This window comes from Nocardia jejuensis NBRC 103114, assembly GCF_001613145.1.
Lineage (GTDB): Bacteria > Actinomycetota > Actinomycetes > Mycobacteriales > Mycobacteriaceae > Nocardia > Nocardia jejuensis.
The window spans coordinates 1-57671 of record NZ_BDBU01000007.1 but is presented as its reverse complement, the minus strand read 5'-3'; the positions used below and the strand labels follow the sequence as shown (position 1 = coordinate 57671).

Below are 57671 nucleotides of genomic sequence, written 5' to 3'. Positions count from 1 at the left end.
CACCAACCTCCTGGACAATGCCGCCAAGTTCAGTCCCGCCGGCGCGAGCGTCCATGTGGCCCTGCACGATCGTCTCCTCACCATCCGCGACGAAGGCCCGGGGATCTCCCCCGAGGACCTGCCTCGCGTCTTCGACCGGTTCTACCGTTCCCCCACCGCTCGGGGCACTCCGGGCCATGGGCTGGGCCTGGCCATCGTGTCCCACACCGCGGCGGCGCACGGCGCCGAACTCTCGGTCACCTCTGATTCCGGCCGGGGCGCCGAATTCGGGCTGCGATTTCCTTTGTGATCGAACCCAAGTCCGGGCCCATTTTCCCGGAAACCGTGTGCCGAGCGCGATCACCAATACACTCGTGGCGACTTGACGAGCGAGCGGGCGGGGAAAAGTGAAGCGGTGGCTGAGGATTGGAGTCGGGGCACTGGGGCTGGTGGCGATTCTGGTCACCGCGGAAGTGATCATGATCTCGATCCCGATCGCATTGTTCGGGCCGCGATCGGAGGCGGCGACCCGCACGACGAGAGAGTTTCTGCCGGAGTCGGTGTCGTTCATCTCCCCTGAGGAGGGCTGGGTGCTCGGCACGGTCGGGCACGGACGCGCCGATGAAGCCGAGGGCGTACGGCTCGAGCACACCGCCGACGGCGGACTGACCTGGCGCGACGTCGGTGTCGTCCCGGGGTACTCGGCCTCGGCGATGACGGTGCGGTTCAGCGACTCTCGCAACGGCTGGGTGATCGACCGGCGGCCCGGGCACAGTGCCGCGCCGTCCAGTTCCACCGCCTACTGGCAGACCAGGGACGGCGGCGCCTCCTGGGAGCGCACCGATGAGATCCCGCACACCACCACCGACATCCTCGGCACCACCCCGCCGGGCGCGAGCACCGCGATGAAGGTCTCCACCACGCCCACCGGCCCCGCGACCTCGGAGGTCGACATCCTGACTTCTCCCCTGTCGGAGGAGGATTGGACCTCGGCGTGGACCTTCGACACCGGTGTGGATGTGAGCGGCACCGGCAATGGCGGCATCGAACTGGTGCGCCAGGGCGAGTCGGCCTGGGTGTTCGTCAACCGTCGATTCGACGATCCGTCCCAGCCCACTCCGGGCGAGAACCCGCTGCTGTCCGACGGCGCGCGCCTGATCGACGGCAAATGGTCCCGGTGGACGCCACCGTGCCGCGAGCATATGGCCTCGATGGACGACGCCGTCGCGCCCGGCGACACCGAGCTCATGGTGTTCTGCAACCGGATCGGCAGCGCGGGTGAGGGTCTCGTCGACGGCGAGGTGAGCATGTACGCCTCGCACGACGGCGGCCGCACCTTCGACGACCTCGGCATCGTTCCCACGTACTCGAGCCGGGTCATCGGCGCGGCGTCACCGGACGACATCGTGCTGTCGGTCTCCCGCGGGCCGAAGACCAATCCCGACCTGCTCACCTCGAACGACGGTGGGCGCACCTGGCAGACGTCGTATTCCCCGCCCAGGGCGCGCACCTACGAGGCCGGTCAGGTCACCTTCGTCAATTCCCCGTACGGCACACACGGTTTCGTCTCCGGAACGCTGGGCTACGTCATCGAGACCACGCGCTCGGACACCGGGCCGATCTTCTACAGCAGCCGCCTGCTGATGACCCGCGATTCCGGAAGGACTTGGGCGCCGGTGGAATTCCCGCTGTAGCGGGTATCCGCGCTAGACCAGCTCCGGCACCCGCGCGGTGTATCGGCCCGTCCGCGAACGATATTCCTGCGGCGGGCACCCGTTCCAGCGCCGGAACGCCCGGATGAACGAGGCCGCCTCCGCGTAGCCGAGCCGGGCGGCCACCTGCTCGGTGGTCATATCGGTGTGGTCGAGCAGTTGCTCCGAGAGCATCTGACGCACCTCGTCCAACAGGACGCGGAAGGAGGTGTTCTCCTCGTTGAGCCGCCGCGACAGGGTGCGCGGGCTCATGTAGAGCGCGCAGGCGACGGCCGTCTGATCCGGAATCTCACCGGGGTTGCGCACCAGCAGATCTCGCACCGCGCCGGCCACACCGGTGCGGGCCTGGCGCTTGGCCAGCAGGTCGCGGCACAGCTGTTCGCAATTGCTGCGCGCCCATTCGTTCGCCTGCGGCAGTGGCATATCGAGGTACGCATTGTCGAACGCGGTTTCGTTGAGCAGCGCACCGAAATCCGGATCGATCCCGAATATCGCTGCGTGCCTGGAGATATCCGAGGGAGCAGCATGACGGAAGGTGACCCGGCTCATCGGCACCCCGGCGGTGAACAGTCCCCGGCTGATCACCTGGATACCGGTCAGGACCCGCTCGGCCAGGAAGGGCCGCACATCCTCGGGCACCTCGTGGTCATCGAAGATCAGGCGTGCCCGGCCGCCGGATTCCTCGAACGTCAACTCCCCGAAGGCGAATGCGAGATCCACATAGCGCAGCGCCACCTCGATGGCCTCGCGCAGGGTGCGACTGCTCAGCAGCGCCAGACCCCACGGCCCGTAGAGCGAGAGGTGGTACCGGGCGCCCACCTCGACCCCGAGCCCGGCGTCGGCGCCGAATCGGGCCAGGAGATTGCGGATGACCGTCAGTTCCTGCCGCGCGGTGACCTCCGAATTCGGGTCGTTCACCGCGTCGGGCTCCAACCCCGATCCGGCCAGACATTGCGCCGGATCCATCCCCCTCTCCTGCGCGAGCTGCATCATGATGCGAACGCTGGAGGTATTCCTCAGTAGATCCCAGTCGAACATGTCCCCGTGCCCTCTTGCCTGCAACCAACATTTGTCATCTCGCATGGGTGGCGAAATGTGTCAACTCCGAACGCTGTGTGTGGGTCAACTTACACAAAAATAACTGTCCCGCACAGTAACGAATCATCGCCAGTTACGATCACCCTCGCGCACGACCGATGCCTCCACGACCAGCCATGCAGGTCAGCATAGCTTTCTGGGACAGTCGCGCGGATCGTGGCTCGCCCGCGTCCGGGCAGGGTGCACAACACCCGGGGAGCCACACGGGTCCGATATCACGCACGAGCTTCGAGCCGGGCCCCGCGCCTTGCGTGGCGCCGCCCATCGGCACACCGCAGCACCGTCATGGCTCACGGCACATGGCACACGGCTCACGGCACCGTGCCGCGACGACGGCCGCCGACCGTGCCGGAGCAAATGGCAAGACACTCGGGCGCGAGGGCCGACACCGGTATCGACCATGTGGCAGTAGGCGTTTCACCCCCTTTGCGACCTTCTCACGCCATTTGCGGGCGTGTTGCGTCAGATCGCGTAACGCGTCGGGACGGCCGGTGCGATGGGCCAGATATCCGGCGATGCCGGAGAGTGGACTAGCAAGGAAATCCCGACATGAGTGCACACGCCATCCTGGTCGTGCCCTTTCTGGCGGCAATGGCGTTCGGCGCCGGCGTGTGGCTCGGTGTCCGTTCGGTCACCGCGGAATCCCCACGACCGATTCCCCGCGCCCGCAGCCGCACGAACCGCACCGCCTCCCCCAAACCGGCCCACAACGGCTAGCGTTCGGAGTCATGAGCACGAACGCGACTCGTACCGTGGTGATCACCGGTGCGTCCTCCGGCATCGGCAAGGCGACCGCGGCGGCCTTCGCCGCGCGCGGGCACAAGGTGATCGGGACCAGCCGAAATCCGGACTCCCTCGCACCCGCCGACCGAGTGCCCGGCGTCGACTACCGTGCCCTCGACCTGACCGACCGCGCGTCCGTCGCCCGATTCGTCGGCGACCTCGGCGCGGTCGACGTGCTGATCAACAATGCCGGGGAGAGCCAGGCCGGCCCGCTGGCCGAGCTGCCCGGCGACGCCGTGGAACGGCTCTTCCAACTCAATGTGTTCGGGGCGATCGCACTCACCCAGGCGGTCCTGCCGGGCATGCGCGAGCGCGGGTACGGCCGGGTCGTGATGGTCGGATCCATGCTGGGCAGCTTCCCGATGCCCTACCGCTCCTCGTACGTGGCGACCAAGGCCGCGCTGCGCGGATTCGCGACCTTGGCGCGCTTCGAGGAATCACCCTTCGGAGTCTGGATCACCACCATCGAGCCGGGCCAGATCGATACCGGACTGCGTGAGCGCCGCACCAAGTACCTGGACGAAGGTTCGCCGCACACAACGGATTTCACGAATTTCATGGCGAAACTCGATCAGAAGCAGGGCGAGGGGATCACCCCGGAGAAGGTCGCGAAGACGATCGTCGCGGCGGCGGAGGCCGAGCGGCCGGGACCGCTCTACGCGGTCGGCAGCAATGCCCCGCTGATGTTCCTGGTGCGACGCCTGCTGCCGCGCACGGTCATGGAGAAGCTCATCGCCGCGTCCTACGGGCTGAAGCGCTGAAGGCTTGGGCGAACCGAGAGCCTGGGTGCGCCGAGGGATCGAGCGCGCCCGAATGCCCGAGTCCGCTGAGGGATCGGGCAAACCGAGGGCACGGGCGCTCGGAGTGATCGGGCGCGCTGAGTCCCCCAGTCCGCTGAGGGCACGGGCACGCCGAGGGGCCGGGCGCGCTGAGTGCCCGAGTGCACTGAGGGATCGGGCGCACCGAATGCCCGAGTGCGCTGAGGTCGGCGCCCGGGTGAGCCCGTACCGGGCCCGGTGAGCTGAAGGCCGGGCCGGGCGAACCGATCCTCAGGCGAACAGCAACGGGCCGATCACCCGCAGGACTCGGTCGGGGTCGTAATGCTCGGGATCATCCAGCACCAGTCGCGCCGCGGTCTGGATGATGCCCTGGGCGAGTTGCACCAGCACGTCGAGATCGACTCCGGCCGCGTCGTCCGGATGCTCGGAGAGCCACTCGCCCAGCATGCGGCGCAGCGGGGTGCGCAGCTCGTCGCGGGCCTTCTCCACCCGATCCCGCAACGCGGGCGGCACCCCGTCGATCGGGAAGTACACCAGTCGCCAGGTGGCGGGCATGGCACGCACCTCGATCAAGAACTGCCCGATGGAGGCCGTCACCGCCGCGGCCGCTGTTCCTTGCGACGCCGCGGCCGTGACGCCCTGTGACGCGGCAGCTGTGCTGCCTCGCGACGAGTCGGCTGCAGTGTCCCGCGACGAGTCGACTGCACTGTCCCGCGACGAGTCGTCGACGGTGCCTCGCGACGAGTCGTCGACGGTGCCTCGTGCCCACGCGTCGGCGGTGGCCCTCTCGACCGCGGCGTGCATGCGCGCGGACTCGCGCTCGATCAGCTCCTCGAGCACCTCGTCGCGACTGCCGAACAGGTCGTACACCACCGGTCGGGTGACATCACTGCGCTCGGCGACCGCCGCGATCGACACGGCGCTGAACCCGCTCTCGGACACGATCGCCAGCGCGGCGTCCAGCAGCTGCTCGCGACGATCGGCGGGTGCGAGCCGCTTGGCATAGCGCCGCTTCGTCACGCGCGGAACGGAATTCGGCACCGGGTCAGCCCTTCCCGGCCGTCGTGGCGGCCAGCACTCCGGCCATGACGAGCGCGCGGCGGGTCATCCAGCGCAGCGTGCCGATCACCGCCTCGCGCGACACCCCACCGTCGCCGACCAGCAGGCGCGCGGCCGTCTCACTCGCGCTGATCACGCCGTGCCCGAGCAGTTCGGTATCGACATCGTCGCGGTCGCCCAGCGCGGTGACCACGTTCAGCACCAGCTGGACTCGCTCGCGAATGGACTCGCGCCCGCGCTCGATCCGGTCGTGGGTGCTGGGCGGCATTCCGTCGCCCGCCATGAGCACCAGGCGCCAGGTCTCCGGCGCGGACAGCACCAGATCCACGAACACGTCGACCGACTGCTGCGCGATCTCGACCGGATCCGCGCCAGGCGGCACGTCGGGAGTCGCCGCGGCCGACATGGTCAGCACGCGATCCTCCTCGCGATCCCACAGCGCCGCGAACAGATCCTCGCGATCGGTGAATTCGGAGTAGAGCGACGGCCTGGTGACGCCCGCGGCCCGGGCGATGGCGTGCATGCTCGCCCCCGCGTATCCGTCACGGACGATGAGGCTCCGCGCCGCGTCGAGAATATGCTCCCGTCGCTCGGACACCCCACTCCTTCCGGATCGTCGGCCGGACAACCCTGCGCCGACCGGTGCGGTCAGTGTACGCAGGACCCGGACGCGACAGATCCGGCAGCGCGCGCCCTCCAGTATCGAGCTGCGAGAGAGGAGGACCTGCTGAGCCACAGGCGCGTAGGGCGCCCCGAGCCGACCGAGAATGGGGCCGTCGAGCCGCACGAGAGCGGGACCACTCAGCCCGAGCGGCAGTGGGACCCACTCGGCCGCACTAAGCAGGTCCCGCCGAGCCGAGCGAGAGTCGGCGACAGAGCCGAGCGAGCGAGAGCCACCGAGCCGAGCAAGAGTGAGCCACCGAGCCGAAGAGAGCGAGCGGGTGGGTGGCCCGAGCGACAGCGAACCGGCGGGCAGCCCAAGCGACAGCGAACCGGCGGGCAGCCCAAGCGACAGCGAACCGGCGGGCAGCCCGAACGACAGCAAACCGGCGGGCAGCCCGAACGACAGCAAACCGGCGGGCAGCCCGAACGACAGCAAACCGGCGGGCAGCCCAAACCAGAGCGAACCGGCGGGCAGCCCGAACGACAGCGAACCGGCGGACCTGGGCAGGGATGACCGGGCGCTGCTCGGATCGTAAGGTGGGCGAGGCGCGATTCGACGCACCCTCTCGAAAGGTGGATCGCATGCCGAATCAGGCCGTCTTCGTCACCGGCGCCGCCGCGGGTATCGGGCGCGCGATCGCCGAGCGGTTCGTGGCGGCGGGCTGGACGGTCGGCATGTACGACATCGACGCCGACGCGGTCCAGGCCACCGCGACCGCCCTGGGCGGCGACACCCTCACCGGTGCGTTCGACGTCACCGACGCCGACGGCTGGCGCACCGCCCTCGAGGTGTTCACCACCGCCACCGGACGATTGGACGTCCTGGTCAACAACGCGGGCATTCTGGTGTCCGGTCCGCTCGCGGAGATCTCGCTGACCGCGCAGCACGCGGTCCTGGACGTGAACGTCAAGGGCGTGCTGAACGGATGCTATTGCGCCCTGCCGTATCTGAAGCAGACGCCCGGCAGCCAGGTGATCAATATGGCCTCCGCGTCGGCGCTGTACGGCCAGCCCGGACTCGCCGCCTACGGGGCGAGCAAGGCGGCGGTCCGCAGTCTCACCGAGGCGCTGGATCTGGAGTGGCGCAGTCTCGGCATCGCGGTGCACGACCTGCTGCCGCTGTTCGTGTCCACCGCGATGATGGACGAGGTGAACAGCGGCTCCTCCGGCGCCAAAACCCTCGGCGTGCACCTGACCCCTGCCGACGTGGCCGAACAGGTATGGCGCACAGTGCATCATCGCCCGCGCCTGCCGCAGCCGCATGTGCTGGTCGGCTGGCAGACCAAACTGCTCAGCGCGGGCACGGCGGTCTCACCCGCGTGGCTCAATCGCTTGGTCGCCGGGCGGATCTCCAAGGCGGACTCGCTCGGCCAGGCGCACTGAGCGCCCGGCCACCACCGGCATCCGACCGCTACCCGCGATCGGCCAATTTCAAGTCGCGCCCGATGATTTCGCGCATGATCTCGGAGGTGCCGCCGTAGACCCGGGTGATCCGCGCATCCGCGGCCGCCCGCGCGATGGGGTACTCGCGCATGTACCCGTATCCGCCGAACAGCTGCTGGCACTTGTCGATACAGCGGAACTCCATCTCCGAGGCCCAGAGTTTGGCCTTGGCCGCATCGGCCGGGGTGAGCCGGCCCGCGTTGAGTTCCAGCACGCACCTGTCGATGAAGGCCTCGGCCACCGAGACCTCGGTCGAGACATCCGCCAGGACGAACTTGGTGTTCTGGAATCCGCCGATCGGCTGACCGAAAGCCGTTCGCTGCCCGACGTATTCGATCGTGGTGCGCAGCGCGACCCGGGCGCGGGCCAGGCACGCGACCGCGATCTGCATGCGCTCCTGCGCGAGATTGCGCATCAGGTACTCGAACCCGCGCCCCACCTCACCGAGCACGTTCTCCTTCGGCACTCGCACATCGGTGAACCTGAGCTCGGCCGTGTCCTGTGAATGCAGTCCCAGTTTCTCCAGATTCCGCCCGCGTTCGAAGCCCGCCATGGCCCGTTCCAGCACCATGAGCGTGATCCCGCGATGGCGTTCGGACGAGGTGCGCACCGCCGCGATCACCAGATCGGCGTTGATGCCGTTGGTGATGAACGTCTTCGCACCGTTCACCAGGAAGTGATCGCCCATATCCACTGCGGCCGTGCGTATTCCGGCCACATCGGATCCGGCTCCCGGTTCGGTCATGCCGATCGCCGCGATCGCGGTGCCCGCCACGAACCCGGGCAGCCATCGCTCACGCTGCTCGTCGGTGGTCAGCTCGACCAGGTACGGCGTGCAGATATCGTTGTGCAGCGCGAAGTTCAGCCCGACGCCCGCGCAATCGGCGTCCATGAACGCTTCGATGAGGATCTGGTTGAACCGGAAGTCCGCGACGCCCAGCCCGCCGAACTCCTGCGGCACCGCGAATCCGAGCAGCCCCAATTCCCCCGCCCGGGCGAAGATCTCCCGGGGCACGATTCCCTCGTCCTCCCAGGCCAGGTAGTGCGCCGCTACCTCTTTCCTGATGAACCCCTCGGCCAGCTCGCCGAATGCCAGATGATCGTCCTGGTAATGCCCGCGTTCCATGCCCTCATGCTCCGCGACGGCCTCGGGTCCCGGCCAGACATTCCCGGCCACACTCGAGAGCCGGGGCACAGGTCTCGGTGGGCGAGTGGGTTCATCGGCAGATCATGGACCGTCGCCCGGCTCAGGGCGTAGGCGTGATCGAGTGCGAAGCCCACTGTGGACCCACGCCCGCAAGCCCGTTCCCTCCGGGAGTTCCCGGCTCCGAGTCGATCACTCGGAGCCGGGAACCCGTGGACGGGTCTACTCGTCGATGGTCAGCACCGTGCCCGCGGCCACGGTCCGTCCGCCCTCCCGGACGGCGAACCCGAGGCCCGGCTCGAGCGGGACCGGACGACCCAGCGTCACCGCCATCTCGACGGTGTCGCCCGGGAAGGCACGCCCGCCGGGCAGGACCACATCGCCCACCACGTCACCGGTGCGCAGGTAGAACTGCGGCCGGTAACCGCTGGTGATGGCGGTGCGGCGGCCTCCCTGCGCCGCCGTCAGCAACTGCACGCGAGCGGTGAAACCCGTGTGCACGGCGATGCTGCCGACCGCGGCCACGACCTGCCCGCGGCTGACCTGCCCGCGCTGCACGCCGCGCAGCAGCAGCGCGACATTGTCACCGGCCTCGGCCGATTCCATTGTCCGGCCGAAGGTTTCGACCCCGGTGACGGTGGACTCGACCTCGTCCCCGAAGCCGAGCACCGTCACCCGATCCCCCATCCGGACTCGGCCGCGCTCCACCGCGCCGGTCACGACGGTGCCGCGACCGGTGATGGTGAGCACGTTCTCCACCGGCATCAGGAACGGCGCGTCGAGGTAGCGCACGGGCATCGGGATGTACTCGTCGATCACCTCGAGCAGCCGCAGCAGTTGCCGCGACCAGTGCTCGTCGCCCTCCAGCGCGCGCAACCCGGACACCGGAACGACCGGAACACCGTCGCCGTCGTATCCGTTGGCGGACAGCAGCTCCCGCACTTCCAGTTCGACCAGCTCGAGCAGTTCCGCATCACCGGCGTCGGCCTTGTTGAGCGCGACGACGATGTGCTCGACACCGACCTGCTTGGCCAGCAGCACGTGCTCGGCGGTCTGCGGCATGACGCCGTCGTGCGCCGACACCACCAGGATCGCGCCGTCCAGCTGGGCCGCGCCCGTGATCATGTTCTTCACGAAGTCGGCGTGGCCCGGCATGTCCACGTGGGCGTAATGCCGTGTGGCGGTTTCGTATTCGACGTGCGAGATATTGATGGTGATGCCGCGCGCGATCTCCTCCGGAGCCCGGTCGATGCGGTCGAACGGCACGTACTCCCCGCCGTCGCGCTCGGCGAGCACCTTGGTGATGGCGGCGGTGAGGGTGGTCTTGCCGTGGTCGACGTGCCCCATCGTCCCGATGTTCAGATGCGGCTTGGTGCGAACGAAGGCCTGCTTGGCCATGATGACTTCTCTTCTCTGGCAGCCGTTCCCGAAGGAACCGCGGAATCTCGAGGGGACCTCAGCGCCGTGCCGACCTTCCCCGCCTGAGGTCCCGGGGACGTCCCGGAGAAGGTCAGCTTCGTGCGCCGTCGAGTGCGGAGACCGCCAGAGCAGCAGCCATCGCACCCGCGACTGCGGGCTGTGCGGCGATGGCGTGCATGGACATGAGGGAAATGGTGCCGTGTCACCCCGTATGGGCGCCACTCATTTTCCGGCCGGGCGATGCGGGCGAAAACACCCGCACTATCGAATCGACGTGACCGGACCGGCGTCGGCCACCGTGCGCAGCAGCCGCTCGAGCGTGGCGAGCTGCTCCGCGTAGGGTCCCTCCAGCTTCGCCAGCAATGTCGAGATTCCCGAGGCGCGATACCGCGCGACCCGCTCCTCGATCATCGCCTGCGTACCGACCAGATTGGTGTGACTGCCGAGTTCGCGTGGGACAGCGCGTTTGGCCGCGTCGCGATCACCGGCCTGCCACAGCCGCACGACCTCCTCGATTCGTTCGCCGAATCCCAGGCGAATGAAGGCCTCGTTGTAGAAATTGCGTCCGGCCGCGCCCATCGCGCCGATGGTGAAGGCGTAGCCGTCGGCGTGACGGTCGATCAACGCCTGCGCGGCCGTCTCGTCCTCGGCGAACTCCACCGCGACGGGTGCGACCAGGTCCAGATCGCTCAACGTCCGCCCGGCGCTCTCGGCGCCCTTGCGCAGCGGGTCCAGGAACACCTCCGCCGCTTCGGGAATGAACGCGTTGCCGAGCCAGCCATCCGCGAGTTGACCGGTCAGCTCCAGATTCAACGGTCCCATCGCCGCGACGTACACCGGGACGTCGCGGGGACGAACCATCGGCCGCAGGGCATTTCCGGCGCTGTCCGGCAGGGGGAGCGGATAGATCTCACCGTCGTAACTGAGTCGCTCACCGCGGGAGACCATGCGCACGATCTCGATGGTCTCGCGAGTCATCCGCACCGGCCGCTGGAAACGGACCCCGTGCCAGCCCTCCATCACCTGCGGGCCGGACACTCCGACGCCGAGCGTGAAGCGGCCATTGGACAGCTCCTGCATGCTCAGCGCCGAGGTCGCCAGCAGCGCGGGCGATCTGGACCCGAGCTGAACCACGAAGGTGCCCAACCCGATCGACTCGGTCTTGGCCGCGAGGTAGGCCAGCCCGGTCAGGGCGTCGTAGCCCCAGACCTCCGGCACCCACAACGACGCCACACCGAGCCGTTCGGCCTCGACGGCGAATTCGGCCGCTCCGGGCAGGCGGGGTTCGATGACGACGCCGACCCGCATTGTTTCTGTCTCAGCTCCCACAGCGGGCATCTTATATGCTATATGTCATAACGCCTAGAACCGGATTCCATCGAGAGGTCCCGCCGTGCGCTATCGCGATTGCCCGACAGTTGAAGTGACGGAACGGGTTTCGTGTACGCCCGCGCAGGCGTGGGCGCTCGTCACCGATATCGCACTTCCGGCTCGATACTCCAGCGAGGTCGAAGCCGTCGAATGGCTGGGCGGAGCCGATCGAGTAGCGGTGGGAGCCCGATTCCGGGGCAGTAATCAGCACCAGGCGCTCGGGGTGTGGCGCACCGAGTGCGAGGTCGCCGAGGTCGAGATCGAACGCCGCTGGACCTGGAACGTGTTCGGTCCCGAAGGCATCAGCGCCACCTGGGGTTTCGAGGTGGATCCCACCCGCGACGGCGTCATCCTGCGGCAGTGGGGACGCATGGGCCCGGGCCCCTCGGGACTCAGCGTCGCCATCGTCGCCATGCCGGACAAGGAAGCTCGGATCGTCGCCAACCGGCTCACCGAATGGGAGCAGAACATGCGCGCGAACCTCACGGGCATCCGCGAGTCGTTCGAGCCGAAGTCCTAGTCCCTCCCTGAGCCCCTGCGCAGCAGTCGCAACGGCCCGGTCCCGGCAGCCCGGTCTCGGCGCACCGGACCCGGAGCTCTACTCCGCCGGGCGGCGATCCAGGTCCGCGAACAGGTGCCGCAGTTCCCCGGCGACATCGTCCAGCGGTGCGGTGGAACGCGTTGTGCGACACAGCACCACGGCACCCTCGACGGAGGACACCACCAGCGTCGCCAGCGTCCGCGCCCGCGCCGGCGTCGCTCCGGTGCGAACCAGTGAGTCGGCGATGGTGCCGAGCCAGCCGCCGATGATCTCGCGCGCCCGATCGCGGTGATCGTCCTGCGCGGATCCCGCGATGGCGACCGCCACCACCGGACAGCCCGCCTCGAAATCGTTCTCGCGCAACAACTTCTTCCAGAACGCGATCAGGTGCGCGAAGGCCGAGGCGGGCCCATCCTGCGCGGACTCCTGAATGATCGCGGAGATCGCGCTCCCCGACATCTCCAGCGCTTCCCCGACGATCTGTTGCCGCCCACCGGGAAAATGGTGATACACCGAGCCCCGAGGCGTCCGAGTGCGCGCGAGGACCGCGTCGATGGTGACGCCCGCGGGCCCGCGCTCACGCAACAGCTCCACACCTCCGACGAGCATCTTCTGTCTCGTCGTGCCACCCGCACCCATCCGCCGACCTCCACGCGATCTGAACTCTGACATAGAGCATAGGGCGCGCGGAGCCGGAACCGGTTGCCGCCGTATCGAGGACGGATTGCCGCCCCGCTGTGGTTAGATATCCCGCAGTTTCGCCAAGAGTTTGCTGTGCTCCGAGTCTTTTCTGCTGTGCTCCGAGTCTATTGTCCGTGATCGGCGATGAAGGCGGGCCTTTGAGCTTCCTGCGGCAACACAAGACGGCCGTGTCGAATCTTTCCCTCGTGGTGATCATGTTGGTCGGCGCGGGATATCTCTTGGTGGTCGTGGCGCGGGTGAAGCCGCCGAACAGCACCTATTCCGTCACCGTTCAGCTGGACCGGTCGGGCGGTTTACAACCCGGCGGTGATGTCACCTGGCGCGGATATCGCGTCGGAAAGGTGAAGGAGATCGCACTGACCGAAGGTGGCGCGGCGGTGTCGGCCGTCGCCGAGATCGACAAGAAGTACCACATTCCCGCCGATACCGACATTGCGGTACAGGCGATGTCGGGTGCGGGCGAACAATACCTGGACTTTCGACCCAATTCAGACAAGGCGCCCTATCTGGAAGACGGCACCGTGGTCCGCTTCGATCCGAAGCGAATCACGACCCCGACGCCGATCTGGCAGGCCATCGCCAATAGCAATGATCTCATCGCACAGATCGATCCGGACAAGTTCGGCGTCATCCTGAACGAATTGGATACCGCGCTCAGCGGCGGACCCGATCAGCTCCGGCACCTGATCGAGGGCTTCAGCATCGCCACGACCGGCCTGGACAATCTGCTGCCGCAGACCACCAGCCTGATCCAGAACCTGCGCTCGATCGCGGCCACCAGCTCGCACGCGCAGCCGGATCTGGGCACGCTGACCCGCAATTCACACCTGCTGATCGATCAGGTGAACGGGGCCAATGCCGAACTGCGCCGGCTACTGGACGACACGCCCGCCAAACTCGCCGTCGCGGATGATTTCCTGACTCGCAACGACGATCCGATTCACAGCCTCGCCGGAAATATGGCAGCCATCGTGAATTCCGCCATCATGCGCATGCCCGCGTTGCGAGCGCTTTTTCCTGCACTGGTGATCGGAACCTCGGCGATGGGAGTTCCCGCGCACGACAACGAGTTCTACACCATCGTCGATATCTGGAGCCGGCCGTGGTGCAAGTACTCGACCCGGCAGGGACCGCCCTACGTGGTGCAGGACGGCACGCTCCCGCGCTGGAACTATTGCGAGAACCCGCCGGCGGAACAGCAGATTCGCGGCTCGGCCAATGCGCCCCGGCCGGACATCCCGAATAACGGGCAGTTCATGCCGACCGGAGTCGATCCGAACGAGCGAACGCTTCCGCCGGTGCGCTGAGCTCGAACTCGACACGCCGTTTGCCGTGAATTGCCGGAATACCTTGCGTGTCGGCACGCCTGTGGCGGGTTTATCCCGCGAATCTTCGGGATGACCCTTCACAATGATCACCGGTGACCTCGACATGGTCCCCGTGCTTGTGCCGACGACATGTCCCTCGCCCTGAACAGGCGTCACTCAGCAGGGTTGGCGGGCCAAGGGTAGGAGAGGTCAAGACTCGATGATGAACAAGCGTTCTCTCGGTGTGGTGGCGCGTTCGGCGGTTCTCGCCGGCGTCGCGACCGCCGGTCTGGCGGTTGTTCCCGCGCAGGCCGAACCGTTGTGGCCGGGCGGCCCGGATGTTCCGGGTATTCCGGCGATCGTTCCCGGCGAACCGGCTCCGGTCACCGCGCCGTGCAGTGCGCAGGCGCGGGCCTGCTTGAAGCTCGACACCAACGAGGCATGGCTGATGGACAACGGAAAGGTCATCTTCGGACCGACCCCGATGTCGCACGGCATGCCGGGCTACGAGACGCCGCCGGGAGTCTTCCACGTGGCGTTCAAGAAGCCGTTCCACTGGAGCACCATGCACAACGCCCCGATGGAGTACGCGATCTTCTTCAACGGAGACATCGCCTTCCACATCGGACCGGTGGACAAGAAGTCCCACGGCTGCATCCGGATGACACCGGACGGCGCGCGTGAGTTCTTCAACTACCTCAATCCCGGTGACACGGTAGAGGTCCTGGCGTAACCGACCCACGGTGACCGCGCCCTCCCCGCTTCGGCGGGGAGGGCGTTCTCGTGAGCGGACTTCGGTGTCACCCTAGGGTGAGACCGACGGGCCGGGCCCGCGAAGAGGAGTTGCCGATGGACGCCGAACACTTCCTGCCGTTCCGCAAGAGCGCGGTGATCACGCTGTGCGCGAACGACTTACCCGAGTCGGAGCGGGAATCGTTCCTGGAGTTCGCTCGAATACTGGCGGCGCTGGCGCACTATCGATTTCACGTGCGCGGTGATGCGGCCCTGGATGCCTACCAACTGGTCGATCCGGCGGAGGACATGCGGACGATCCAGACCGCGACGCCCGAGCATCGCGCCGCCGCACGGCGAGTCGTGGAACGCGAGCTCATCGCGCTGGCCGAGACGGCCGACTTCACCCGGATCGACGCGGCCGAGATCGAGCACGCCTTCGCCGAGCACTCGCTGGTGAAGGTGCGCCTCGAGGTCGATGACGAGGACATCGACACCGCGATGTTCTTCCGGCGCGGGGTCACCGAGCGCACCGAACAGGTCAAGTGGCTCTACGGATTACGCCGCCGCACCATCGAATTCACGAGCTACTCCAAGGTTCTGGTGTACATCGCGTTCACCGAGCGGCCCGAAGCCGAACCGCAGCGCCCCAACGGCGGCGTGCTGCTCAAGTTGTTCCAGAACGTCCCCAGAAACGATCTCGAGATGCTGTATCCCAGTGTCCGCGTGCGCATGCGCCCCGTGGACAAGCTCCTGATCGGCGTTCCCGCGGTGGTCTCCGGCATAATCGTGCTGGTCACCAAGCTGATCGGCTCGCTGGGCCTGCTGGTGCTGCTGCTCGCGTTCTGGATGGGTCTGCGCGAGGAATCGGTCACCCTGGACCAGACCGCCCTGGTCACCCTCGGCGCGGGCCTGGCCGCCTTCTCCGGCTACCTGATCCGCCAGTTCTCCAAGTTCAAGAACCGCAGGATCAGCCTGATGAAGACCCTGTCCGAACACCTCTACTTCCGAAACCTCGACAACGACGCGGGCGTCTTCCACCACCTGCTCGACGCCGCGGAGGAATCCGAGGTCAAACAGGCCCTGCTCGCCTACCACTTCCTGCGCACCGCCGAGCACCCCCTCACCCCCGCCGAACTCGACCGCACCATCGAAACCTGGTTCCGCCGACACTGGAACACCACCTTCGACTTCAAACTCCACGAGGGCCTGGCCGCCCTCCGCACCCTGAACCTCCTCACCCACACTCCCGACGACACCCTCACCGTCACCCCCCTCCCTCGAGCCCGGCAACACCTGGACCACCACTGGGACAACCTCTTCCGCACCCACCCCAGAACCCATACACACCCGAGCCCCACCCCCGAGCCCGCCTCGACCTGATTCAGCAGGACTTCCCGGTCGCACGGGATGATGTCCTACTTCAGGCCGGGAGGTCGCGGGCGGGACGGGTCGCGGATCGTCCGCTCCGGCCCGATCGATCGATCGCGAGCAGTACCGATCATTGCCGAGCAGTGCCACCGGGACCTGCTGCGGCTCAGTTCGTGAGCAGGTGGTGGTCGTGGGCGAAGGCCGCGGCTTCGGTGCGGGTGGCCACGGAGAGTTTGGTGAGGATTCGCGAGACGTGGACACCGGCGGTATTGGCGCTGATGAACAGTTCCGCGGCCAGGGCGCGGTTGCTCAAGCCCTTGGAAACCAGCCGCAGGACTTCCAGTTCCCGGGGAGTCAGACCGAAACTCGGAGTGGGTGGGGTGGTTTCGGGCGAGTCCGGGTCCAAGGAGATGCGGGCTCGCGCGGCCAGCTGCGTGGCGGCAGCGGTGAGCGGGACGGCTCCGAGTGGGGCGGCGAGGTCCATCAGGGCTCGAAGGGCCGACCCTGCGGCCTCTCGATCCCCTTCTGCCGCACGGCATTCCGCCACACCGAATAGGGACCGAGCTTCCTCGAAGGGACGCTCGAGGTCGTGCCAGGCCGCTGCCGCGAGTTGCCACCGCTCGGCGGAGGGCGCGCTCCGCGCGCGGAAGTCCGCGCGATGCGCGGCATCCGCCGAGTACGTGGCCGGGAGAGCCTCGGCCAGTTCGATCAATTCGGCGGGTGCGCCGGGAACGTCCACCGCGACGACGAGCAGCGGCCAGGACTCGTGAGGGTGGGCGGTGAGGGTCGCGATGGCGTCATCCGCAGCAACGATGTCGATGAGAATCCTTGCCGCAGTATCATTGTCGCCTGTTTCGAGAGCGAGCAGGCACTGCAGAGTGCGCAGTTCCAGACGGTATTGGAACGCCCAGCGGGCATCGCCCAGCAATCGCTCCGCCACCTCGGCGCCCGCCCGTGCGGCATCGACTTGACCCCGGGCCAGGTCGATCCGGCCGAGACACAACCGCAGTGCGGCACGACTCAGCGGCGGCACCTGCTGCAGCTCTGCCTCGTCCACCAATGTCCCGGCTTCGTCCCACTCCCCCAGCGCGGCCGAGGCCTGCACCCATTTGACGAGCAGGATCGGCGCGGACTCCGCGAATCGCAGTGCCTCGTGCGCCGTTCGCAGTCCCCGCTGTGCGGCGGTGATCGCGGCCCGATACCGTCCGGCGGCCACCAGCACCGCAGACTCCCAGGTCAGCACGTCCAGCAGCACACGGGGATCCCCGCACTCTGCCGCGGCGGTGTGCGCATCGGCGAAATGCTCGGACGCGGTGTCGATCCGATCGGCGGAGGCGAGCCCGAGGCACCCGTGCGCCCGCGCCGCCACCGCACTCGCCCCGAACCGCTGCGCGACGGCCAGCGCCGCACGGGCGTCGTCGACGGTGCCCTCGGTATCCCCGCCGAAGATCCGCACCACCGCCGATTGCGCCAGCACCTCGGCTCTTTCGAGCGTCGGCGTCGCGTCCTGCAGTAGCGCGAGCGCCCGCGCCAGATCGTCACCGGGCCCGAGGCCCGTCCCACCGCGCAGCAAAGCCCGCTGCCGATACCAGCGCGCCAACCGCGTAGCCTCCACACCCGAAGCCGCACCGGCAGTCGCGATCTCGATGGCGGCGTCCGCCGCGGCAATGCCCCGTTCGACTGTGCCGCCCTCGATGGCGGCATCGAGAATCCTTTCCAGGACATCAATTTTCGTCACAGTCGTCGGCCGTTCGGGCTCGGCGACTCGATCCCAGAGCAGCACCGCGCGATCGAGCACACGCACTCGCTCCGCGGCGACCACCCCGGCACGCTCCGCCGCGCTCAGATACGCCGACAGCGCCTCGGCTGACTGCCCGGCGGCCTCGGCATGGTGAGCCAGCTCGGCCGGAGACTCCTGCGCCCCCTGCTCACCGCGCAACACCTCGGCGATCCGCGCGTGCAGCGCGGCGCGTTCGACCGGCAGCAGATCGTTGTAGACGGCCTGCCGAATCAGCACGTGCCGGAATTCGTATCCCATCTCGGTGGTCGACAGCAGGCGTCGATCCACCAACTCCCGCAACGCCGTCCGCAACGCGTCCTCGCCCACATCCGCGCCGGCGGTGAGCAATTCGTGGCGAATCGGCGATCCCAGCACCGCCGCCACCCGCAACACCGCGCGCCCGTCCCCGGTCACCCCGGTCAGGAATCCGAGCAACAACTCGGTCAGCTCCTCCGGCGGCGCGCCGGGGGATTCCCGCAGCGCCTCCACGAAGAGCGGATTGCCGCCGCTGCGCTGGAAAGCCATGGTGATCAGCGCCGGTTCGGGCTCACGACCGAGCAGCGCTGCCAACTGCCGCCCCACCTCGTGTCGGGTGAGGGGTTCCAGGGTCAGTGCTCGCACGCCCGGATTGCGACGCACCTCGGCGAGCAGCGCCCGCAGCGATCCGGCATCCCCGGGCCTGTAGGTGCCGACCAGCAGCACATTCCCCTCGGCCAGGTTGGCCACCAGGAAGGTGAGCAGTTCCCGGCTGGCGTCATCGGCCCAGTGCAGATCCTCCAGCACGAGCACCACCCGGCGATTCGTCGCCAATTGCTCCAGCAGCGTGAGGGTTTCGCCGAACAGCCGAACCCGATCGGAGTCCCCGGCACCACCGGTGTGCGCGGCCAGTTGCGGGAGCCAGTTCGCCACCGCGGGCCGCGGCGGCAACAGTGTGGCGATCTCCGCCACCCCGACCTGACGCGCCAACGTGCGCAGCACCGCCAGGAACGGGGCGAAAGCCACACCGCCGGTGCCGAATTCGGGGCAGCGCCCCACCAGCACGAGCGCCCGGGGATCCAAGCGCCGGGTGAACTCCCCCACCAACCGCGATTTCCCGATTCCGGCCTCGCCCGCGATCAGCATCGTGTGCGTTCCCGCGTCCTCGACCGCGTCCATGAGCGCGGACATGTCTTCGGCCCGGCCGACCAGTGCGCTGCTGCCGGGAAAATTCACCACCCCTGGATCATGCCGGTTCCCGAGTAAAAACCCGCGTAACGGTCGTGAATAACGAACTCTCGTGATGTGGAGTCCGGCTCTTTACCGGAAACCTTCTTCTCATGAGCAACACGGACATCCGCCCCTTCCGCATCGACATTCCGCAGGCCGACCTGGACGACCTGCGCGACCGTGTGACCCGCACCCGCTGGATCGACGAGGTCCCCGGCTCCGGCTGGGAACGCGGCGTCCCCACCGCCTACCTGCGCGAGCTGGCCGGTTACTGGGTGGAGAAGTTCGACTGGCGCGCGGCCGAATCCGCCCTGAACCAGCACCCCCAGTTCCTCACCACCATCGACGAGCAGACCGTGCATTTCATTCATGTCCGTTCTCCCCGGGCCGAGGCGACCCCACTGCTGCTGGTGCACGGCTGGCCCGGTACCGCCGCGGACTTCCTGGATCTGATCGGCCCGCTGACCGATCCGGCCGCGCACGGCGAACCCGACGCCCCCGCTTTCCACCTGGTGATTCCCACCCTCCCCGGGCACGGTTTCTCCGGCCCGCTGACCGAAACCGGCTGGCACGACGGCAGAGTCGCGAGCGCTCTCGCCGAGCTCATGGCCCGCCTCGGCTACGACCGCTACGGCGTGCAGGGCGGCGATCACGGCGCGTTCATCGCCGCCCGTCTGGGTCGCGAGCACTCCGAGCACGTGATCGGTGTGCACGCCAACGCGCTGGTGACCTTCCCGACCGGCGATCCCGCGGATATGGCCGCGCTCACCGAGGCCGAGCAGGGGCGATTGGGCGCGATGAAGCGGTTCCAGGACGACGGCTCCGCGTACATGCAGCTCGCCGGATCCCGCCCGGATACCCTCGCGCAGCTGCTGGCGGATTCGCCGGTGGGACAGCTGGGCTGGATCGTGGAGAAGTACAAGGAGTGGACCGACGCCGCCCGCGAACTCCCGGACGAGGCGATCGACAGGGACAAGATCCTCACCACGGTCACCGTCTACTGGCTCACCGACACCGCGCGCAGCGTGGCGAACTACTACTACGAGCGATTCCACGACGCGGCCATGTTCGCGCCGAAGCCCAAGGGCACCGTGCCCACCGGTGTCGCGGTGTTCACCACGGCCGATTTCGCGATCCGGCGCTTCGCGGAGAAGGCGCACACCATCGTGCACTGGTCGGAGTTCTACTCCGGCGGGCACTTCCCGGCCCTGGAAGTTCCGGACTTGCTGACGGCCGATATTCGCGCCCTCTTCGGCGCTCTGACCCGCTGATTCGTCGATTCGAACGTCCGGCGCCCGAGCGCGCCGGGCTTTTCGGTCATTGCCGCCCAGGAGCACTGCCGCTACGGTTACCCTCCAGTAGGAACTCTTGGGTTCCCTGATCTGAGTGTGGGAGTGGCGCATGGCAAGTCGAGGTTCCGCTGTAACGACACAGCATGCCGTACCTTCGGTCCCCCGCGCCACCGGCTCCTCCGCGGCCGCGTTCTCGATTCCGCCACAGGACATTCACGCGCTCTCGCGCCGACTGGTCGCGCACTTCGCCGAGCACGTCGCACCGTGCGGCACCCTGCCCGGCGATGCCCTGCGCGGGGACGTCACCACCATCACCCGCATCTGCCTCGAACTGGCGGCCGGAGTGCTGGAGGGCCGGGACGTGTCGGCCAAGATCACCCGCCTGCAGCGCGCCGGTGCGGACTGGGCGCGCGAGGGCATTCCGATCGGCACCATCCACCGGGCGGTGCACGACGGCCTCGCCTTCGGCTTCGATCTGATCGTGGAATCCACCACCGCGGCGGATTTCGACCGTTTCGCGGTCACCGCACGGCGGTTGATGGAGGTGATGGCGATGGTGGACTCCGCCTTCGCCGTCGCCTACGTTCGCGAACACCGAGCGGTGGCGGCCGAGCATCACACCGCGGTGCACACCGTCACCTCGGCACTGCTGGCCGGACATCCGACCTCGACCATGGCGCGGGCGGGCGGGGTGGAGATCGACGAGTCCTATCTCGTACTGGCGGTGAGCATTCCGCCGCATCCGGGCGAGTTCGACGCCTCGATCGACTCCGGGGTGGTGGCCCGGCGCAAGCTGCGGCGCATCCAATCCCAGCTGGCCGATTCCTGTGCGGGACAGGCCCTCTCGCTGCTCGGCGCGGACGGCGGCACCATCCTGCTGCCCGCGCGCAGCGCCCACGCCGACGAACTCGACGCCCTGATCACCCGATTGTCCACCGCCGCACAGGTATCCATCACCGCCACCATCGTCCGATCGGAGACCTCGCAGATCCCGGAGGCGGCCGATCGCGCGCACGAACTCCTCGACATGGTGCACCGGCTCCAATTCGAGCCCGGCCTCTACCGTTTCGACGATCTGGCCATGGAGTACCAGCTCACCCGGCCCGGACCGGGCCGGGAATACCTCGGCGCACTGCTGGATCCGCTGGACGAGTACCCGGAACTGCTGGACACGCTGTGCCGCCACATCGCCAACGAGATGAACCGCCAGCGCACCGCCCGGCTACTGGGCGTGCACATCAACACCGTCGACAACCGGCTCAAGCGCATCGGACAGCTCACCGGATTCGACCCGGCGCAGTCCTCCGGGGTCTGGTATCTGCGCTCGGCCCTGGTGGCCCGCAGCTATCGCAATTCCGAGCACGCCCGAATCGGCAAGCCGGACAACATTTTCCAGAACAGCGAGGCGAAGGCCGCGTGCCCGGACAGGGCCTTCCTCGACAGCGCCACCGTCCACACCGTCTCGGTGCCGGGCGGATCCAGGGGGCGGTCGGCGAACCGGTCGGCGAGCCAGTCGACCATGACCGGGGCGGCGGTGAACTGCAGCGGCAGGTGAGTACTGAGCCGGGTGCGCACGTAGCGGACGTGCGCACCGAGGCTCACGTAGCGGGCGACCTGCGCGTCCACATCGCTCACCGCGATCACCTCGTCGTTGACGCCCTGTAGGACGAACAGCGGCATGGCGGGGGCATGCGCACCGGGCTCGATATCCTCGAGCACCGCGCGCACCTCGGGCCGCGTCAGCAGGGCTCCCAGCCCACCTCTGATGTGCCGGTCGGCATTTCGTCCCGCGAATTTGGCCAGCAGCGGGATGGTCGCGGTGTCTTCGGTGCGCGCGAGCAGCTTCTGATAGTCCTCGGACACCAGCGCGCGCACGTTCTGGTCCAGCGGCGGATACGCTCGGCGCAGCCCGGCGGTGAAGACCATGGCGAACCCGGCGAACGGCGTGCCGTTCAACCGCACGAACGCCGCCGCCGGATCCCCCACCGGAGATCCCGCGACCGCGCCGACGATATCGAGTTCCGGCGCGTAGTCCGCCGCCAGCTCCGCCGCCCAGGTCGTCGCCAGACCGCCACCGGAGTACCCCCACAACCCGATTCGAGTACGCGGGCCCAGCCCGAGCGGTGCGAAGCGCAGTGCGGCGCGGGCCGCGTCCAAGGCTCGATAGCCCGGCTCGCGGGCCACGCCGAACCGCCCCTCGAGCCCCTCGTGGTCGGGAACCGACACCGCCCAACCGCGGGTCAGTGCGCCGGCGATGAGGGGAAGTTCGATCTGCGGGATGGCGCCGAGGGCCCGGGCCCGGTGCCGTAGGGCATAGGAGGGGAAGCACATCGGGGCGACCGCGTCGATCGCGCACTGGAACGACACCAGCGGCCGGGGCTCGGCCGGATCGGCATCCCACGGCAGCAGCACCGTGGTGACCGCGGCCTCGGGGACCCCGTGCAGATCGCTGGTCCGGTACAGCAGTTGCCAGGCCCGGACCCGCTGCGGAATCACACCGAACAACCCGAGCCGGACCTGCCGGGTGCGCAGGATGGTGCCCGGCGGCACCGACCCGGCATCGATCGGCGAACGGTAGAACGGGTCCTGCGACGGCAGCACCGGGCGCGCGGACAACTCCGATTCCGCTGCGGTAACGGGCGTGTCGACCGCACGATCGATGGTCATGGGATTCCCCTTCGAATGACGGAACGCACCGATGGCCGCGCGCGGCCGGTCACGAATTCGACGATCTGCCCGGAGGCGGGCCGCACGCTTGGGAACGCTTCGAATTCGCTTGTGACGGTAGGAGCGTCACGTGCGCTGTGTCACGACCCCTGTGTCAGAAGACACCGCGGACCTCTGTACTCCGATCACGCGTTGTGGTGATCGACACCCTCGCGGGACGAGGTCCTGGCGATGGTGACGGCCGTGCGGGCGAACAGCGGCGCCAATTCCGGCAGCGCCGCCGCGCCCCGGGTGTGCAGGCAGGCCCGCACCCGGTCGTCGATACCGCCCAGCAGCATGTCGATCAGCTGGCGATCCGGTTCGGAGTCCACCTCTCCCGCACGGACGCCCACCCGGACCACCGCCAGGATGTAATCCGCGAACCGCTCGTGCACCCGCGCCCGATGCTCGACCAATCCCGGCCCGGCGGCCAGGGTCTCGATATACAGCGCCCGCGCCGCGGCGGGCTCGACCGCGAGCACGCGCAGGTAGATCTCGAACGAGATCCGCACCCGATCCTCGAAACTCACCCCGACCAGTCCGGTGACCGTCTCCTGCAGTTGTTCGAGCGCCGATCCGACCGCGAGATCGTATGCGGCGGCGAAACATTCGTCCTTGCCCCCGAACACCGAATAGAACGTGCGGCGCGCCACCTGCGCCCGTGTGACGATGTCCGCGACGGTGGTGGCCGCGTACCCGAGCTCGCCCACCGCCTCCAGAACAGCGGTGCACAGTCGCGAGTACTGCGACGTCACCACCTGTTCCCGAGTCAGACCGTGCCGCCCCTTCGGCAGCGGGCCCGACTCCCCCATAGCTTCCACGATCACGCTCCACACAATAGGTTTCCACACCGCCGTCCGAGGCCCGGCAGTGACAGCTCCCGCACCGCGACCACTCACGCAGTGGTCGACATGGTGCATACCCTATCCGTCCCAGACGACACTCCACGTCTCCGGCAATGCGTCGGCAATCACTGTCCGGCGATTAACATCCGGTGCTGTATTTCTCGGCGCGAATCCCACTCAGCGGAAACTTCGTCCCAGCATTCGCACTGTTTTCCGGTTCGTTCGACGTCCGGCCCAGGTTGTGCGAACGTGGAATTACATACCGCCGAGGCTCGGTGCCGCGCCCGGACATCCGATTCCCTCGTGAGGACCGCCATGGCACCGAATCCCCTGCCCCCTCTTGCCCGGAAGCTCGCGCAGCAGCGCTGGCTCATGCGCGCCGCACCCCTCGTCATGTGGCTGGAGCGAATGATCCGCTGGGTGACCCGCGGACGCCGCGGAGTGCTCGACGTCGCCGGACTGCCGTCGCTGGAGATCACGGTGGTCGGCCGCAAATCCGGGCTGCCGCGCACGACCTCGCTGCTGACCATGCCCATCGACGACGGATTCCGAGTGATGGGCTCGGGGTGGGGCAGTGCGAAACATCCGGTGTGGACGACGAATCTGCGCGCCGCCGAGACCGCCGTCGTGATGTTCCGCGGACGTCGATCGGAGGTCACCGTGCACGAGCTGACGGGTATCGAACGCAAGCTCGCCTGGGACGACGCGGTCGAGTTCTGGCCCGGCTACGAGATGGAGTACGAGCTGTCCGGGCACCGCGAATTCCGGATCTTCGAGTTGCGCAGGTCGGAGCCCGCGCGCGAGCGCCGCACGAGCTGACCCCTCGAACCTGAGAGAACTCTTGGGATCGCCACAGGTTGTGACCAGGTACGCGGGGCACTCTGGTGGCAGCAGAGGATTCCGGCGAGGGGCAGGTGCGCGATGGTCGAACTCGAGATCGTAGGAACCACGGTCAAGGTCCATGTGCTGGGTGCGCACAGATTCCTGTCCCTGCGCGAACAGGTGAGCTTCGATCTGGCCAACGTCACCGAGGTGGCCGACGCGGGCGTCGACCTGCGTCCGCCGTGGGTACGCGCGCCGGGCACCTTCTTCCCCGGCGTGATCGCGGCGGGCATCTTCCGCGGCAAGGGCCGCAAGGAGTTCTGGGACACGGTGTTCGACGGTCGCGGTGTCCGAATCGAGCTCGCCGGAACCGACTTCACGCGGGTGGTCGTGGACGTCGCCGATCCGGACGCGGTGCGCCGCCTGCTCCAGCACGCCGCCGCGGCCTGAGGCGCGCCGACTCGCCTCAGCGGCAATGGGCCCGCCTGGTTGACCGGGGTCCCGTCGTAGCGCAAGGTGGGGCCATGGGTGCCGAAGAGATTCGCGCAGGCGTTCGACTGACCAACCTCGATGTCGAGATGTTCGACGGGGCCGGCGCGACCAAGCGTGATCTGATCGACTATTTCGAGGTGGTCGGCGATCGGCTCGTGCAGCAGTTGCGCGGGCGCCCACTGTCGGTCGTTCGCGTGCGCCCCGGCCAAGAGCCGTTCATGCAGAAGAACCTGCCCAAGTACACTCCCGATTTCGTGGATCGGGTGACGCTCTGGGCCGAGAGCTCCCGCCGTGAGGTCACGTACGCCCTGTGTGACGACCTGCCCACACTCCTGTGGTTCGGCAATCAGCGGGCGGTCGAGTACCACCCGACGCTGCTGCTCGCGGACTTCGGCAAAGGCCCGACCCATCTCGTGCTGGATATCGATCCGCCCGAGGGGCAGGACTTCTCGCACGCGGTCCGCGCGGCGCAGCTCGTGCGCGAAGCCCTGATCGCCGACGGCCTCGACGGTGCGGTGAAGACCAGTGGCGCCAAGGGCGTGCACATCATCGTTCCGATCCGCACCGGCACCCCGATCGAGGACGCCGCCGCTGCCACTCGCGCCATCGCGGTGCGCGCCGAACGCCTGGATCCGGCGCTGGCGACCACCGCCTTCATCCGCGAGGATCGCGCGGGCAAGGTCTTCCTCGATTCCACCCGGGCCGGCGGCGCAACGGTGGTCGCGGCCTACAGTCCCCGCATCCGCCCCGGCACCCCCGTGTCCTTTCCCGTCGCCTGGGCCGACCTGCCGTCGGTCACGCCCGCCGACTTCACCATCCGGACCGCGCCGAAACTCTTGGCCGACAACAACTCCTGGGTCCAGGAGATGCCCACCCCGCAGTCCCTGCCCGACGATCTACTCGCCGAGGGCCACACCATTCCCGTCGCGCGCGTGCAAGCCATGCACGAGGGCAAACGCCGCGCCCGCACCCGCCGCAAGGCCGAAGAGCCACCGGTCGACTGATCCGGCCGAGGCCCCCGAGCACCGCCGCCGGGACACCATTCACCTCTCGGGCAGCACACTCCGCACTCGCACGGAGTCTCGAACCGTACGAAACCCCGCGGCGGCAATCGAGTTTCGGTTTCCGATACCGGAAGCCACACCCATCACTTCAGTCCCAAATGTTCCGACGGGCAGCGCCGGATGACCGAACGTTTATGACCGATCGGTCCGAACGACGGCCCGACTCTTTTGTTCACGGACCGGCTCCCGCTGCCTGCGCTATATCATCCGAACAGAGTTATGTGCCAGGGGTTTTCCCCGACCTCACCGGTCCTGGAAACAGGTTTTCCCGCGCCGCTACAGCGCGGTCGAACATTCGAAATATCTTTCTCGCCAATCAATTCCGACCGGTCCTTTCACGATCGACACAACCCGCGCGGCTCCCGTACGATCTGCCTACGGGGCGCAGAGCCGGTCGAACGGGGGAACGGTGTGAGGAGTCGGCTACCGGCGGCCATCCGCAACGCTGCGGTATGGTCGCGGCGTTTCGCGCGTACCGCGCCGGGCGCGATCGGTGCGATGGGAGCGGGACTGATCGTCCTGGCGCTGATTTCGGGACTTGTCTGCTCGAATCAGCTCGGCGACAAGACTTCCCGGCGCGATACCGTTCTGCACCATACCGAGCCGCTGGCGAATGCTTCGCAACGGCTGTACGTCGCGCTCTCGGCCGCCGACGCCGCGGCCTCCACCGCCTTTCTTTCCGGTGGCATCGAATCCCCGGAAGTCCGCACGCAATACCGGCAGTCGCTGGCCGATGCGGCGGCCGCGCTGGCCGAGGCCACCACCGGCGCGTCCGATGCCGATACCCGGCAGATCGTCGCCAGGATCTCCGCCGAATTGCCCACCTACACCGGGCTGGTCGAGGCGGCGCGGGCCAACAACCGCCAGGGCCTGCCGGTCGGCTCCGCGTATCTGCGCCAGGCCTCGGCGCTCATGCAGGATTCGGTGCTGAAGAACGCCGAAGAGCTCCAGCAGTCGAGGCTGGCGCAGCTGCGCGAGGACCAGAACGCTATCTCCGGGCTGCCGTGGTCGAGCCTCGTCGTACTGATGCTGTTCCTGCTCGCCTGCGGGGCGGGATCGCGAGTTCTGCTGCGCCGCACCAATCGCTGGATCAATCCCGGAGTCGCCGCCGCGGCGGGTGTGACCCTGCTGGCGATGCTGTGGATCGTCATCGCCGAGGTGGCGGCCGGGGCGACCATCGACTCCGCCGCCACCACCCGCTTCGAATCCCTGTCCCGGGCACGCATTCTCGCTCAGCAGGCGCGCACCGAGGAGACGCTGCAACTGATCATCCGCGGCGATCTGGATGCGAGCGAGCAGCGCTTCGGCAACGACATCGATGATCTGCGGACCCGGCTGCTGGCCACCGCCGGACCGGATTCGGCGGCGACGCAGGCGTTCACGAGCTGGCAGGACGGACACAAAACACAGGTCGCGGCCTACCGGAGCAACAACTACAAGGGCGCGGTCCAGCAGGCGGTCGGCAGCGGCGACACCACATCCGCCGCGCGGTTCAACGCACTGGACGAGTCACTGCGCGCCGAGCTCGAACAGGCTCGGGCCCAGGTGCGCGACGGCGCGGACGGCGCCGGTGACGCGCTGACGCTGATCTCGCTGGGCACGTTCGCCCTCATGGTGGCCGCGGCGGCGGCCATCGGCCTCGGAGTGTGGCCGCGGTTGAAGGAGTTCCTGTGAAGGCGCGCGTTCGCATGCTGATGGTGGCCGCGCTCGCGGTGGTGGCGACCGCGTGCGGCGGGCCGCCCTCCGCGCCGCCCATGCGACTGGCCGCGGAGAACCCGCTACCACCCGGCGCGAGCGAGATCACCACCACGCCCAACGAGCGCGGCGACGACTCCTGCAATCCCACCGCGAGTCTGCGGCCGGGCGTCAAGCCCGCGCCCGGGGTCATGCCCGCCGGGTCGACCATGGCGGCGATTCTCGCCACCGGAAAACTCCGGGTCGGGGTGGATCAGAACCAGTTCCTGTTCGGTTACCGGAATCCGACGACCGGTCAGATCGAGGGATTCGATATCGATATCGCCCGGGAGATCGCCCGCGATTTGTTCGGCGATCCGGATAAGGTCGAGCTGTACCCGATAGAATCCGCACATCGCGCGCTCGCCTTGCAGAACAAGGAGGTCGATATTGTCGTACAGACCTTCTCCGCGACCTGCGAGCGTCGCCGCGATATCGAGTTCTCCAGTACGTATTTCGTTTCCGAACAGCGTGTGCTGGCGACCAAGGGTTCGGGAATCCGATCCGCCGCCGACTTGGCCGGGAAACGGGTCTGCGGAGTATTCCGCACCACGACGCTCGAGGCCGTCTTCTCGATTCCCCAGCACCCCAGGGTGATCGGCATGACGAACTGGCTGGACTGCCTGACCGCCATGCAGCAGGGACAAGTCGACGCGATCAGCACCGATGCGCCGATTCTGTACGGTCTGGCCGCACAGGATCCCAATCTGGAAGTGGTCGGCGACCCACTCGCCTTCGACGCCTACGCGGTCGGCGTGCAGAAACAAGCCGGGGATTTCGTGCGCTTCGTGAACGGCGTGCTCGACCGGGTCCGCAACGACGGTACGTGGCAGCGGATCTACACCACGCGACTCGCTGTGCTCGGGCCCGCACCGGCTCCGCCCGCTCCCCGATATCTCGACTGAGCCGCGATGAAAGAGAGTTCCGGGCACATTCTCACCTTCGCCGAAATCGACCGCGAAATCACTTCGCGGGCAGCCGAAATCGACGCCATTGCCGCGACCATGGTCGAATTGGACAAACATCCGGGCCTGCTGCTGCTGCGCCGGTTTCCACCCACCGGCCGCACCGAACAGCGCTGGACACCCGCTCGCACCGCCCTGGACTCCATGTGGGAGGACTTCACCCGGCTGCGCACGCTGCTCGAACGAGTCAGGGTCGCGCGCGCTCGCCGCCGCATCGACGCCCTGGACCGCGAGGAGCTCACCACGCTGCTGCGCGGTCAGCCGATCGAGTTGGCGCGCACGCCGATTCCGATGGGACAGCGGCAACTCGGCGGTCCCGGCGAGCACGTGGTGTGCACCGGCTTCGCCGACATGCTCGAACGCATGCGCTCGGCGTTCCCGATGATCGTCGATGTGCTCGAGGCGGTCGACGCGGTGAACAGCCGGGTGATGTCCGAAACCGCGCCGCTGCAGACCGAACTCGAGCGGGTCGGCGCCGCACACCCCGAATTGCGCGCGCTCGCAGCCGATATCGCCGACCTGGTGACCCGCGCCGCCACCGATCCGCTCGGACTCGGCGCCACCGAGATCGAGGATCGGCTCACCGATCTCTCGGCCCGCATGCGCGGGGCACGCACGCTGCGCACCGAACTCGCCGAGATCGGCGCGGACTGGGACGGCGCCGTCGGCGGGCTGCGAGTGCGAGTGGAGGCGCTGCTCGAGGTCTGCGAGCGCGCGCACCGCGCCCGAATCGCGGTCGAGCGGGCCATCGTGTCCGGTCCGCTCCCCCGGCAGCCGGATGTCGCCGCCGCCTTCAGCGCCGAACTGACCGCTCTGCACGCGCGTCCGGCCGATCCGGTCGCGCTGTGGGAGCTGCGCCGCCGCCTCACCGAGGCGTTCGCCCTCGCGACCGCCAATGAGGAACTCGCACAGGGACTTCTGGACCGCCGCGCCGAACTGCGCGGCCGGCTCTCGGGATATCGGGCCAAGGCCGCGCGGCTGGGGGTCAGCGAGCATCGCGACGTGCTGGCCTCCGGCCGCATCGCCGCCGGACTGCTGGATCGCACACCGTGCGATCTGGCCGCGGTCACCCGCGCCATCACGGACTACCGCCAACTCATCGCGCAGAAATCGGGAAGGCAACCGTGAACTGCACCGAACCGGGCTGCACCGGAACCATCGACCAGGGCTACTGCACCGTCTGCGGCACCGCACCCGCACCCGGCCCGACCGCATCCCCACCCGGGCAGCCAGGTCCCGCACGAGGCGGACCCACCCCGGCCGCTACCACCTGCGCCGAACCCGGCTGCGACGGGGCGATCACCGACGGTTACTGCGACACCTGCGGCACCGCACCCGCACCCGGTCTGCCCGCGCCCGCACCCGGCCCGTCCACCTCCGCATCGCCTCCGGCCGGCTGTGCCGAACCCGGCTGCGGCGGCACGATCGCCGACGGCTACTGCGATACCTGCGGCACCGCGCCGTCTCCGGACACCGCGCGACCGTCTCCGGACACCGCGCGGTCCACCACCGAGGTATCCACCTCGGCCGAGGCACGGGCCGCCGCCGCGACCGCGGTGAGCAGCACCTCCGGCGGCACCGGCGCGCGTACCGGCCGCACCGGCAGTCGCTCGGTGCGCACCGGCCGCTCGACCTCCTCCGGCGCCACCCGCGGCCGGTTGGGCGCGGGCATGGTGAACGTCCCGCGTGTCGCGCCGATCGATCCGGCCACCGCGGTGCTGGCCGACCCGACCGTGCCCGAGCACCAACGCTATTGCGGTGCGTGCGATCAACCGGTCGGCCGCAGCCGCGACGGGCAGCCGGGCCGCTCGGAGGGCTTCTGCGGCAACTGCGGCGCCCGATTCTCCTTCACGCCCAAGCTTTTTCGCGGTGATCTGGTCGGCGGGCAGTACGAGGTGCTCGGACCACTGGCACACGGTGGCCTGGGTTGGATCTACCTGGCGGTCGATCACAAGGTGAACGACCGGCCCGTGGTGCTCAAGGGCCTGCTCAACACCGGGGACGCCGACGCCATGCGGGCCGCGGTGGCCGAGCGCCGGTTCCTGTCCCAGGTCGATCATCCGAACATCGTGCGCATCTACAACTTCACCGAGGATCTCGGCCCGGACGGCGTGCCCGTCGGGTATATCGTGATGGAGTACGTCGGCGGCACCTCGCTCAAGCAACTGCTGCGCCGCCACCGCGACGCGGAGGGCGACTACCTGCCGCCCGCCCAGGCGATCGCCTACGTGCTGGAGATGCTGCCCGCGATGGAGTATCTGCACTCTCGCGATCTGGCCTACTGCGATTTCAAGCCGGACAACGTGATGCAGACCGAGGAGCAGCTCAAGCTCATCGATCTGGGCGCGGTCATCGCCATCGACGACGAGCACAGCGCCATCTACGGCACGCCCGGCTATCAGGCTCCCGAGATCGCCGAGACCGGTCCGACCATCGCCTCGGAGGTCTACACCGTCGGGCGCACCCTGGCGGTGCTGCTGATGCGGATCCCGCAGGAGAACGGACGGCTGGGCAGACTCCCGGATCGTGCGAGCGAACCGCTCCTGGCACGGCACGAGTCGCTGTACCGATTCCTGTGCCGGGCAACGCATCCGGATCCGGATGCCCGATTCACCTCGATGACCGAGATGGGCGATCAGCTCACCGGCGTACTGCGCGAAGTGCTCTCGACCGAGGACGGATTGCCGCGCCCGGGCCTGTCCACCCGATTCGGCCCGCCGCGCGCGATCTTCGGTGTCGGCGAGACGCCGCCGCAGGATCCGGCGAAGATCATTGCCGCACTGCCGGTTCCGCTCATCGACCCCAACGACAGCGGGGCCGCGCTGCTGGCCTCCACCAGCGCGGTGACCCCCGCGGATCTCGAACGCGAGATCTCCGCCGGACTGCGCTCGGTCGTGACCGGACAGCAGGAGTCGGTCGAGATCCCACTCCGAATGCTGCGCGCCGCACTGGAATTCGGCGACGCCCTCGATGCCCTGCGCCGCATCGACCAGCTCGATGAGACCCTCGCGGGCGATTGGCGGGTGACCTGGTTCCGGGGGCAGGCCCGACTGCTCCAGCGCGATTGGCCCGCCGCGGCCGCGGAATTCGAGGAGCTCTACAGCGCGTTGCCCGGCGACCCCGCGCCCAAGCTGGCGCTGGCGGTCACCGCCGAGCTCATCGCGCACGAGGCGCCCGACGCGGCCGCGGCCGCGGCACGCGCCACCAGGTACTACGAGGCGGTGTGGCGCACCGATCGATCCTTCACCAGCGCCGCCTTCGGCCTGGCGCGACTGCGCCGCGCCGCGCACGACCGGGAGGGCGCGGTCGCGGTCCTGGATCAGGTGGATCCGGCCTCCGCCGTGTACACCGAAGCGGCGGTGACCGCGGTCGACACGCTGCTGGCCGTCGAACGTCCCGGTGAGCTGACCGAGACCCTGCTCCGCGATGCCGGAGACCGGATCGAACGGCTCACCATCGACTCCAAACGTCGTGCCGCACAGGCACGCATGCGGGTTCTCGGCGCGGCGCTGCAATGGCTGCACCTGGGCCGGGTACCCGCCGGCCACAGCCCGCTGCTGGGAGTGGCTCTCGACCAACAGGGGGTGCGGACCGGTGTGGAACGCTGTTATCGGGACCTCGCACATGAAACCGAGGACATATGGGAACGAATAGCACTCGTGGAACAAGCCAACACCGTGCGTCCGAGGACGACGCTGTGACCCCGCGCTGCGCGGCCTGCGGAACCTTCGCCGCCGCCACCGACCGATACTGCGAGGAGTGCGGGCGCGAGCTCGGCGTCCGCCGGATCGCACTGCCGCCGTTCACCGGGGGCACCTCCCGCGAGGCGACCACCATGCCGGTGGCAGAGCTGAACGCGGCGGGCGAAGTCCCGTACACCGGCACCACCATGTCGTACGACGCGACCACGAAGGCCGCCTGCGACGGATGTGGCGCAACGACTTTCGACACCGACGGCTACTGCGCCGCCTGCGGTCAGCTCGGCCCGCAGCGCGACCGGTTCGAGGCCGACCTCGGAGCGGTGTTCGTGATCACCGATCGCGGTATCAGCCACGCGCGCAACGAGGACGCGGTGTCCGCGTCCGTGGTCGACCGCGCCCCGGGCGTTCCCGCCACCGTGGTCATCGCGGTCTGCGACGGGGTGTCCACCTCCGAGGATCCGCAGGCGGCCTCCGGTACCGCCGTGCGCACCGGCGTCGATGCCTGCCTCACCGCTCTGGCCGAGAACAAGACCGCCGAGGAATCGGTGATGGCCGGTCTCGCCGCCGCCGCGCGGGCGGTCACCGACGTCGGCACTCCCGACGGCCGCTCCCCCTCGTGCACTTACGTCTCGGCGATCGTGCAGTTCGACCCGACCGGCGGGGCGCGAATCACCGTCGCGAATGTCGGTGACAGCCGGGGCTATTGGCTCACTCCCGCCCCGGACGAGTCGCAGCGCCTCAGTGTCGACGACTCCCTCGCCCAGGCCATGGTGGAGACCGGCCTGATGAACGAGGAGGACGCCATGGACGCACCGCACGCCCACGTGCTGACCCGCTGGCTGGGCGCGGACAGCGAGAACAAGTGGTCCGCGAATTGCGTGCAGACGCTGCACGCCACGGAACCCGGTGTGCTGCTGCTGTGTTCGGACGGCATGTGGAACTACCTGCCCGAGGCGCCCGACCTGGCCCGCATCGCGACCCCGCACGCGCCGATGGACGCGGCCCGCGCGCTGGTCGATCACGCGCTGCTCGCCGGTGGCAAGGACAACATCACCGTGGCACTCGTACCCCTGCCCTTCTCCGTGCCCACGGGAGAGACGCTATGAGTTCACCGTCGGGCAACGGTAATTCGGGTGGCATCGAGGTCGCCGTCGATCAGAACGAGCACCTCGCCGAGGGCGCGCGCATCGTGGACGCGATCGTCACCGTCGAGACCGGTGATCGGATCGCGGTCTCCGCGCCCCCGCGGCAACGGGTCGAGATCCTGATCATCGACTGCTCCGGGTCGATGGCCGCGCAGGACAAGTTCGCCGGTGCGCGCCGTGCGACGCTGGCAGCGCTCGACGTGCTCGCCGACGGCACGAAGTTCGCGATCGTCCAGGGCACGGACAAGGCCGAGGTGGTCTATCCGAAGGACGCCTCCTCGGCCGTGGCAAATCACCACACCCGCAGTGCGGCAAGGCACGCGCTGGACAAGCTGCGGCCTCAGGGCGGCACCGCGATCGGCACCTGGCTGGGCCTCTCGCGCATCATCGCGCAGCACCATCGCGGTGCGATGGTGCACGCCATCCTGCTCACCGACGGCCGCAACGAGCACGAGACCTCCGAGCGGCTCGCGCAGGAGATCAGCGCGTCCGAGGGCATGTTCACCTGCGACTGCCGCGGCGTCGGAACCGATTGGGAGCCGGACGAATTGCGCGCGATCGCCTCGGCGTTGCACGGCACGGTCGATATCGTCAAGACACCGGATCTGCTCGCGGCCGATTTCGCGGCGATGATGGAAAGCTCGATGGGCAAGACGATCCCGGAGCTGACCCTGCGGGTGTGGACGCCGGTGGGTGCCCGGATCGTCTTCGTCAAACAGGTCTCCCCCACCATCGAGGACCTCACCGCCCGGCGCACCGAGGCCGGTGCGCAGATCGGCGAATATCCGCTCGGCTCATGGGGTTCCGAGGAGCGCGAGTACCACGTGAAGCTGGACCTGGAACCCGCGGCCCCAGGACGCGAGAAGCTCGCCGCCCGAGTCGCGGTGATCGCGGGCGACGACGTTCTCGGACAGGGCCTGGTGAAAGCGGTGTGGACCACCGACACCGAACTGTCCGCCCGGATCAGCCGCCGGGTCGCGCACTACACTGGCCAGGCCGAACTCGCCCAGGTCGTGCAGGAGGGCTTGGCCGCCCGCAAACAGGGCGATCTGGCCACCGCCACCGCGAAGCTGCAACGCGCGGTGCAACTCGCGGCCGAATCCGGCAACGACAACACCGCGAAACTGCTGCGCGCCGTGGTCGAGGTGGACGAGCGCACCGGCACCGCCCGCATTCGCTCCTCCGTCGACCCCGCCGACGAGATGGCCCTGGACGTGCGCAGCAGCAAGACCGCCCGGGTGAGAAAGGAAGGCGATGCGTAATGCCGACCTGCCCCGACGGCCACCCGTCCGTAGCCACCGACTACTGCGACACCTGCGGCTCCCCCATCACCTCTGAACAGTCGCCCCCACCAGACCATTTCGCCCAGTGCCCGGTCTGCGGGGCACCCGTCGAAGGGCGCTTCTGCGAAGACTGCGGCCACGACACCGCCCTCCCCGCACCCGTGCGCCCTCAACCCGACCACCCCTCCACCGGCGCGGCAACGGCGGAATCCGTGGGCGGGAGCACTTCCCACACCACGACCGCGGGATCCCCGACCAGCTCGGGCGGCGGCACCACGGTCTGGATCGCCACCATCACCGCCGATCGCGCCCACTACGAGCGCATGCTCGCCCAGAAGGGCCCCGACGCCGAACGCCTGGAATTCCCCGACTATTACCCTCACCGCCGAATCCCGCTGCGCGGCACCGACATCCTGATCGGCAAACACAGCGACGCCCAGGGCGTCCACCCCGACATCGACCTCGGCATAGCCCCGGTCGATATCGCGGTCTCCCGCACCCACGCCATCCTGCGCATAGTCTCGACCACCGTCACCCTCACCGACCTGGGCTCCACCAACGGAACCTGCCTCAACGACAGCCCCGACCCCGTCCCCGCCAAAACCCCGATCTCCCTGCAACCCGGCGACCGCATCCACGTCGGAGGCTGGACCACCATCACCCTCACCACCGAACCGGCCTGACGCGGCCGCGAAGGGCGATGAAGCCTTTCGCGAGCGGGTGCGGGTTTTGTCGGGGGATTCCACAAAACCCGCACTGTTGGTCCACTGTCCAAGTTAGGCTCCCGGCGCGCATGCGTGCCCCGTCTGCGCCGATCGCAGAACGAGGACCCTGAATGAGACTGACCCGACGTGATTTCGCCCGGACCACCCTGGCGGTCGCCGCCGGGCTCGTGACCACCGGCCTGGGCTCCCCCGGCGCGTTCGCCGCACCCCGCCCGCTGCGGCGCGCGATCGCACCGCAGACCTGGATGGCGGCGCTGCCGGACACCACCTCTCTGCTGCGCCTCACCATCCCCGGCACCCACGACTCCTGCGCCATGAGCGCCGCCAACGGCACCGAATGGTCGCACACCCAGAACTGGTCACTCCCAGCGCAATTCGCGCACGGCATCCGATTTCTCGATATCCGATGCAACGGCCTGCAGGACCACATGAGCGATTCGTTCGGGGTCTACCACGCGGCCGCCTACCAGGGCATCACCTTCGACGGCGTGCTCGATCAGTGCCGGGACTTCCTCGCGCGCAACCCCGACGAGGTGCTGATCATGCGCCTCAAGAAGGAAGACGGCACCCGCAACGACGTCGGCGCGAATTTCGCGGCGATCTTCGACGGCTATCTCGACGCCAAGGGCTACCGGCCGCTGTTCTGGATCGGCGACCGCTTCCCCGCGCTCGGCGAGGCGCGCGGGCGGATCGTGCTCATCACACAGTTCGCCAATCAGCTTCCGGCCCTGCGGTGGCCGGGCGGCGACAACGGCGTCTTCTCGAACGACCGCATCTACCTTCAGGACAGATACAAGGGCCGGGGCCTGATGGGACTGGACTCCGGATCAGGTTCCGGCTCAGCGGATTCCGGATCCACGGATTCCGGCTCCGCCACTGGTTCCTCCGGCGGCGACAAGTTCTCCTACGTCCGCGACTGCCTGGACAAAGCCGCCGCCGACCCCGACAACGCCCTCATGTACATCAACTTCACCAGCTACGCCGACAACGCCTGGCCCCGGGACAACGCCGCCGCCATCCTGCCCGAGGTGGCGAACTACCTCACCGAGCACCGCGCCCAGCGAGCGCACTACGGCATCGTGCCGATGGACTTTCCCGATCTGCACACCGATGCCCTGGATCTACTGCTGGACAATAACTTCGGCTGAGACCCGCTGCCGCGCGCCGATGGAGCCCGGGTCCGCACGTCGGGTGCGGACCCGGAACCCACTACGCGATCACGGCGGTGAGGGGAAGTTCGTTCACCGAGGTGCCGACGTGCAATTCGAACCCTCCCGGCTCCACGGCCCACCCCTTGTCCGTCCAGTGCTCGAAGGAGCGGCGCGGCAATTCGATGGTGGCCGTGACGGTCTCGCCCGCCTCCGCCTCGACCAGCGCGAATCCGGACAGCCAGCGCACCGGACGATCGACCGCGCTCTCGGCGCGGGACAGATACGCCTGCACCACCTGGCGGCCCGCTCGATCGCCGGTATTGCGCACGGTGACGGTGGCGGTACGACCCTCCACCGTCAGGTCCCGCAGCTCCCAGCTGGTGTACCCGAGGCCGTGTCCGAACGGATACGCCGGTGCCACACCGGATTTCAGCCAGGCCCGGTACCCGATGTGCACGCCCTCCTCGTACGGCAGCGAATGATCGCTCCCGGGGCGGGTGTTGCGCACCGGCACGTCGCCGATGGTCTTGGGCCAGGTGGTGGGCAGCCGCCCGCCGGGCTCGACCGCCCCGGTCAGCACATCGGCCAGCGCCGCGCCGAACTCCTGACCCGGGAACCAGGTCAGCAACACGGCCGCGACGTCCTCTCGCCACGGCATCTCCACGGGCGAACCGGAATTCACCACCACGATGGTGCGCGGATTCACCGCGGCCACCGCCGCCACCAACTCGTCCTGACGGCCCGGGAGTCGCAGGTCGGTCCGATCGAAACCCTCGGACTCGATCTGCTCGGTGGTGCCGACCACGACCACCGCGATCTCGGATGTGCGCGCCAATTCGACCGCGGCCGCGAACTCCTCGTCGGCGGCCCGGCGCGGACGGCCCACCGCCAGCGTGATGCCCATGGCGGGGAATCCGCCGCCCGGCACCATCCGCACCAGCACATCCACCTCCTCGCCCTCGGCGAGAGTGCGAGTCACGAAGCGCTGCGGCGGATTCAGCAGCATCTCGACCGGATCACCGCCCGCGGGCAGCACGCTCTCCTCGAGCACGCTCGCGCCGTCGATCGACAGACTCATCGTGCCCACACCGGCGAAGCCGATCCGCCAGTCCCCGGCGGCGTCGGCTCGGAACCGCCCACGCAGCTCGATCGCCTTGGCCCGCACGGCATTCGCATTGCCGAAGAGCATGAGGTTGCCCGCGGTGCGATGCTCGGTGTCGAGCACGGTCTCACCGTCCAGATAGCGCAGCGCCAGTCCCGGCGCACCCGTCTCCGGATCGGTGACCAGATCCAGCGGCACCGGAATCATGTTCTCGCTCAGGTGCACACCCGGCGTGTACACCACCGGAAGCACCGCGGAGAGCCCCTCGAGCGGCGAGGTGGTGTGCGCGGGAATCACCGTCGCGCTGCCGCCGCCCATGAATCGCGGTTCGGCGGCGGCGGATCCGAGCAGCGCCACCCGGGAGGGCGTGCCCAGCGGCAGCGTGCCGTCGTTGACTGCCAGCACCATCGCCTTGGCCGCGGTCTCGCGCACCAGCCGCTGCGCGGCCGCATCGGTGAAGGGCTCCGGCTGCCGCGGTGTTCCGTTCAACGCCCCGACCCGCTGCGCGAATCGCAGTATGCGGCGGACCTTCTCGTCGATAGCCGATTCGGGCACCTCACCCTTGCGCACAGCCTCCTCGAGCGGCGCGCCCCACAACTCCCACGGTCCGGGCATCGCGAGATCGTTGCCCTTCGCGGCTCCGGCGGTGGAACGCACCGCGGTCCAGTCCGAGACTACGACGCCGTCGAAGCCCCACTCGCCCTTGAGCGGCTCGTCCAGCAGGTCGTTCTCGGTCATGGTGGTGCCGTTGACCGAGTTGTACGCCGACATCACCATCCACGCTCCGGCTCGCACCGACCGCTCGAACGGGTACAGGTACAGCTCGCGCAGCGTGCGCTCCGAGGCCAGCACGTCGGTGGTGAAGCGATCGGTCTCGGAGTCGTTGGCCACATAGTGCTTCGGGCACGCGCTCACCCCGTGCGCCTGGACCGCGCGCACATAGGCGTCGGCGATCTCGGCGGTCAGCATGGGGTCCTCGGAGAAGCATTCGAAATGCCTTCCGCCCAGCGGGGATCGATGCAGGTTGATGGTCGGCCCGAGCACGGCGTACACATCCTTGCGCCGCGCCTCGGCCGCGATGAGCGCCCCGATCTCGCTCAGCAGTTCGCGATCCCAGGTGGCGGCGAGCGCGGTGCCCGAGGGCAGGCTCACCGAGGGATCGCGTTCGTCCCACTGTTCACCGCGCACTCCGGACGGTCCGTCCGACACCGGCATCTCGGCCAGTCCGATGCTCGGGTCACCCGCGAGGCGGAAGAAGTTCGCGCCCGAGATCAGCCGAATCTTGGCCGGCAGATCCAGTTTCGCGAGCAGTTCGTCGATACGGTCGGTCATGCGTTCTGCCTCCAGAATTTCACCAGATCCGCGGATACCTGCTCGGGGACGTCCTCGTTCGGCACATGCCCGACGCCGTGATAGACGGCGGTTCCAGCTTGCAGCTGTGCCGCGAACTTTTCGTGGACCTCGGGGTTCCACAGGTCGTTGGTGTCGCCGTAGGCGACCAGCAGCGGCACTCCGGCCGCGCGCAGCTGCGCGGGATCCTCGATCGGCGGCTGCTCCATCACCTTCAGGATGCCGAGGATGTTCCCCTTGCGGGTCGCGAGGATCCGGTTGTGCAGGAACTCCGCGCGCGAAGGCGAGAACTCGGTTCCCGCGGCGGTCATGGCGGCGCTCATCTGCTCCCAGATGACCTCCTGCCCGCCCGCTTCCACCCAGGCCGCGACCATCTGCGGCGGCGGGAAATTGATGTCCTCGACCGAGGACGGCCCCGAGGCCAGCAGCGTGAAGGTGCGGAACCGATCCGGCCGCGCGACCACGGCCACGCGCGAGACGTATCCGCCGAACGAGTGACCGACCAGATGCACCGGCTCGCCCGGCGAGACCTGGTCCACGACGCCGAGCAGGTCCGCGGTGAAATCGGCCATGGTGTACCCGGCGATGTCGTCCGGTCCCGCGGACTGCCACTGCCCCCGCTGGTCGTACGCCACCGCGCGATAGCCGGCATCGGCCAGCAGCGGCAGCAGGAATTCGAAGTCCTCCTTGGAACCGGTGAAGCCCGGAACCAGCACGGCGACGCCGAGGGTCTGCGTGCCCGAGGGCGGCTCGGCCTCCCACGCGGCGAGCGCTCCGGCTCCACCCTGCAACGTGATCGGTCTGATCGGGATCCGGCTCATCGGCATTCCTTCCTCGTACGGCCCGGTACGGCTGGCACGAGTGTGCCAGCGGAATCCCCAGTTTACCGAGTAGTCACTCGGTACCGTTATCCGTTCGTTATCTTCAATGAATTTCACCTGATCAAACCCATTGACTACTGTGCTGGCTCATGACGCCGCACCCTCAACGCCGGAGACGGGCCGACGCGCGCCGGGAGCAGATCGTCGACGAGGCGCTGAAGACTTTCGCCGACAACGGCTACCACAACGCCTCGATCGCGGAGATCGCCGAGCGGTGCGGACTGTCCCAGCCCGGGCTCCTGCACTACTTCCCGAACAAGGCGGCGCTGCTGGCCGCGGTGCTCGAATACCGCGATCGCCTCGACTACGACCGACTCGGTTTCGACCAGCCGCTGCGCGGCAAGGAGGCGCTGCACCGCCTGGTGCGGCTGGTCGAGCACAACGAGCACGTGCCGGGACTGGTCCGGCTGTTCACGGTCGTCACCAGCGAGGCCGTGACCGCCGACCATCCCGCGCGCGAGTGGGTGATCAACCGATATCGAATGCTGCAGACCTTCCTGGCCACAGCCCTCGACGACGGCATCGCCGACGGGGATTTCCGCCCCGGCATCGACACCGCCGCCCTCGCCCGCCAGATCTTCGCCATGATGGACGGCCTGCAGTTGCAATGGCTCATCGATCCGCAGGGTGTGGACATGCCCACCCTGTTCCGAACCTACATCGACGAGGTCATCGCCTATATCTCATAGGCGGTCGGCCGGATTGCCCGGCGGCACAACGTTTCCCGAGTCCAACGACCAATCCGGAAGGTGCTCGACGATGCCGAGCACCTCGGCCAGATTCTCGACGGTGGCCAGGAGCTGCTCCCGGGTGTGCTCGCTGGTCAGGAAGAACCGCAGCCGCTCGGTACCGGCGGGCACCACCGGTGCCAGAATCGCCCCCGCGTTGAAACCGCGCTGGAGCATCGCCACGGCCGCGTACCCCGCGCGGATCTCCCCGGGGACGATGACCGGCACGATCGGGGTGGCCTGCGACTCGGCCAGATCCATACCCCGTTCCTTCAACGCCCCGCTGAAGACTCTCGCGTTGGACCACAACCGCGCCAGCCGATCCGGTTCCGCCGCGATCACATCGAGCCCGGCCAGCACCGCCGCCACATTCGAGGGCGAGGGCCCCGCCGTGTAGAGCGCCATGCCCGGGGCGGCGAACTTGATCGCCCTGACCAGATCGGCGTCGCCCGCGATGAATCCGCCGGTGCTGCCCATCGCCTTGGACAGGCTGCCCGCCCAGATGTCGACGAGATCGCCCACAAGGTCGAAGTGTTCACGACTGCCCATGCCGTGCGGACCGAGCACACCGAGCGCGTGCGCCTCGTCCACCAACACCGCGCAGTCGTATTTTCTTGCCACAGCGGCTATCTCGACGATCGATCCCAGATCACCGTCCATGCTGTAGTGGCCTTCGACGATGACCAGCGCCCGATCGAACCGGTGCCGCGAGGACCGCAGCAGCGCCTCGAGCGCGTCGGGATCGTTGTGCCGGAAGGTGACCCGCCGGCACCCGGCCAGCTGAGTGCCCGCGACCAGGCTGGCGTGCGCGAGCGAATCACAGACCGCCACATCACCTTCCGCGAGCAGGAAGCCGATGACCGCCGCATTGGTCAGAAACCCGCTGGAGGTGACCAGCGCACCACCCGCGTGGTAGATCTCGGCGAGCCGCTGCTCCAGCTCCGCGTACAGCGGGATCTCACCCGTCACGATGCGGGTGGCCGAGGCCGAGGTTCCGTACTTCTCGGCCGCCGCGTTGGCGGCGGCGATCACCCGCGGATGCTGCGCCAGCTCGAGATAGTTGTACGAGCTGAAATTGACCAGTTCCCTTCCACCGGAACGGATCAGCGCCCCGTTGGGTCCATCGGGCGACAGGAACAGCGGGTGGGGCAACCCCGTCGTGTCCACCAGCTGCGCGATGGCCGCTTGCTTCGCCAGCGCATCCACCACACCGGGATGATCGGCGAACTGTCTCCCCGGCCCACGCCGAACCGCGGAGCCGGACCGCGCAGCGATCCCCGGACCACCCGAATTGCCTTGTGGGCGAGCGCCTCCCGGTGTCACGACCTGAGATCGATGCCCCGACAGCAGCTGCCGAGCCAGCTCCCGTTCGTTCGCCGTCACGCCACGGCCCCCTGCTCCGAGACCGCACCGTTCGAGCCGGCTGCACCGTCCGAGCCCACTGCGCTGCCCGAGCCGACGATGATGTCGGCGATCCGCGCTCCCGCCTGCGCCAAACTGAACGAGCGCCCCAGCTGCATACTGTTCATCTCCACACCGAGCGTCTTGCTCACCAGCGCACCGAATTCCACCGCCATCAGCGAATCGAGACCGAGTTCGGGCAGCGGCACATCCAGTGCGATCGACTCGGCCGCCACCCCCATGACCTCGGCCAGCTGTTCCGCGAGCAGATATCCGACCACGTTCGCGCGCTGTGCCTCCTGCAGCGCGCCGATCTGCCCGCGCAGGACCGCCGCGGCCGAATTGTCCTGCGACGCCGCGGCGATCAGTTCGGCGACCCGCGCGGTGTACGCCAGCTGCGGCGCGGCCAACACCACCTTGTCCCACTCCACCGGAATGATGGCGGCCTGCCGCACACCCAATCGCAAAGCCTCGCCGAGATATTCGGTCCCCGCGTCCATATCGATGGCATCGAAGCCGGCGATCCGCAGGTACCGCTGCACGTTCTCGTCGGCGTCCACCATGCCGCCGCCGGACATCGCGCCCCAGCCCACGCACAGCACTCGTTCACCGCGCCGGGCGAGCTGCTCGGTGAACGACTGCAGCGCCAGATTGGCCGCCGTGTACGAATACTGGCCGATCCCGCCCATGATGGCGCTGCCGGAGGAGAACAGCACGAACAGATCCAGCCGCACCCCGGCGTCGACGAGCGCCCCGTACAGGGTCCGCGCACCCTCGAGTTTGGGCCGGAACACCCGGGTGAGGCTGTCCCGGTCCATGGTGGTGATCCGCTGATCGTCCAGCACGCCCGCGGCATGGAACACCCCGCGCAGCGGCCGATCCGCGGCATGCACCCGGTTCACCACGGCCGCAACGGCTTCCGGCTCGGTGATATCGGCGAGCTCCTGCAGCACCTCGATCCCCTGTTCGCGCCACTCGCCCACCTGTCGCCGGGCCGACTCGGCGCTCGCCCCGGAACGGCCGATCAGCACCAGATGCCGTGCGCCACGGCCGATCAGCCAGCGACCCGTCGCCAGCCCGAACGCGCCGAATCCACCCGTGATCAGGTAGCGCCCGTTCCCGTCGATGGGCACGTCCGCGGGCTGCGGTCGCACGAGCGGATTCTCACCACCCAGATCCAGCGCGATCCGCCCGATCCGGGTCGAGCGCAGCACCTCCTCGAACGCGGTGGCCACCTCGCCGGTCGCGAACGACTCGTACGGCAGGGGTCGATACACCCCGTCGGCCATCTTGTCGTTGACCGCCTGCACCCGCCCGATCACCTCGGCCCGCCGCAGCTTCAGCATGCGGTCCAGATCGAAGGAGAAGTATCCGACGTTCTTGTCGAAGTTCCGCAGATCCAGCACCCCGCCGGAATAGATGTCGGCCTTGCCGACCTCCACGATGCGCCCGAACTCCGCGACGGCCTTGAAGTTCTGCGCGATGACCTCACCGGGCGCGGTGCTGACGACGATGTCCGCCCCGATCCCACCGGTGAGTGCCAGCACATCCTCGACGAAGTTCAGCGATCGCGAATCGAGCACCTCGTCCGCACCCTGCGCCAGCACGTACGCCCGGCGCTCGCGGGTGCTCGCCGCGCCGATCACGGTGGCGCCGTGCAGTTTCGCGACCTGTACGGCGCAGGCGCCGACCCCGCCCGCGGCACCGTGCACGAGCACCGTCTCGCCGGCGCGCAGCCGTGCCAAGTCCAGCAGCGCGTACTCCGCGGTGACCAGCGAGACCGTCGAGGTGCACAGCTCCGGGCGAATCGACTCCGCGGCCGCGCCGACCAGGCCCGCGTCCGCGACGTGATATCGCTCGATCATCCCCGGCGAGGCGAGCCCGACCCGATCACCGACCCGGAACCGTTCGACGCCCGCACCGACCCGGACCACGGTGCCCGCGCCCTCCATTCCCGGCGATACCCCGAAATGTGTTGCCGCCAGCTCGTTCTCACCGAGGACGCCGAGCACCTTGAGCGGATCCTTGAAACCCAGCCCGATCGCCTCCATGCGCACCTCGACCTCACCGGAATCGGGTGCGCGGCGCGGCGCACTGCGCCAGCCGAGCTGCGACAGCAGCCGCGAACGCGGGATGTCGAGCGCGAAATTGGCCTCGCGATCCCGCAGCGGCTCCGGATTGTCCAGCGCGGCCAGCCGATCCGGCAGCGCCCGGGTGACGACGGTGGACCAGCGCAAACCATTGCGCAGGAACACCTCATCGCCGTGATCACCCGAAAATGCCCCCGGCACAGCCAGTTCGGCGAGCAGGTCGGCCGGGTCGGTGTCGGCGTCGATATCGACCAGCCGCCACCGCAGCGGCGGCTGTTCGTTGAGCAGCACCCGCCGCGCGCCCGCCAGCGCCGCATGGTCCGGATCCGGCTCGCCCGAGTCCTCCGGATGCGCGAACGCGCGCTCGGTGACCAGGGTGGCGTGGATGGACCCGTCCCCGGTGAGCGGCAGCGGTTCGGGGTTCACGCTGTCCGCGAAGGCTTCCAGTGCCAGGGCCGCCCGGCTCAGCGTCCAGAGCGCCTCCACGTCGTCACCGTGTCCGGCGACGAAGCACACGTGAATTCGTTCCACGCCCTCATCGAGATGAGCGGCCAGCAATTGTTCGCGGAACTCGTGCTCGAATCGCGCGCCCGCGATCACCCGGCTGTCGGGCAGGGCCCGCGCGATCTGCGTGTCCCGGCCGCTGTGCACCGTGCCGAGCGGAACGACGAGCACCCGCGCGGATCCGGCGGCCGCGACCCGGTCCAGCGGCTCGCGCAGTGTCCACTGCTCCTCGTAGTACAGCTTTTCCAGCCGCCGCAGGATGCCGCCGCCGAACGGCACGGCCTGGAACTTGGCCCCGATGATCTCCAACACCGGATTGTGGTCCCGGTCCAGGATCCGCACGTCGGCGTGCAGTGGTTCGGTGAGCGTCGCCACGACCACGATCTCCTCGGGCAGCGGGCCGAAGCTGCGCACGCTCTCCGCGCCGATCGGAATGACCGCCCCGTCCAGCGCCGGGCCACCCGCGTCCCCGAGGGAGACCACCTGCCAGGCCGCGTCCAGCACACACGGATGCGCCAGATGTCCCGACCCCGCCGCGCCCGCACCGTCGATGCGCGCGACGACGGTGCTACCGTCCGCCCACGCCTGCCGCACGAGCCGGAAGGCCGGGCCGTGCTCGACGCCGGTGCTCGACAGATCCGCGTAGAGCGTGGCGGGCGCGATCTCACTCATCGCCCCGGTGTACGGCACGTCGACCTTCCCGGGTTCGTAGACGCCCTCCACCAGGCGTCCCGTGGCGTGCACGGTCCAGGTGTCCCCGACGGCGGTGCGCGAGCGAATGGTGAACCGCCGCGTCGAATCCTCCACGGTCAGCTCCATTACCGGCACATCACCCGGTTCGATGGTCAGCGGCGCGATGAACCTGACGTTCTCGATCGCGGTGCCGCCCTTGCCGTTCGCGCCGTACTCGACGGCCGCCGCGCTGAGCGCGGCATCGAGATAGGCGGAGCCGGGCAGGATCCGGGTGCCGTCCACGACGTGATCCTCGAGCCACGGCAGCACCCCCGAGGCGATCTCCAGGGTCCATCGGCGCGCGATGTCCAGATCCGGGTCCCCGAGCATGGTGTATCCCCCCGGAGTGCCGTAGCGCTGCTGGGCGAACACCGGCAGATCCGAGCGCAGCCGGGTGCGCTGCCACGGATATCGCGGCAGTGACACATGCGCGGTGCGCACGGAGCCGAACAATCCCGCCAGATCCAGTGCGCCCGAGCCGTACAGCCCCGCGACGAGCTGTCGCAGGGCGGTCCCGTCGGCCTGCTTGCGATGCAGGGTCGCGACGGTGGCGCCCTTCTCCCCGGCGGCCAGCAGGATCTCACGAATGTTGGCCCCGAGCACCGGGTGCGGGCCGACCTCAACGAAAACCCGTCCGCCGTCGGCGATGAGCGCTCGCACGGCGTCCGCGAACCGCACCGGCTCACGCACGTTCGCGCACCAGTAGTCCGCACCCCACTCCCCGTCCACGACCGGCGTCCCGGTCACCGTGGAGTACAGCGGAATCGACGGCGACTGCGGCGACAGATCCGCCAGCACAACCCGCAGTTCTTCGAGAATGGGCTCCATCAGCGCCGAGTGGTAGGGCACCTCGACCTGCAGCCGCTTGGCGAATATCCCACGGTCGGTGCAGTATTCGGCGAGCTCGTCGAGCCGATCGACCGCACCGGACAGCGTGCACGAACCCGGGCTGTTGACCGCGGCGATATCGATTCCGGAGCCGCCGTCGAGCAGGTCGGCCGCCGCCTCGGCCGACAATCCCACCGCCAGCATGCCGCCGGTCCCCACCGTCGTCGCCTGCAGGCGCGCCCGGTGGTAGGCGACGGTCAGCGCCTCACGCAGTGTGAGCACGCCGCAGACATACGCCGCGGACACCTCACCGACGCTGTGCCCGACCACCGCCGACGGCGAAATCCCCCGTGCGGCAAGCGCTTCGTACAGCGCCACCTGGATCAGGAAGTTCGCCGGCTGCGCCACCTCGGTGGCGGTGACCCGCGAGTTCTCCTCCGGCTCGGCCAATTCCTTCAGGATCGACCAGCCCGCGATCCGCAGGAAGATCTCGTCGATCCGCTGTGCGGCGGCCTCGAAGATCGGATCCGTGGCCAGCAGCTCCCGGCCCATCCCGAACCACTGCGGCCCCATCCCGGTGAACACGAAGACCAGCGCTGCGCCACCGACGACCCGCGTCGCCTCGCGCCCCTCCCCCGCCGCGAATTCCCGCAGCCGGCTTACCAATTCGGTAGCGGACTCGAATGGAACGCCCATGCGCAGCTGATGATGCTGACGCCGGGTCCACGCGCCCGCCACCACCTGCTCGATCGCCGCCGGATCCGACTCGATCAGCCTCGCGTACGCCCCGGCCAGCTCGCGCACCGCCTGCTCACCGCGTCCCGACAGCGGCAGCACACCGAAGGCCGGCGGCGTACCGACCGCCGCGACCCCGTCACCGGGCACGAACTCCTGCACGATGGCGTGCGCGTTCGTCCCGCCGTATCCGAACCCGTTGACCGCCACCGTCATCAGGCCCTCGCCCGGATCGAGCACCCGCGCCTCGGACTGGATCCGCACCCCCAGCTCCGCCAGCTCCAGATCCGGATTCGGCTCCTCGTCCAGCCAGCCCTGTGGCGGCAGCGTCCGATGATGCACCGCCAGTGCGGATTTGATGACACTCGCGATACCCGCCGCGGCCTCGGTGTGCCCCAGCGTCGACTTCAGCGACCCCACGCCCAGTGTCGTGGACCTTCCGGTCGCCGCACCGTACGCGGTGCCGATCGCCCTCAGTTCCAGCGGATCTCCCACCGGGGTCCCGGTCCCGTGCGCCTCCACGTATGTCACCAGAGCCGGATCGATCCCGGCCCGCCGGGTCACCGTCCGCGCCAGCGCCTCCTGCGCCTCCGCGTTCGGCACCGTGATCGCGGTGGTCCGTCCGTCCTGATTGGCGCCGGTCGCCTTGACCACGGCATACACCCGGTCACCGTCGCGCTCGGCGTCCGCCAGCCGCTTGAGCACGACCATCCCCGCACCCTCGCCGCGCCCGTACCCGTCGGCGCTCGCACCGAAGGACTTGCTGCGTCCGTCCTTCGCCAGAAATCCGCCCTTGCACATGGAGATGAACGTGCCCGGCTGGAGCATCAGATTCACGCCGCCGGCCAGCGCCGTCTCGCAGTCTCCGCTGTCCAGCGCCGTGCAGGCCATGTGCAGGGCCACCAGCGAGGACGAACACGCGGTGTCGACGGTGAGGCTGGGCCCGCCGAGGTCCAGCGCGTAGGAGATTCGGTTGGACAGCATCGTGTACGACGTCCCCGCCGAGGAGTGCATGTCGATATGCGGGACTGCCGCCCCGGTGAACCCGACCGCCAGCTGATCGAGCGTGAACGCGCCGACGTACACACCCACAGGCGCACCGGAACTGCGGCCCGCGACCCCGGCGTCATCGAGCGCCTCCCAGGCGACCTCGAGGATCAACCGCTGCTGCGGATCCATCGCCATAGCCTCGCGTCGCGAGATCCCGAAGAAGTCGGGATCGAACGCCCACGGATCACCGGTGAGGAACGCCGCGCGCCGGGTGTACATACGCCCCGGCATCCGCTGATCCGGATCGTAGAATCGACGCCAATCCCACCGGTCGGCGGGAATGTTGGTGACCGCGTCGTGCTTGCCGATCACGAAGTCCCAGAACGATTCCGGGGAATCGATTCCACCGCCGTACCGACACCCGATGCCCACTATCGCGATGTCCGACAAGGGAGTCACTCCTTCACTGTTCGCAGCGACGAAGGCAGCCACATCATGACGTTCACCTCCGGCCCCGAGCGGCCCAACCGGATCTTGCCCAGCTGCTGACCACCGAATGCGGTGTAGAAACCGATATTTCCGTCCTTGCACAGCCCCAGCAGCGGTACCGCGGCCTTCTCCACCTCCCGCAGGCAGAACGCGGACAGGGCGGTACCCACACCCGAGCCCTGCAACGCGGGATCCACCCCGAGCGTGACGCCGAAGTAATGCGGCAGTCCCGGAGCGATTTTCGCGATGGTGGCGTCCATGGACAGCACGCGTGGACCGTCGATTCCCATGGCCCACACGAATTCCGGAATCGAGGCGATATACCGCAGCGCCCCGAATCGATAATCAGCCGGTTGCCACAGCACCGCACCCACGACCCGCTCGTCGATGGTGGCGACGTGCGCACCACCGGCGGGCAGATACTGATGCCGGATCATGGCGCGATTCAAACGCGGTTGCGCGCGTTGCCTTTTGGCCTGGTCGGGGAACATGAACTCGCCGAACGGATCGTTCGCGCTGAAGGCACGATCCAGAACCGCCGTCATCGCACGAATATCGCCTTTGACGGCCGGCCGGACAGAGATGTTCTCGAGTGTTTTCGGCAAGTCTGATCTCTCGGCAGTGCTGGGTCTACGGGAATGCTGGTCTACGGGAATGCTGGTCTCTCGACGGGGAGCGACAGTTCAGCCGCGGGCGGTCGCCCGCATCATGAGTGGATCCTCCGGCGCACCGATGAACGACATCTGCCGGCGCACCGGGCCCTTCACCGCCAGATCGAGCTCGAACCGCTGCGCGATGGTGGCCAGCGCCAGCACGACCTCCATGGTCGCGAAACCCTGTGCCATGCAGATTCGTTTGCCCGCGCTGAAGGCGAGCGAGGCATTGCGGTGATCGGCCGTCATGTTCTCGGGCAGGTACCGACTTGGGTCGAACTCCTCCGGCCGTTCCCACACCCGGCCGTTGTAGTGCACCCCGTGCACGCTGACCACCACGGTGGTGCCCGCCTTCACGTGGTAGCCCGCGAGCACATCGTCCTGCTTGGCAACCCGGGTCAGCCCGATGACCGGCGGATAGATCCGCATGGCCTCGAGGAAGATCGCCTTGCACCACACCAGCTTGTCGACGTCGTCGGCGGTCGGAACCCGGCCCGCGAGCACGCTGTCCAGTTCCTCGTACAGTCGCCGCCGCGCCTCGGGATGTTCGGCAAGCAGCTTCCACATCCAGGTCATGGCGGTCGCGGAGGTCTCCATCCCCGCGCCGAGGAAGGTCATCAGCTCGTCGTGGATCTCGAGGTCGCTGTAGGCGTGCCCGGTCTCGGGATCCCTTGCCGCCATGAGCAATCCGAGCAGATTGTCCTTGCGCGCGATCCGCCCGCTGCGATGGTCCGCGATCAGCGAATCGACGGCCTTCTCGATCCCGCGCAACTCGAACATGATGTGCGGTGCGGAGATCCAGGTCAGCACGCGCATGGCGCGGATCGGCACTCGCGATCCGGCCCGCTTGTCCGGCTCCTCGGTGTGTTCGACCACCCAGGTCGAGAGCCTGCGCAGCGGACGGCTCACCCCGGTGGCGAAGCCGACGCCGAAGAACTTCAGCAGGTTGGTGAGGTTGATCGTGGAGATCGGCGAGGACAGATCGGTCCCGAACATGGTCCGCGCCACCACATCGAGCATGAGGCGGTTCATCTCGGCTCCGACGTCGACGGGGCTGCCGTCGGCGGTCGCGGACCTGATCCGATCGGCGCTCTCGCGCGCCGCCTCGGTCATCGGACCGGCGAACTGATCGATCGAACCGCGCGAGAAGATCGGCCGCACCAGACGCTGGTTGCGCTGGTATCGCCGGTCGTCCATATCGGTGACCAGGCCCTGCCCGAAGGTCACCGCCATCATGTCGTACTCGGCGCTCTTGGCGTAGTTGTCCTGATGCGACACCAGAATGTGCCGCGCGAGTTCAGGACTGCGCACCACCAGATACTTCAGCATCGGCAGCCGCGCGACCAGCACGTCGTCCTGCCCCGGCAGCTCCGAGGCGATGTAGTGCACGACCGTGCGATCGCGCCAGCGCGGCACCAGCGCCGCCGCGAGCTTCCAGGACTGCCCCCACGAGACCCGCGTCCCGTGCCATCTGATCGGCGCGGGCAACCACCTCGGCGGATACAGCTCGGTACCACCCCGGGCAGATGACATTCGCGTCACCTCCACTGTCGAAACTACGGTCGAAACCCGTTCCCCCCGTTGGGGTTCCGCAGGATGCTACTGCACAGTAGCTTCACTCGCGACAGACCTGAACGGCTCGCCCGGCGAGGTTCGATTCGGTGAGTGCACGCCGATACGGGTGCCTTCGCGGGGCCACACCGCACCACCGCACATCCCCGCGCGCACCGGCCACAGTCCTCTTTACGCAGCTAGCGACGGTGCGAAGCGTGCCAGCTCAACAGCTCCGGCCGATCCCCCGCACCCGGATCCACGACCGAGGCGAGCGCACCACCCATACGGAGCCGCCCGAGGGGAACCGCCAATTTGTTGCCAGTCCGAATACGAGGAATTCCGGGGGGGCAACGAGCATCTCCCCTTACAGCTCAGCCGAACCCGGGGCCTGCACGAGCGTGAGCGCACCGCGCTTGCGCAACGTGAAACCCAGCGTCTCGTACAGACTGATCGCCGTCGCGTTGTGCGCGGTCGCATGCAGGAACGGCGTCTCTCCGCGATCGCGAATCCCCGCACCCACGGCCCGGACCAACCGCGAGGCGAGACCCCGCCCCCGGAATTCGGCATCGGTGCACACCGCGCTGATCTCGGTCCAGCCCGGCGGATGCATGCGCTCACCGGCCATGGCGACCAACCGCCCGGCCACCCGCAACCCGAGATAGGTACCCAACTCGATGGTGCGCGGCGCGAACGGCCCCGGCTGCGTGCGCGCGATCAACTCCAAGATCTCCGGCACATCCGCCGGCCCGAGCCGTTCGAGCTCCGGATCATGCGCGACCCGAAGCCCACTCCCGTCCATCTGCACCGACCCGAACTGCTCGACCACCGTCCACCCCTGCGGCAATTCGTGCCCGAACCCACGCAGCGCCGTCACCCCACCCGGCCCGAGCACCGACGCCAGATCCCGCCAATCCTGATCCGACAACACCGCCGGATGACCGATGAACCGCGCGACCTCCGGGTCGTATCGCCCGATTCGACCGGTCCAGGTCGCGAACCTGCTGTGTGCGCCGCGCAGCGAGGACCGGATCGGGTCGTCGAGCGGGTGGACAGGGGTTTCGACATCGATGATCGACTCGGCAGTCACAGCGATCGACTCGGTGGTCACAGCGCAATCCTCCAGATCAGCATCCGATGACAAAAAGTTAGCCACGCGCACGACCAATGTGCAGTGTTGGGCTCAGCGCGATTCCGATGTACTCAATCCCCCTCGCCCACAGGTTATTTCCCTGGGATCGGCCTGATCCGAACCGTTGACGCCGGCGAGGCTCAGGAGAACCGTGCGAACCACACCCCCACGCACGGAAACGGGAGACGATGGCACCGAACCCCCTGCATATCGGCGTCGCACTCGACGGCGCGGGCTGGCACCCCGCCGCATGGCGCGAACCCGGCTCCCGCCCCGCGGAACTCTTCGGTCCCCGCTACTGGACAGACCTGATCGCCACCGCCGAACGCGGCCTGCTGGATTTCGCGACCATCGAGGACAGCCTCACGATCCCCGGTCGCCCGCACACCCGCTCCGATGCGGCCGTGGACCGGGTCCGCGCCCGCATCGACGCCCACCTGATCGCCGCCAGGGTCGCGCCCACCACCCGCGATATCGGTCTCATCCCGACCGTGACCACGACCCATACCGAACCGTTCCACGTCTCCAGCGCGCTCGCCACCCTCGACTACACCTCGCGCGGCCGAGCCGGTTGGCAGGTGAAAGTCGGTGGAAACGCCGAGGAGGCAGCCCTTTTCGGTCGGCGCACGATAGCGGAGATCACCGCCGCAGAGATCGCCGAGGGGGTCACGAACGGCGCCTTCCCCGCCCAGGTCCACGAACTCTTCGACGAGGCCGCCACCGTGGTCGAGGTGGTGCGCCGACTCTGGGACAGCTGGGAGGACGACGCCGAAATCCGCGACGTCTCCACCCGCCGCTTCATCGATCGCGACAAACTGCACTACGTCAACCACGAGAGCCGCTTCTTCAGCGTGCGAGGCCCCTCCATCACCCCGCGCCCGCCGCAGGGCCAGCCCGTGGTCACGGCCCTCGCACACGCCCCGCTGATCTACGAATTCGCCTCCCGCAGTGCCGATCTAGTGTTCATAACCCCGACCCTGGACACCGGCCCGGCCCCGATCCTGGAACAGATAGCGACGGCACAGACCTCCCGCTCCGGCGAACCCCTCCACGTCTACGCCGACCTCCTGGTCTTCCTGGACACCCCCGAAGCCACCGGCCGCCGGCGCCTGGACCGCCTGAACGAGTCCGCGGGCTACGAATTCACCTCCGACGCTGGGATTTTCACAGGCAGCGCCGAGGAACTGGCCGACCTTCTCAGTGCCTGGAGCGCCCAAGGCGTGCACGGCTTCCGCCTGCGCCCCGGAGTGGCGGTCGACGACCTCACCGAAATCACCGACCGCCTGATCCCGGCACTGCAGCACCGGGGCCTGTTCCGGACCCGCTACCCCGGCGGCTCCCTGCGCGCGCTGCTGGGCTTGCCCACGACCGTTCCCAACCACTACGCGACCGCCTGAGCGAGGCCATCATGAGCACCCCACGCAAGCAGGTCATCCTCGGCGCCTACCTGGGCGGCGTCAACCACCACACCGCGTGGTGGCATCCCGAGGCCGGCAGCCAGATCGATTTCGCCACTTTCGAACACACCGCCCGCACCGCCGAACGCGGCAAATTCGACTTCTTCTTCCTCGCCGAGGGGTTGATCCTGCGCGAGCGCGGCGGAAAGATCTTCGACCAGGACATCATCGGCCGCCCCGATACTTTCACCGTGCTGGCCGCCCTCGCCGCCGTGACCGAGCACCTCGGACTCGCGGGCACCATCAACGCCACCTTCAACGAGCCCTACGAGCTGGCCCGGCGTTTCGCGAGCCTGGACCACCTCTCCGACGGCCGCGCGGCCTGGAACGTCGTCACCTCGTTCGACGCCTTCACCGGCCAGAACTTCCGCCGCGGCGGCTTCCTCGATCCGGCCGATCGCTACGTGCGAGCCGAGGAAACCCTCAACGCCGTTCGCGCCCTGTGGGATTCGTGGGACGCGTCCGACCTGGTCGCGGACAAATCCACCGGCCGATTCCTGGCACGTCCCGACGCGGGAGCATTCGCCTTCCACGGCAACCAATTCGACATCTCCGGCCGCTTCACCGTCCCCCGCAGTCCACAGGGCCGCCCCGTGATCATCCAGGCCGGCGTCTCCCCGCAGGGCCGGGACTTCGCCGCCGCCAACGCCGATGCCATCTTCTCCCCCTACGGCAAGCTCCCCGAAGCGTCGGAGTTCTACGCCGACGTCAAGGCCCGAGCCTTGGCGACGGGCCGCTCCCCCGACGACATCAAGATTCTGCCGATGGCCAGCTTCGTCCTCGGCGACAGCGAGGCCGAGGCGATCGAGAAATTCCACGCCATCCGCGACGAACAGATCACCGGCCAGACCGCACTGGTCCTGCTCGAACAGATCTGGAACCGCGACCTGTCCGACTACGACCCCGAAGGCCCGCTGCCCGCGATCGACCCCGATCCCACCGCGCCCCAGTTCATTCAGGGCCGGGCCCTGATCAATCAAGACCGCCTCGGCACGGTCGAACGCCTGCGTCAGGTCGCCGAGAACAAGAAGCTCTCACTGCGCGAGGTGGTGATCGACCAGTTCGAGTGGCGCGGCCCCCTGGTGGGAACCCCCGCGCAGGTCGCCGAGCAGATCGACTCCTTCGTCCAGAACAACGGTTCCGACGGCTTCATCCTCGGCTCTCACCTGGTCCCCACCGGGCTGGACGAATTCGTCGACCGGGTGGTGCCCCTGCTGCAGGACCGCGGCGTCCTGCGCACCGACTACACCGGCTCAACCCTCCGAGACAACCTCGGCCTCCGAAATCTTTACTCCGAGAAGGGAGTACCGGCCGAGGCGTAACCGGCAGAGAATATCAGGCGGACGTTCAGCGAGGTGCGAGGAACAGGGTCTGGGTGCCGCGGCCGATGGGGCCCTTCTCGTCGAAGAGCCTGGATTCGGCCAGGCCGACACCGCTGCGGTCCGGGTAGGTGACCGCGTCCAGGCACACCCATTCGCCGACCGGTTCGCGATGCAAGGTCACCGAGAGATCGGTATTGATGAAAAGGTAACGGTCCCAGTCCAATACCGAGCTGACGCCATTGCCGGAATCGGCGGCGGCGAGGGTGCGCTCCAGCGGGCTGGGCGTGGTGCCGGCGACTATGGGGTAGCGCAGACGAATCCAGCAGACCGCCGCCCCGGGCGCATCGAAAGCGCCTGTGACGAAGCGGTATTCGATACCGGTGTGGAATCCGATCGCCTGCGCCGAGGGAAACGGTTCGACCCTGGCCTCTTCCGGCCCCGGCCGCGTCCCGGTGGGCATTACCTCGACCGGCAGATCCAGCTCCGGATCGGCCTGCCGCAACCGCCAGGCGTTCGCCTTCAACACCGGCCCCTGTTCGGTACTCAGCGTCGCCTCGATCAACTCGACACTGCGCCCCGGTCGGGTCACTCGCGCTTCCGCCATGAGCGGAGCGATCGGCACCGGCCCGAGAATCTCCACCGCGACGCGACCGACCCGAAAGCCCTCGCGCGGCGAGCACCGCTCGATGACATGCCCGAGCAGGGCCGACGGGGGTCCGGCATGCTGCGCGTCCGGGGACCACGGGCCGCGAGTCAGCTCGGTGGAGTGGAACCGATTCGGGTCCTCTGGATCGGGGAGATAGAAGGCATCCATAGTGAGTCCGAGCCTACCGAGGAGTGGTAAGTGAAGATGGGAGTGGTCTGAATATTCGCAGTTCAGATGGTGTTTTCTGTTCCCATCCGTGATCTCACGCGGTAGAATTAGCACATGCGTTCGAACGAGACAGGGATCGAGGACACTGCGGGGGCCGACCTGGCCACCGCAGTCGACACCCTGCTCGATGCGAACCTCGCGCCGTTGACCGATGACGGGGTCACCGAACTGATGCGCTCGGTGGAAACCAGCAAACGACGTTTGGCTGCGTTGGAGCATCGGCTGGTGATCGAGGTCGTGGAACGGTCCATCCCGCAACGCGCAGGAGTCCGCGACGTAGTGCGGTTCCTGGAACAAGCATTGCGCTTGTCGCACCGGGAAGCGTTCGGGCGCCTGAAAGCCGCCCAGCAGTTCGGGATCTGGCACGACATCACCGGGCAAGACCTCGAACCTTTGCTGCCCTATACCGCGAAAATCCAAGCCGCCGGGGAAATCTCGGCCGGGCACGCCCGCACGATCGGCAACATCATGCACCGACTCCCGCACGCCATCTCGCGTGCGGACCGCGACGCCGCCGAACAAGTCATGGCCGAGCACGCGCGGTCTGGGTCTCCTGATGACTTGCCCCGGATCGGCAATTCCCTGTCCGCGCACCTGGACCCGGACGGGATACTCACCGACGACACCGACCGCGCCCGTATGCGCGGGATCGTGTTGTGCGACCAACGCCTCGACGGCATGAGCCTGCTCAAGGGCGAGATCACCCCCGCGTTGCGGGCGCTGCTGGAACCGGTCCTGGCGAAACTGGCCCGTCCCGGCATGTGCAACCCGGATGACCCGGACAGTCCGTTCGCTGATACCGAGCACGTGAGCCGCGAGATCCTCGACGCCGCCGCCCAACGGGACTCGCGCTCGGCCGCGCAACGCAATCACGATGCGCTGCTGGCATTCCTGCGCCCGGAAATAGGACCGGGCAAGCTCGGATCCCATCGCGGTCTGCCGGTGGAAGCAATCGTCACCATGACCCTCGCGGAACTCGAAGACGCTGCCGGTGTGGCCACCACCGCCTTGGGTGGCACGGTGTCCATCCCCGAAGCCCTCAAACTCGCGGAGCGTTCGAAGCCGTTCCTGGCGTTGTTCGACCACACCGGGATGCCCTTGCATCTGGGACACGGAGAGCGTTTGGCCAGCCCTGCGCAGCGGCGGATGTTGATCGCTGCCGAGCGTGGTTGTACGCGCCCCGGGTGTAGTGCTCCCGCGACGTTGGCTGCGGTGCATCACATCACCGAACACAGCAAAGGCGGGCCCACCGACATCGAGAACCTCACCTTGGCCTGCGATGCGTGCCACGCACTCGTGCACGACGGCCCGGGTGGCTGGAAAACGATTGTGATGGGCAAGAATTCAGAATTCCCGGGCCGCACGGGGTGGATAGCGCCGATCCATATCGACCCCACGCGCACGCCGAGGGTGAATCACCGTCACCATCCCGGGGAGATGCTCGCCGCCGCCCAAGCACGACTGCGTGCGCGGGAGCGACGAGAACGGGCTCGTCATCGTGAGTTCCTCGGTCACCGTGATTCTCCGGTCGATCGAAGCTGAACCACACCACCCACACCAGGTAACACCGGCTCCCTTTTCGGGGACCGGTGCTGTCCTGGTTCGCTCGGTGCAAGCCCCGGCACCCGAGCGCATTTACCGCACACCGCACGCACACTCGGACACGGGCACCAACACTGAGAGGAAGATGGACATGGAGATGAAAGAGCCTGCGCCAGTAGTAGATCCGCACGCGCGACTGCCACTGACCCCGCACGCCGCCGGAGCGGAAGACTCGGTGCCTTCCGCTCTCACGTACTCCTCTCACGGCACAAGAGCCGACGCTGGTTCCGCACCGA

The 57671-nt window shown here is 68.2% G+C and carries 44 protein-coding genes and 1 pseudogene (1 of these 45 running past the window's edge); 27 read left to right on the top strand and 18 right to left on the bottom strand.

Annotated elements, in window-relative coordinates:
• Both NJ1_RS06310 and NJ1_RS06305 read left to right on the top strand, forming a co-directional pair.
• Positions 1 to 289 carry the end of a HAMP domain-containing sensor histidine kinase gene (locus tag NJ1_RS06310; protein ID WP_245717243.1) on the top strand. The gene continues 1073 nt to the left of window position 1, outside the view, so only the last 289 of its 1362 coding nucleotides appear in the window; its start codon lies beyond the left edge, outside the window; it ends in the stop codon at positions 287 to 289.
• Between the two features lie 139 nt (positions 290 to 428).
• A complete protein-coding gene (locus NJ1_RS06305; protein WP_067688704.1) occupies positions 429 to 1673 on the top strand; it encodes a beta propeller repeat protein in 1245 nt (414 codons plus the stop codon).
• 12 nt (positions 1674 to 1685) lie between these two features.
• On the opposite strand, the gene NJ1_RS06300 is transcribed toward NJ1_RS06305, so the two are convergent.
• Positions 1686 to 2684, bottom strand: a complete 999-nt coding sequence (locus tag NJ1_RS06300) for an AraC family transcriptional regulator (RefSeq protein WP_169813096.1) — start codon at positions 2682 to 2684, stop codon at positions 1686 to 1688.
• Positions 2685 to 3338: 654 nt separating this feature from the next.
• Here NJ1_RS06300 and NJ1_RS38770 point away from each other — a divergent pair.
• Positions 3339 to 3506 carry a hypothetical protein gene (locus NJ1_RS38770; RefSeq protein ID WP_157573784.1) on the top strand — a complete coding sequence of 56 codons (168 nt, stop codon included), beginning with the start codon at positions 3339 to 3341 and terminating at the stop codon, positions 3504 to 3506.
• A gap of 11 nt (positions 3507 to 3517) precedes the next feature.
• Complete coding sequence (locus tag NJ1_RS06295) at positions 3518 to 4333, top strand: SDR family oxidoreductase (RefSeq protein WP_067688698.1); 816 nt, start codon at positions 3518 to 3520, stop codon at positions 4331 to 4333.
• Between the two features lie 288 nt (positions 4334 to 4621).
• On the opposite strand, the gene NJ1_RS06290 is transcribed toward NJ1_RS06295, so the two are convergent.
• Together NJ1_RS06290 and NJ1_RS39670 are read right to left on the bottom strand one after the other, a co-directional pair.
• A complete protein-coding gene (locus NJ1_RS06290; protein WP_067688694.1) occupies positions 4622 to 5371 on the bottom strand; it encodes a TetR/AcrR family transcriptional regulator in 750 nt (249 codons plus the stop codon).
• A gap of 25 nt (positions 5372 to 5396) precedes the next feature.
• Positions 5397 to 6008 carry a TetR/AcrR family transcriptional regulator gene (locus tag NJ1_RS39670; protein WP_067688692.1) on the bottom strand — a complete coding sequence of 204 codons (612 nt, stop codon included), beginning with the start codon at positions 6006 to 6008 and terminating at the stop codon, positions 5397 to 5399.
• Positions 6009 to 6321: 313 nt separating this feature from the next.
• Here NJ1_RS39670 and NJ1_RS39665 point away from each other — a divergent pair, with 313 nt between their 5' ends.
• Complete coding sequence (locus NJ1_RS39665; protein WP_169813095.1) at positions 6322 to 6609, top strand: hypothetical protein; 288 nt, start codon at positions 6322 to 6324, stop codon at positions 6607 to 6609.
• A 46-nt stretch (positions 6610 to 6655) separates the two neighbouring features.
• Entirely contained in the window at positions 6656 to 7456 is an 801-nt protein-coding gene (locus NJ1_RS06275; RefSeq protein ID WP_067688836.1) for an SDR family oxidoreductase, read from the top strand.
• Positions 7457 to 7484: 28 nt separating this feature from the next.
• Here NJ1_RS06275 and NJ1_RS06270 read toward each other — a convergent pair whose 3' ends face one another.
• The 3 genes from NJ1_RS06270 to NJ1_RS06260 form a co-directional block, all read right to left on the bottom strand.
• Positions 7485 to 8642 carry an acyl-CoA dehydrogenase family protein gene (locus tag NJ1_RS06270; protein WP_067688833.1) on the bottom strand — a complete coding sequence of 386 codons (1158 nt, stop codon included), beginning with the start codon at positions 8640 to 8642 and terminating at the stop codon, positions 7485 to 7487.
• A 240-nt stretch (positions 8643 to 8882) separates the two neighbouring features.
• Positions 8883 to 10058 (bottom strand): elongation factor Tu, encoded by a 1176-nt coding sequence (gene tuf, locus NJ1_RS06265; RefSeq protein WP_067688687.1) that lies wholly within the window; start codon positions 10056 to 10058, stop codon positions 8883 to 8885.
• Positions 10059 to 10340: 282 nt separating this feature from the next.
• The gene (locus NJ1_RS06260; RefSeq protein ID WP_245717242.1) at positions 10341 to 11408 is read right to left on the bottom strand and encodes an LLM class flavin-dependent oxidoreductase; all 1068 of its coding nucleotides are present in this window, start codon (positions 11406 to 11408) and stop codon (positions 10341 to 10343) included.
• Positions 11409 to 11502: 94 nt separating this feature from the next.
• Here NJ1_RS06260 and NJ1_RS06255 point away from each other — a divergent pair, with 94 nt between their 5' ends.
• Complete coding sequence (locus tag NJ1_RS06255; RefSeq protein WP_339380950.1) at positions 11503 to 11970, top strand: SRPBCC family protein; 468 nt, start codon at positions 11503 to 11505, stop codon at positions 11968 to 11970.
• Between the two features lie 78 nt (positions 11971 to 12048).
• On the opposite strand, the gene NJ1_RS06250 is transcribed toward NJ1_RS06255, so the two are convergent.
• Positions 12049 to 12600 carry a TetR/AcrR family transcriptional regulator gene (locus tag NJ1_RS06250; RefSeq protein ID WP_245717241.1) on the bottom strand — a complete coding sequence of 184 codons (552 nt, stop codon included), beginning with the start codon at positions 12598 to 12600 and terminating at the stop codon, positions 12049 to 12051.
• Positions 12601 to 12728: 128 nt separating this feature from the next.
• Between NJ1_RS06250 and NJ1_RS06245 the strand changes: the two genes are divergently transcribed.
• The 3 genes from NJ1_RS06245 to NJ1_RS06235 all read left to right on the top strand — a co-directional run bounded on the left by NJ1_RS06245 (position 12729) and on the right by NJ1_RS06235 (position 16115).
• A complete protein-coding gene (locus NJ1_RS06245) occupies positions 12729 to 14000 on the top strand; it encodes an MlaD family protein (protein ID WP_245717240.1) in 1272 nt (423 codons plus the stop codon).
• Between the two features lie 220 nt (positions 14001 to 14220).
• A complete protein-coding gene (locus NJ1_RS06240) occupies positions 14221 to 14733 on the top strand; it encodes a L,D-transpeptidase (RefSeq protein WP_067688670.1) in 513 nt (170 codons plus the stop codon).
• A gap of 116 nt (positions 14734 to 14849) precedes the next feature.
• Positions 14850 to 16115 (top strand): TMEM143 family protein, encoded by a 1266-nt coding sequence (locus tag NJ1_RS06235; protein ID WP_067688668.1) that lies wholly within the window; start codon positions 14850 to 14852, stop codon positions 16113 to 16115.
• 154 nt (positions 16116 to 16269) lie between these two features.
• Here the strand turns inward: NJ1_RS06235 and NJ1_RS06230 are convergent, their stop codons facing one another.
• Positions 16270 to 19098 (bottom strand): ATP-binding protein, encoded by a 2829-nt coding sequence (locus tag NJ1_RS06230; RefSeq protein ID WP_084477799.1) that lies wholly within the window; start codon positions 19096 to 19098, stop codon positions 16270 to 16272.
• A gap of 101 nt (positions 19099 to 19199) precedes the next feature.
• Between NJ1_RS06230 and NJ1_RS06225 the strand changes: the two genes are divergently transcribed.
• On the top strand, positions 19200 to 20360 hold the full coding sequence (locus tag NJ1_RS06225; protein WP_067688665.1) for an epoxide hydrolase family protein: 1161 nt from the start codon (positions 19200 to 19202) through the stop codon (positions 20358 to 20360).
• 130 nt (positions 20361 to 20490) lie between these two features.
• Positions 20491 to 21705, top strand: a pseudogene (locus NJ1_RS06220) (PucR family transcriptional regulator); the annotation flags it as partial.
• 20 nt (positions 21706 to 21725) lie between these two features.
• On the opposite strand, the gene NJ1_RS37840 reads toward NJ1_RS06220, so the two are convergent.
• Entirely contained in the window at positions 21726 to 23048 is a 1323-nt protein-coding gene (locus tag NJ1_RS37840; protein WP_084477798.1) for a lipase family protein, read from the bottom strand.
• A gap of 185 nt (positions 23049 to 23233) precedes the next feature.
• The gene (locus NJ1_RS06215) at positions 23234 to 23914 is read right to left on the bottom strand and encodes a TetR/AcrR family transcriptional regulator (protein WP_245717239.1); all 681 of its coding nucleotides are present in this window, start codon (positions 23912 to 23914) and stop codon (positions 23234 to 23236) included.
• Between the two features lie 333 nt (positions 23915 to 24247).
• Here NJ1_RS06215 and NJ1_RS06210 point away from each other — a divergent pair, with 333 nt between their 5' ends.
• From NJ1_RS06210 to NJ1_RS06160, 11 genes are all read left to right on the top strand, one after another.
• Entirely contained in the window at positions 24248 to 24751 is a 504-nt protein-coding gene (locus NJ1_RS06210; protein WP_067688658.1) for a nitroreductase family deazaflavin-dependent oxidoreductase, read from the top strand.
• 102 nt (positions 24752 to 24853) lie between these two features.
• On the top strand, positions 24854 to 25204 hold the full coding sequence (locus NJ1_RS06205; RefSeq protein WP_067688655.1) for a hypothetical protein: 351 nt from the start codon (positions 24854 to 24856) through the stop codon (positions 25202 to 25204).
• A 74-nt stretch (positions 25205 to 25278) separates the two neighbouring features.
• The gene (locus tag NJ1_RS06200) at positions 25279 to 26250 is read left to right on the top strand and encodes a DNA polymerase domain-containing protein (RefSeq protein ID WP_067688652.1); all 972 of its coding nucleotides are present in this window, start codon (positions 25279 to 25281) and stop codon (positions 26248 to 26250) included.
• A gap of 471 nt (positions 26251 to 26721) precedes the next feature.
• A complete protein-coding gene (locus NJ1_RS06195) occupies positions 26722 to 27984 on the top strand; it encodes a GlnX family signal transduction membrane protein (RefSeq protein ID WP_157573783.1) in 1263 nt (420 codons plus the stop codon).
• Entirely contained in the window at positions 27981 to 28949 is a 969-nt protein-coding gene (locus NJ1_RS06190) for a glutamate ABC transporter substrate-binding protein (protein WP_067688646.1), read from the top strand. Before NJ1_RS06195 ends, NJ1_RS06190 begins: the two co-directional genes overlap by 4 nt.
• 6 nt (positions 28950 to 28955) lie before the next feature.
• Positions 28956 to 30137 (top strand): hypothetical protein, encoded by a 1182-nt coding sequence (locus NJ1_RS06185; RefSeq protein ID WP_067688643.1) that lies wholly within the window; start codon positions 28956 to 28958, stop codon positions 30135 to 30137.
• On the top strand, positions 30134 to 32710 hold the full coding sequence (locus NJ1_RS06180; protein ID WP_245717238.1) for a serine/threonine-protein kinase: 2577 nt from the start codon (positions 30134 to 30136) through the stop codon (positions 32708 to 32710). Before NJ1_RS06185 ends, NJ1_RS06180 begins: the two co-directional genes overlap by 4 nt.
• On the top strand, positions 32707 to 33816 hold the full coding sequence (locus NJ1_RS06175; RefSeq protein WP_084477797.1) for a PP2C family protein-serine/threonine phosphatase: 1110 nt from the start codon (positions 32707 to 32709) through the stop codon (positions 33814 to 33816). Before NJ1_RS06180 ends, NJ1_RS06175 begins: the two co-directional genes overlap by 4 nt.
• Positions 33813 to 35117 (top strand): vWA domain-containing protein, encoded by a 1305-nt coding sequence (locus NJ1_RS06170; protein ID WP_067688636.1) that lies wholly within the window; start codon positions 33813 to 33815, stop codon positions 35115 to 35117. Before NJ1_RS06175 ends, NJ1_RS06170 begins: the two co-directional genes overlap by 4 nt.
• A 233-nt stretch (positions 35118 to 35350) precedes the next feature.
• Entirely contained in the window at positions 35351 to 35821 is a 471-nt protein-coding gene (locus NJ1_RS06165) for an FHA domain-containing protein (RefSeq protein WP_245717237.1), read from the top strand.
• Between the two features lie 152 nt (positions 35822 to 35973).
• Positions 35974 to 37011 carry a phosphatidylinositol-specific phospholipase C gene (locus NJ1_RS06160; protein WP_067688630.1) on the top strand — a complete coding sequence of 346 codons (1038 nt, stop codon included), beginning with the start codon at positions 35974 to 35976 and terminating at the stop codon, positions 37009 to 37011.
• A gap of 61 nt (positions 37012 to 37072) precedes the next feature.
• Here NJ1_RS06160 and NJ1_RS06155 read toward each other — a convergent pair whose 3' ends face one another.
• Both NJ1_RS06155 and NJ1_RS06150 read right to left on the bottom strand, forming a co-directional pair.
• On the bottom strand, positions 37073 to 39448 hold the full coding sequence (locus NJ1_RS06155; protein ID WP_067688627.1) for a beta-glucosidase: 2376 nt from the start codon (positions 39446 to 39448) through the stop codon (positions 37073 to 37075).
• Positions 39445 to 40287, bottom strand: a complete 843-nt coding sequence (locus NJ1_RS06150) for an alpha/beta fold hydrolase (RefSeq protein WP_169813094.1) — start codon at positions 40285 to 40287, stop codon at positions 39445 to 39447. Before NJ1_RS06150 ends, NJ1_RS06155 begins: the two co-directional genes overlap by 4 nt.
• Before the next feature lie 149 nt (positions 40288 to 40436).
• On the opposite strand from NJ1_RS06150, the gene NJ1_RS06145 reads away from it, so the two are divergent.
• Positions 40437 to 41036, top strand: coding sequence for a TetR/AcrR family transcriptional regulator (locus NJ1_RS06145; RefSeq protein WP_067688624.1), 600 nt, complete (start codon positions 40437 to 40439; stop codon positions 41034 to 41036).
• Here NJ1_RS06145 and NJ1_RS06140 read toward each other — a convergent pair.
• The 5 genes from NJ1_RS06140 to NJ1_RS06120 all read right to left on the bottom strand — a co-directional run bounded on the left by NJ1_RS06140 (position 41031) and on the right by NJ1_RS06120 (position 52159).
• Positions 41031 to 42284: an aminotransferase class I/II-fold pyridoxal phosphate-dependent enzyme gene (locus NJ1_RS06140; RefSeq protein WP_245717236.1), complete on the bottom strand. Its 1254-nt coding sequence runs from the start codon at positions 42282 to 42284 to the stop codon at positions 41031 to 41033. The two genes, NJ1_RS06145 and NJ1_RS06140, sit on opposite strands and share 6 nt — an antisense overlap.
• A 170-nt stretch (positions 42285 to 42454) precedes the next feature.
• Positions 42455 to 48814, bottom strand: coding sequence for a type I polyketide synthase (locus NJ1_RS06135; RefSeq protein ID WP_245717235.1), 6360 nt, complete (start codon positions 48812 to 48814; stop codon positions 42455 to 42457).
• Entirely contained in the window at positions 48811 to 49389 is a 579-nt protein-coding gene (locus NJ1_RS06130; protein WP_067688618.1) for a GNAT family N-acetyltransferase, read from the bottom strand. The genes NJ1_RS06135 and NJ1_RS06130 overlap by 4 nt, the downstream gene beginning before the upstream one ends.
• A gap of 138 nt (positions 49390 to 49527) precedes the next feature.
• On the bottom strand, positions 49528 to 51030 hold the full coding sequence (locus tag NJ1_RS06125; protein ID WP_067688615.1) for a cytochrome P450: 1503 nt from the start codon (positions 51028 to 51030) through the stop codon (positions 49528 to 49530).
• A gap of 385 nt (positions 51031 to 51415) precedes the next feature.
• The gene (locus NJ1_RS06120; protein WP_067688613.1) at positions 51416 to 52159 is read right to left on the bottom strand and encodes a GNAT family N-acetyltransferase; all 744 of its coding nucleotides are present in this window, start codon (positions 52157 to 52159) and stop codon (positions 51416 to 51418) included.
• Between the two features lie 209 nt (positions 52160 to 52368).
• On the opposite strand from NJ1_RS06120, the gene NJ1_RS06115 reads away from it, so the two are divergent.
• The gene (locus tag NJ1_RS06115) at positions 52369 to 53577 is read left to right on the top strand and encodes an LLM class flavin-dependent oxidoreductase (protein WP_067688609.1); all 1209 of its coding nucleotides are present in this window, start codon (positions 52369 to 52371) and stop codon (positions 53575 to 53577) included.
• 11 nt (positions 53578 to 53588) lie between these two features.
• Complete coding sequence (locus NJ1_RS06110; protein ID WP_067688606.1) at positions 53589 to 54959, top strand: NtaA/DmoA family FMN-dependent monooxygenase; 1371 nt, start codon at positions 53589 to 53591, stop codon at positions 54957 to 54959.
• 25 nt (positions 54960 to 54984) lie between these two features.
• On the opposite strand, the gene NJ1_RS06105 is transcribed toward NJ1_RS06110, so the two are convergent.
• Entirely contained in the window at positions 54985 to 55773 is a 789-nt protein-coding gene (locus NJ1_RS06105; RefSeq protein ID WP_067688603.1) for a thioesterase family protein, read from the bottom strand.
• A gap of 114 nt (positions 55774 to 55887) precedes the next feature.
• Between NJ1_RS06105 and NJ1_RS06100 the strand changes: the two genes are divergently transcribed.
• Positions 55888 to 57375 (top strand): HNH endonuclease signature motif containing protein, encoded by a 1488-nt coding sequence (locus tag NJ1_RS06100; RefSeq protein ID WP_067688600.1) that lies wholly within the window; start codon positions 55888 to 55890, stop codon positions 57373 to 57375.
• The last annotated feature ends 296 nt before the right edge of the window (positions 57376 to 57671 follow it).

Coding starts and splice junctions, on each gene's coding strand:
- NJ1_RS06115 (WP_067688609.1), top strand. CDS start 52,369: ATGGCACCGAACCCCCTGCATATCGGCGTCGCACTCGACGGCGCGGGC.
- NJ1_RS06100 (WP_067688600.1), top strand. CDS start 55,888: ATGCGTTCGAACGAGACAGGGATCGAGGACACTGCGGGGGCCGACCTG.
- NJ1_RS06200 (WP_067688652.1), top strand. CDS start 25,279: ATGGGTGCCGAAGAGATTCGCGCAGGCGTTCGACTGACCAACCTCGAT.
- NJ1_RS37840 (WP_084477798.1), bottom strand. CDS start 23,048: ATGACCATCGATCGTGCGGTCGACACGCCCGTTACCGCAGCGGAATCG.
- NJ1_RS06110 (WP_067688606.1), top strand. CDS start 53,589: ATGAGCACCCCACGCAAGCAGGTCATCCTCGGCGCCTACCTGGGCGGC.
- NJ1_RS06170 (WP_067688636.1), top strand. CDS start 33,813: ATGAGTTCACCGTCGGGCAACGGTAATTCGGGTGGCATCGAGGTCGCC.
- NJ1_RS06150 (WP_169813094.1), bottom strand. CDS start 40,287: ATGAGCCGGATCCCGATCAGACCGATCACGTTGCAGGGTGGAGCCGGA.
- NJ1_RS06270 (WP_067688833.1), bottom strand. CDS start 8,642: ATGGAACGCGGGCATTACCAGGACGATCATCTGGCATTCGGCGAGCTG.
- NJ1_RS06125 (WP_067688615.1), bottom strand. CDS start 51,030: ATGTCATCTGCCCGGGGTGGTACCGAGCTGTATCCGCCGAGGTGGTTG.
- NJ1_RS38770 (WP_157573784.1), top strand. CDS start 3,339: ATGAGTGCACACGCCATCCTGGTCGTGCCCTTTCTGGCGGCAATGGCG.
- NJ1_RS06240 (WP_067688670.1), top strand. CDS start 14,221: ATGATGAACAAGCGTTCTCTCGGTGTGGTGGCGCGTTCGGCGGTTCTC.
- NJ1_RS06275 (WP_067688836.1), top strand. CDS start 6,656: ATGCCGAATCAGGCCGTCTTCGTCACCGGCGCCGCCGCGGGTATCGGG.
- NJ1_RS06210 (WP_067688658.1), top strand. CDS start 24,248: ATGGCACCGAATCCCCTGCCCCCTCTTGCCCGGAAGCTCGCGCAGCAG.
- NJ1_RS06225 (WP_067688665.1), top strand. CDS start 19,200: ATGAGCAACACGGACATCCGCCCCTTCCGCATCGACATTCCGCAGGCC.
- NJ1_RS06130 (WP_067688618.1), bottom strand. CDS start 49,389: ATGACGGCGGTTCTGGATCGTGCCTTCAGCGCGAACGATCCGTTCGGC.
- NJ1_RS06185 (WP_067688643.1), top strand. CDS start 28,956: ATGAAAGAGAGTTCCGGGCACATTCTCACCTTCGCCGAAATCGACCGC.
- NJ1_RS06155 (WP_067688627.1), bottom strand. CDS start 39,448: ATGACCGACCGTATCGACGAACTGCTCGCGAAACTGGATCTGCCGGCC.
- NJ1_RS06300 (WP_169813096.1), bottom strand. CDS start 2,684: ATGATGCAGCTCGCGCAGGAGAGGGGGATGGATCCGGCGCAATGTCTG.
- NJ1_RS06105 (WP_067688603.1), bottom strand. CDS start 55,773: ATGGATGCCTTCTATCTCCCCGATCCAGAGGACCCGAATCGGTTCCAC.
- NJ1_RS06250 (WP_245717241.1), bottom strand. CDS start 12,600: ATGCTCGTCGGAGGTGTGGAGCTGTTGCGTGAGCGCGGGCCCGCGGGC.
- NJ1_RS06145 (WP_067688624.1), top strand. CDS start 40,437: ATGACGCCGCACCCTCAACGCCGGAGACGGGCCGACGCGCGCCGGGAG.
- NJ1_RS06160 (WP_067688630.1), top strand. CDS start 35,974: ATGAGACTGACCCGACGTGATTTCGCCCGGACCACCCTGGCGGTCGCC.
- NJ1_RS06205 (WP_067688655.1), top strand. CDS start 24,854: ATGGTCGAACTCGAGATCGTAGGAACCACGGTCAAGGTCCATGTGCTG.
- tuf (WP_067688687.1), bottom strand. CDS start 10,058: ATGGCCAAGCAGGCCTTCGTTCGCACCAAGCCGCATCTGAACATCGGG.
- NJ1_RS06295 (WP_067688698.1), top strand. CDS start 3,518: ATGAGCACGAACGCGACTCGTACCGTGGTGATCACCGGTGCGTCCTCC.
- NJ1_RS06235 (WP_067688668.1), top strand. CDS start 14,850: ATGGACGCCGAACACTTCCTGCCGTTCCGCAAGAGCGCGGTGATCACG.